The organism is Microbacterium sp. GXS0129 (genome assembly GCF_044769785.1).
In the GTDB taxonomy this organism is placed as follows: Bacteria; Actinomycetota; Actinomycetes; order Actinomycetales; family Microbacteriaceae; genus Microbacterium; species Microbacterium nymphoidis.
Genome location: NZ_JBIZVZ010000003.1, coordinates 222,932 through 279,272, shown reverse-complemented (window position 1 = coordinate 279,272; position 56,341 = coordinate 222,932). Strand labels below are relative to the sequence as shown.

General features: G+C 68.2%; 50 protein-coding genes, 3 tRNA genes and 1 pseudogene (2 of these 54 cut by a window edge). 33 read left to right on the top strand and 21 right to left on the bottom strand.

Annotated features, from left to right (window positions below; translation table 11 throughout):
- Nucleotides 1–200, bottom strand: partial view of an ABC transporter permease subunit gene (locus tag ACIQJ5_RS11575; RefSeq protein ID WP_402844022.1) — the start only. The gene continues 613 nt to the left of window position 1, outside the view; 200 of the gene's 813 nt are visible here — the first part of the coding sequence; it begins with the start codon at nucleotides 198–200; its stop codon lies off the left edge, out of view.
- The gene (locus ACIQJ5_RS11570; protein WP_402844019.1) at nucleotides 197–1,147 is read right to left on the bottom strand and encodes an ABC transporter ATP-binding protein; all 951 of its coding nucleotides are present in this window, start codon (nucleotides 1,145–1,147) and stop codon (nucleotides 197–199) included. The genes ACIQJ5_RS11575 and ACIQJ5_RS11570 overlap by 4 nt, the downstream gene beginning before the upstream one ends.
- Nucleotides 1,148–1,321: 174 nt before the next feature.
- Here ACIQJ5_RS11570 and ACIQJ5_RS11565 point away from each other — a divergent pair, with 174 nt between their 5' ends.
- The 7 genes from ACIQJ5_RS11565 to ACIQJ5_RS11535 all read left to right on the top strand — a co-directional run bounded on the left by ACIQJ5_RS11565 (nucleotide 1,322) and on the right by ACIQJ5_RS11535 (nucleotide 9,872).
- Nucleotides 1,322–2,389: an aspartate-semialdehyde dehydrogenase gene (locus ACIQJ5_RS11565; RefSeq protein ID WP_231091833.1), complete on the top strand. Its 1,068-nt coding sequence runs from the start codon at nucleotides 1,322–1,324 to the stop codon at nucleotides 2,387–2,389.
- Nucleotides 2,390–2,490: 101 nt separating this feature from the next.
- Nucleotides 2,491–3,948: a malate dehydrogenase (quinone) gene (gene mqo, locus ACIQJ5_RS11560; RefSeq protein ID WP_308070887.1), complete on the top strand. Its 1,458-nt coding sequence runs from the start codon at nucleotides 2,491–2,493 to the stop codon at nucleotides 3,946–3,948.
- 155 nt (nucleotides 3,949–4,103) lie between these two features.
- Nucleotides 4,104–4,550 (top strand): pyrimidine dimer DNA glycosylase/endonuclease V, encoded by a 447-nt coding sequence (locus tag ACIQJ5_RS11555; RefSeq protein WP_402844011.1) that lies wholly within the window; start codon nucleotides 4,104–4,106, stop codon nucleotides 4,548–4,550.
- Between the two features lie 50 nt (nucleotides 4,551–4,600).
- Nucleotides 4,601–6,691, top strand: coding sequence for a RecQ family ATP-dependent DNA helicase (locus ACIQJ5_RS11550; protein WP_402844008.1), 2,091 nt, complete (start codon nucleotides 4,601–4,603; stop codon nucleotides 6,689–6,691).
- Between the two features lie 229 nt (nucleotides 6,692–6,920).
- Nucleotides 6,921–7,577: a thymidine kinase gene (locus ACIQJ5_RS11545; RefSeq protein WP_231091836.1), complete on the top strand. Its 657-nt coding sequence runs from the start codon at nucleotides 6,921–6,923 to the stop codon at nucleotides 7,575–7,577.
- A gap of 190 nt (nucleotides 7,578–7,767) precedes the next feature.
- On the top strand, nucleotides 7,768–8,514 hold the full coding sequence (locus ACIQJ5_RS11540; RefSeq protein ID WP_402844005.1) for a FadR/GntR family transcriptional regulator: 747 nt from the start codon (nucleotides 7,768–7,770) through the stop codon (nucleotides 8,512–8,514).
- Complete coding sequence (locus tag ACIQJ5_RS11535) at nucleotides 8,514–9,872, top strand: alpha-hydroxy-acid oxidizing protein (RefSeq protein ID WP_402844003.1); 1,359 nt, start codon at nucleotides 8,514–8,516, stop codon at nucleotides 9,870–9,872. The genes ACIQJ5_RS11540 and ACIQJ5_RS11535 overlap by 1 nt, the downstream gene beginning before the upstream one ends.
- Nucleotides 9,873–9,944: 72 nt before the next feature.
- Here ACIQJ5_RS11535 and ACIQJ5_RS11530 read toward each other — a convergent pair whose 3' ends face one another.
- The 5 genes from ACIQJ5_RS11530 to ACIQJ5_RS11510 all read right to left on the bottom strand — a co-directional run bounded on the left by ACIQJ5_RS11530 (nucleotide 9,945) and on the right by ACIQJ5_RS11510 (nucleotide 15,272).
- Nucleotides 9,945–10,712, bottom strand: a complete 768-nt coding sequence (locus ACIQJ5_RS11530; RefSeq protein WP_402844000.1) for an HAD-IIB family hydrolase — start codon at nucleotides 10,710–10,712, stop codon at nucleotides 9,945–9,947.
- Between the two features lie 33 nt (nucleotides 10,713–10,745).
- Nucleotides 10,746–11,375 carry a Pr6Pr family membrane protein gene (locus tag ACIQJ5_RS11525; protein ID WP_402843997.1) on the bottom strand — a complete coding sequence of 210 codons (630 nt, stop codon included), beginning with the start codon at nucleotides 11,373–11,375 and terminating at the stop codon, nucleotides 10,746–10,748.
- A gap of 232 nt (nucleotides 11,376–11,607) precedes the next feature.
- A tRNA-Pro gene (locus tag ACIQJ5_RS11520) sits at nucleotides 11,608–11,681 on the bottom strand.
- A 53-nt stretch (nucleotides 11,682–11,734) separates the two neighbouring features.
- Nucleotides 11,735–12,673: a metallophosphoesterase gene (locus ACIQJ5_RS11515; RefSeq protein WP_402843994.1), complete on the bottom strand. Its 939-nt coding sequence runs from the start codon at nucleotides 12,671–12,673 to the stop codon at nucleotides 11,735–11,737.
- 25 nt (nucleotides 12,674–12,698) lie between these two features.
- The gene (locus tag ACIQJ5_RS11510; RefSeq protein WP_402843992.1) at nucleotides 12,699–15,272 is read right to left on the bottom strand and encodes a transglycosylase domain-containing protein; all 2,574 of its coding nucleotides are present in this window, start codon (nucleotides 15,270–15,272) and stop codon (nucleotides 12,699–12,701) included.
- Nucleotides 15,273–15,336: 64 nt separating this feature from the next.
- On the opposite strand from ACIQJ5_RS11510, the gene ACIQJ5_RS11505 reads away from it, so the two are divergent.
- Nucleotides 15,337–15,552 (top strand): DUF4177 domain-containing protein, encoded by a 216-nt coding sequence (locus tag ACIQJ5_RS11505; protein ID WP_231091843.1) that lies wholly within the window; start codon nucleotides 15,337–15,339, stop codon nucleotides 15,550–15,552.
- A 2-nt stretch (nucleotides 15,553–15,554) separates the two neighbouring features.
- Entirely contained in the window at nucleotides 15,555–16,022 is a 468-nt protein-coding gene (locus tag ACIQJ5_RS11500; protein ID WP_402843990.1) for a RidA family protein, read from the top strand.
- 61 nt (nucleotides 16,023–16,083) lie between these two features.
- Here ACIQJ5_RS11500 and ACIQJ5_RS11495 read toward each other — a convergent pair whose 3' ends face one another.
- Complete coding sequence (locus ACIQJ5_RS11495; protein WP_402843988.1) at nucleotides 16,084–17,217, bottom strand: MFS transporter; 1,134 nt, start codon at nucleotides 17,215–17,217, stop codon at nucleotides 16,084–16,086.
- Nucleotide 17,218: 1 nt separating this feature from the next.
- Nucleotides 17,219–18,115, bottom strand: coding sequence for a MurR/RpiR family transcriptional regulator (locus tag ACIQJ5_RS11490; protein WP_231091846.1), 897 nt, complete (start codon nucleotides 18,113–18,115; stop codon nucleotides 17,219–17,221).
- A gap of 152 nt (nucleotides 18,116–18,267) precedes the next feature.
- On the opposite strand from ACIQJ5_RS11490, the gene ACIQJ5_RS11485 reads away from it, so the two are divergent.
- The 8 genes from ACIQJ5_RS11485 (at nucleotide 18,268) to ACIQJ5_RS11450 (ending at nucleotide 27,221) form a co-directional block, all read left to right on the top strand.
- The gene (locus tag ACIQJ5_RS11485; RefSeq protein WP_402843986.1) at nucleotides 18,268–19,842 is read left to right on the top strand and encodes an ABC transporter substrate-binding protein; all 1,575 of its coding nucleotides are present in this window, start codon (nucleotides 18,268–18,270) and stop codon (nucleotides 19,840–19,842) included.
- Nucleotides 19,843–19,911: 69 nt separating this feature from the next.
- Nucleotides 19,912–20,883, top strand: coding sequence for an ABC transporter permease (locus tag ACIQJ5_RS11480; RefSeq protein ID WP_402843984.1), 972 nt, complete (start codon nucleotides 19,912–19,914; stop codon nucleotides 20,881–20,883).
- On the top strand, nucleotides 20,880–21,764 hold the full coding sequence (locus ACIQJ5_RS11475) for an ABC transporter permease (protein ID WP_402843981.1): 885 nt from the start codon (nucleotides 20,880–20,882) through the stop codon (nucleotides 21,762–21,764). The genes ACIQJ5_RS11480 and ACIQJ5_RS11475 overlap by 4 nt, the downstream gene beginning before the upstream one ends.
- A 76-nt stretch (nucleotides 21,765–21,840) precedes the next feature.
- A complete protein-coding gene (locus ACIQJ5_RS11470) occupies nucleotides 21,841–23,001 on the top strand; it encodes an anhydro-N-acetylmuramic acid kinase (RefSeq protein ID WP_402843978.1) in 1,161 nt (386 codons plus the stop codon).
- The gene (locus ACIQJ5_RS11465) at nucleotides 22,998–23,474 is read left to right on the top strand and encodes a GNAT family N-acetyltransferase (RefSeq protein WP_231091851.1); all 477 of its coding nucleotides are present in this window, start codon (nucleotides 22,998–23,000) and stop codon (nucleotides 23,472–23,474) included. The genes ACIQJ5_RS11470 and ACIQJ5_RS11465 overlap by 4 nt, the downstream gene beginning before the upstream one ends.
- A complete protein-coding gene (locus ACIQJ5_RS11460) occupies nucleotides 23,471–24,547 on the top strand; it encodes a mandelate racemase/muconate lactonizing enzyme family protein (protein ID WP_402843975.1) in 1,077 nt (358 codons plus the stop codon). The genes ACIQJ5_RS11465 and ACIQJ5_RS11460 overlap by 4 nt, the downstream gene beginning before the upstream one ends.
- Nucleotides 24,544–25,596: a serine hydrolase domain-containing protein gene (locus tag ACIQJ5_RS11455; RefSeq protein ID WP_402843972.1), complete on the top strand. Its 1,053-nt coding sequence runs from the start codon at nucleotides 24,544–24,546 to the stop codon at nucleotides 25,594–25,596. Before ACIQJ5_RS11460 ends, ACIQJ5_RS11455 begins: the two co-directional genes overlap by 4 nt.
- Nucleotides 25,593–27,221, top strand: a complete 1,629-nt coding sequence (locus ACIQJ5_RS11450; protein ID WP_402843969.1) for an ABC transporter ATP-binding protein — start codon at nucleotides 25,593–25,595, stop codon at nucleotides 27,219–27,221. The genes ACIQJ5_RS11455 and ACIQJ5_RS11450 overlap by 4 nt, the downstream gene beginning before the upstream one ends.
- Before the next feature lie 54 nt (nucleotides 27,222–27,275).
- Here the strand turns inward: ACIQJ5_RS11450 and ACIQJ5_RS11445 are convergent, their stop codons facing one another.
- Nucleotides 27,276–29,237, bottom strand: a complete 1,962-nt coding sequence (locus ACIQJ5_RS11445; RefSeq protein ID WP_402843966.1) for a hypothetical protein — start codon at nucleotides 29,235–29,237, stop codon at nucleotides 27,276–27,278.
- A gap of 178 nt (nucleotides 29,238–29,415) precedes the next feature.
- Here ACIQJ5_RS11445 and ACIQJ5_RS11440 point away from each other — a divergent pair, with 178 nt between their 5' ends.
- Entirely contained in the window at nucleotides 29,416–29,985 is a 570-nt protein-coding gene (locus ACIQJ5_RS11440; RefSeq protein ID WP_402843964.1) for a TetR/AcrR family transcriptional regulator, read from the top strand.
- 80 nt (nucleotides 29,986–30,065) lie between these two features.
- Here ACIQJ5_RS11440 and acs read toward each other — a convergent pair whose 3' ends face one another.
- A complete protein-coding gene (acs, locus tag ACIQJ5_RS11435; protein WP_231091856.1) occupies nucleotides 30,066–32,033 on the bottom strand; it encodes an acetate--CoA ligase in 1,968 nt (655 codons plus the stop codon).
- A 366-nt stretch (nucleotides 32,034–32,399) separates the two neighbouring features.
- On the opposite strand from acs, the gene ACIQJ5_RS11430 reads away from it, so the two are divergent.
- From ACIQJ5_RS11430 to ACIQJ5_RS11375, 12 genes and pseudogenes are all read left to right on the top strand, one after another.
- Complete coding sequence (locus ACIQJ5_RS11430) at nucleotides 32,400–34,484, top strand: TadA family conjugal transfer-associated ATPase (protein ID WP_402843960.1); 2,085 nt, start codon at nucleotides 32,400–32,402, stop codon at nucleotides 34,482–34,484.
- Nucleotides 34,471–35,358, top strand: coding sequence for a type II secretion system F family protein (locus ACIQJ5_RS11425; RefSeq protein ID WP_402843957.1), 888 nt, complete (start codon nucleotides 34,471–34,473; stop codon nucleotides 35,356–35,358). Before ACIQJ5_RS11430 ends, ACIQJ5_RS11425 begins: the two co-directional genes overlap by 14 nt.
- 219 nt (nucleotides 35,359–35,577) lie before the next feature.
- Nucleotides 35,578–35,745 (top strand): DUF4244 domain-containing protein, encoded by a 168-nt coding sequence (locus tag ACIQJ5_RS11420; RefSeq protein WP_231091888.1) that lies wholly within the window; start codon nucleotides 35,578–35,580, stop codon nucleotides 35,743–35,745.
- The gene (locus ACIQJ5_RS11415) at nucleotides 35,742–36,113 is read left to right on the top strand and encodes a TadE family type IV pilus minor pilin (protein ID WP_231091858.1); all 372 of its coding nucleotides are present in this window, start codon (nucleotides 35,742–35,744) and stop codon (nucleotides 36,111–36,113) included. The genes ACIQJ5_RS11420 and ACIQJ5_RS11415 overlap by 4 nt, the downstream gene beginning before the upstream one ends.
- A 41-nt stretch (nucleotides 36,114–36,154) precedes the next feature.
- A complete protein-coding gene (locus ACIQJ5_RS11410) occupies nucleotides 36,155–36,472 on the top strand; it encodes a helicase (RefSeq protein ID WP_231091859.1) in 318 nt (105 codons plus the stop codon).
- A 245-nt stretch (nucleotides 36,473–36,717) separates the two neighbouring features.
- Complete coding sequence (gene topA, locus ACIQJ5_RS11405) at nucleotides 36,718–39,561, top strand: type I DNA topoisomerase (RefSeq protein WP_402843952.1); 2,844 nt, start codon at nucleotides 36,718–36,720, stop codon at nucleotides 39,559–39,561.
- The gene (tmk, locus tag ACIQJ5_RS11400; RefSeq protein WP_231091861.1) at nucleotides 39,558–40,187 is read left to right on the top strand and encodes a dTMP kinase; all 630 of its coding nucleotides are present in this window, start codon (nucleotides 39,558–39,560) and stop codon (nucleotides 40,185–40,187) included. Before topA ends, tmk begins: the two co-directional genes overlap by 4 nt.
- 40 nt (nucleotides 40,188–40,227) lie before the next feature.
- Nucleotides 40,228–41,391: a DNA polymerase III subunit delta' gene (locus tag ACIQJ5_RS11395; RefSeq protein ID WP_402843949.1), complete on the top strand. Its 1,164-nt coding sequence runs from the start codon at nucleotides 40,228–40,230 to the stop codon at nucleotides 41,389–41,391.
- Complete coding sequence (locus ACIQJ5_RS11390; RefSeq protein WP_402843946.1) at nucleotides 41,388–42,932, top strand: alpha/beta hydrolase; 1,545 nt, start codon at nucleotides 41,388–41,390, stop codon at nucleotides 42,930–42,932. Before ACIQJ5_RS11395 ends, ACIQJ5_RS11390 begins: the two co-directional genes overlap by 4 nt.
- A gap of 68 nt (nucleotides 42,933–43,000) precedes the next feature.
- Nucleotides 43,001–43,076 (top strand) — tRNA-Thr (locus ACIQJ5_RS11385).
- 113 nt (nucleotides 43,077–43,189) lie between these two features.
- Nucleotides 43,190–43,753: pseudogene (locus ACIQJ5_RS11380) on the top strand (isochorismatase family protein); the annotation flags it as partial.
- 51 nt (nucleotides 43,754–43,804) lie between these two features.
- Nucleotides 43,805–44,296: a GNAT family N-acetyltransferase gene (locus ACIQJ5_RS11375; protein WP_402844373.1), complete on the top strand. Its 492-nt coding sequence runs from the start codon at nucleotides 43,805–43,807 to the stop codon at nucleotides 44,294–44,296.
- 3 nt (nucleotides 44,297–44,299) lie between these two features.
- Here the strand turns inward: ACIQJ5_RS11375 and ACIQJ5_RS11370 are convergent, their stop codons facing one another.
- Together ACIQJ5_RS11370 and ACIQJ5_RS11365 are read right to left on the bottom strand one after the other, a co-directional pair.
- A complete protein-coding gene (locus ACIQJ5_RS11370; protein ID WP_231091864.1) occupies nucleotides 44,300–44,695 on the bottom strand; it encodes a YrdB family protein in 396 nt (131 codons plus the stop codon).
- Between the two features lie 137 nt (nucleotides 44,696–44,832).
- Nucleotides 44,833–44,905: transfer RNA gene (locus ACIQJ5_RS11365), tRNA-Lys, on the bottom strand.
- A gap of 176 nt (nucleotides 44,906–45,081) precedes the next feature.
- On the opposite strand from ACIQJ5_RS11365, the gene ACIQJ5_RS11360 reads away from it, so the two are divergent.
- The 3 genes from ACIQJ5_RS11360 to ACIQJ5_RS11350 all read left to right on the top strand — a co-directional run bounded on the left by ACIQJ5_RS11360 (nucleotide 45,082) and on the right by ACIQJ5_RS11350 (nucleotide 47,995).
- On the top strand, nucleotides 45,082–45,711 hold the full coding sequence (locus ACIQJ5_RS11360) for a DNA-directed RNA polymerase subunit beta (protein WP_231091865.1): 630 nt from the start codon (nucleotides 45,082–45,084) through the stop codon (nucleotides 45,709–45,711).
- A 602-nt stretch (nucleotides 45,712–46,313) separates the two neighbouring features.
- Nucleotides 46,314–47,195 carry an aminodeoxychorismate lyase gene (locus ACIQJ5_RS11355; protein ID WP_231091866.1) on the top strand — a complete coding sequence of 294 codons (882 nt, stop codon included), beginning with the start codon at nucleotides 46,314–46,316 and terminating at the stop codon, nucleotides 47,193–47,195.
- A complete protein-coding gene (locus ACIQJ5_RS11350; protein ID WP_402843941.1) occupies nucleotides 47,195–47,995 on the top strand; it encodes a hypothetical protein in 801 nt (266 codons plus the stop codon). Before ACIQJ5_RS11355 ends, ACIQJ5_RS11350 begins: the two co-directional genes overlap by 1 nt.
- 24 nt (nucleotides 47,996–48,019) lie before the next feature.
- Here the strand turns inward: ACIQJ5_RS11350 and ACIQJ5_RS11345 are convergent, their stop codons facing one another.
- The 8 genes from ACIQJ5_RS11345 to ACIQJ5_RS11310 form a co-directional block, all read right to left on the bottom strand.
- Nucleotides 48,020–48,460: a hypothetical protein gene (locus ACIQJ5_RS11345; protein WP_402843938.1), complete on the bottom strand. Its 441-nt coding sequence runs from the start codon at nucleotides 48,458–48,460 to the stop codon at nucleotides 48,020–48,022.
- Between the two features lie 400 nt (nucleotides 48,461–48,860).
- A complete protein-coding gene (gene pstB, locus ACIQJ5_RS11340) occupies nucleotides 48,861–49,640 on the bottom strand; it encodes a phosphate ABC transporter ATP-binding protein PstB (protein ID WP_231091869.1) in 780 nt (259 codons plus the stop codon).
- Nucleotides 49,641–49,655: 15 nt separating this feature from the next.
- On the bottom strand, nucleotides 49,656–50,759 hold the full coding sequence (pstA, locus tag ACIQJ5_RS11335) for a phosphate ABC transporter permease PstA (RefSeq protein WP_402843935.1): 1,104 nt from the start codon (nucleotides 50,757–50,759) through the stop codon (nucleotides 49,656–49,658).
- Nucleotide 50,760: 1 nt separating this feature from the next.
- Complete coding sequence (gene pstC, locus ACIQJ5_RS11330; protein ID WP_231091871.1) at nucleotides 50,761–51,711, bottom strand: phosphate ABC transporter permease subunit PstC; 951 nt, start codon at nucleotides 51,709–51,711, stop codon at nucleotides 50,761–50,763.
- Between the two features lie 68 nt (nucleotides 51,712–51,779).
- Nucleotides 51,780–52,913, bottom strand: a complete 1,134-nt coding sequence (locus ACIQJ5_RS11325) for a phosphate ABC transporter substrate-binding protein PstS (RefSeq protein WP_402843931.1) — start codon at nucleotides 52,911–52,913, stop codon at nucleotides 51,780–51,782.
- 143 nt (nucleotides 52,914–53,056) lie between these two features.
- Complete coding sequence (locus ACIQJ5_RS11320) at nucleotides 53,057–53,995, bottom strand: NUDIX domain-containing protein (protein WP_402843928.1); 939 nt, start codon at nucleotides 53,993–53,995, stop codon at nucleotides 53,057–53,059.
- A complete protein-coding gene (locus ACIQJ5_RS11315; RefSeq protein WP_231092152.1) occupies nucleotides 53,992–56,154 on the bottom strand; it encodes an RNA degradosome polyphosphate kinase in 2,163 nt (720 codons plus the stop codon). The genes ACIQJ5_RS11320 and ACIQJ5_RS11315 overlap by 4 nt, the downstream gene beginning before the upstream one ends.
- Before the next feature lie 42 nt (nucleotides 56,155–56,196).
- A protein-coding gene (locus ACIQJ5_RS11310; protein ID WP_402843925.1) for a DNA-binding response regulator crosses the window boundary here: on the bottom strand, nucleotides 56,197–56,341 show its final stretch. Its footprint extends 539 nt past the window's final position; 145 of the gene's 684 nt are visible here — the last part of the coding sequence; the start codon falls outside the window, past its right edge — the gene reads right to left on this strand; it ends in the stop codon at nucleotides 56,197–56,199.

The following is a 56,341-nucleotide window of genomic DNA, read 5'->3' as shown; positions in this document are numbered from 1 at the left end:
GCGGGAAGGTTCTCCAGAAACGGACGAACGCCGTTGATGGAGGACAGCAGTGCCGGGTTGCCGCCCAGCAGGATGACCGCCGAGGGGATGAGCACCACGAGGATCAGCGGCACCACGAGAATCGGGGCGAGGGCCTGCTTGTTGCGCATCACTTCGAGGAAGTCCTTGCGGACGAGAGTCAGCACCCGCTGGCGGTTCATGCGACGGCCTTTCCGGAGTCGATCGAGCTGCGACGCGCATCATCGACCGTGGCGAAGTAGAGATCCTGCACGGTGGGCCGCTGAGGAACGGCCGCGTGGATGCGCACCCCTGCCGCGGCGAGCGCGGCGATTGCCCGCTCGGTGTCCGCATCCGAAGCGGCCTGCACCGCGATACCGGTGGGCGTCAGGGCCGCACCGGGAACGAGGGCGGCCGCGACGGCGGGGTCGCCGGCCACGTCGATGCGTACGGTGGTCGTCGGCCACCGGCGGGCGATGAGCTCGTCGATATCGCCCTGTGCCACCAGCGCTCCGCCGACCAGCACGCCCACGTCGGAGCAGAGGGCATCCAGCCCCGCCAGCTGATGTGTGCAGATCACCACGGTCAGTTCGGTATCGCGCATGAGGGTTGTGAGATCGGCGATGAGGTCCTCCGTCGCCTCCGGGTCCAGGCCCGCGGTGGGCTCGTCGAGGAACAGCAGGTGAGGGCGCGGCAGAAGAGCACGTCCCACGGCCAGTTTCTGGCGCATGCCCTTGCTGAACGAGCCGACGGCGGAGGAAGCACGATCGCTCAGGGACATCATCTCCAGGACCTCGTCGGCACGGCGGCGCAGCTCGGAGCGGCGGAGGCCGTAGAAGCCGCCCCACACCTCCAGGTTCTCGCGAGCGGTCAGCGTGGCGTACAGCTCCGTATCCGTCTGCACCCCGATGCGCTCGCGGAGCCGGTCTGCATTCGTCGGCGTGAGCTGCTCGCCGAACACGGAGACGGTCCCGGCGGTGGGAGCGATCAGGCCGGTGATGAGTCGGAGGGTCGTGGTCTTCCCGGCCCCGTTCGGCCCGAGCAAGCCGTACGCACGCCCGGGTCGAACGTGGAGATCCAGCCCCCGCACCACGGTGCGCTCGCCGTACTTCTTTTCCAGCTCGCGTGTGGCGATGACGGTCTCGCTCATGGCCGGCTCCCTCGATTTGGTTCTATTTCAACTATAACTAATCGAACGACGATGTCGATCGGGGTCACACGGGCCGTGACGGCTCCGGCTCGCGGGTAAGATCGCCCAAACGGCAACGTACGCCGAACGCTGGGCGCGTGCGTTTGCGCGCGTCCCCCATTCGAAGGACACGACATGACGCGCATCTCTGATTCCGGGTACTCCGTCGCCATCGTGGGAGCCACCGGCCAGGTGGGCACCGTGATGCGCGAGATCCTCATCGAGCGTGCGTTCCCGATTCGTGAGCTGCGTCTGTTCTCCACCGCTCGTTCCGCAGGCACTGCCATCGAGTTCGGTGGCCAGACCGTGATCGTGGAGGACGTCGAGACCGCAGACCCCGCCGGTGTGGAGATCGCACTGTTCTCCGCCGGCGCCACCGGATCCCGCGCCCACGCCCCGCGATTCGCCGCGGCCGGTGCCGTCGTCATCGACAACTCCAGCGCCTGGCGTATGGACCCGGAGGTTCCGCTGGTCGTCAGCGAGGTCAACCCCGAGGCCACGGTCAACCCGCCGAAGGGCATCATCGCCAACCCCAACTGCACCACCATGGCCGCGATGCCGGTGCTCAAGCCGCTGCATGAGGCGGCGGGGCTGCAGCGGCTCATCGTCTCCACCTACCAGGCCGTGTCCGGATCGGGTCTCGCGGGTGCGCAGGAGCTGTTCGGCCAGGTCGAGGGAGTGCTCGCCCAGGGGCCGGAGAAGGTGCTGAACCTCGTCCACGACGGTCGCGCGGTCGACTTCCCGCAGCCGGACAAGTACGTGGCGCCGATCGCCTTCGACGTGCTGCCGTTCGCGGGCAACCTCGTCGACGACGGCGACAACGAGACCGACGAGGAGAAGAAGCTCCGCAACGAGAGCCGCAAGATCCTCGGCATCCCCGACCTGCTCGTTGCGGGCACCTGTGTCCGGGTGCCCGTCTTCACCGGTCACTCGCTCTCGATCCATGCCGAGTTCGCCGAGGACATCACCCCGGACCGCGCTCGCGACATCCTGGCCTCCGCCCCCGGAGTCGCGCTCGAGGAGATCCCGACCCCGTTGCTCGCCGCAGGCAACGACCCGAGCTACGTGGGTCGTATCCGCCAGGACCAGTCCGCGCCGGAAGGCAAGGGCCTCGTGCTCTTCGTCTCGAACGACAATCTGCGCAAGGGGGCGGCACTGAACGCGGTGCAGATCGCCGAAGTGGTCGCCGGCAACCTCTCCTGAGCCGTCATCCGGTGAGGCGGGCGGCATTCGTCCGCCCCACCGGCGCCTTCGTCATGCACACACTGGCAGAGCGAGGGTCAATCCCGGCCTAGACTTGTCTGGTGACCGAAACCGTAGACGTCGTCCTCATCGGCGGTGGCGTGATGAGCGCCACCTTGGGCACCTTCCTCTCGGAGCTGCAGCCCGACTGGAAGATCACCGTCTTCGAGCGACTGAGCGAAGTCGCCGAGGAGAGCTCCAACGCCTGGAACAACGCCGGCACCGGACACTCCGCCCTGTGTGAGCTGAACTACATGCCCGAGGGCAAGGACGGGTCCCTCGACCCGGCCAAGGCCATCAGCATCAACGAGCAGTTCCAGCAGAGCCGCCAGCTGTGGTCCAGCCTGGTGGAGCGCGGGGTGCTGCACGATCCGTCCTCGTTCATCAACACGGCACCGCACATGACCTTCGTCCGTGGTGAGAAGGACGTGGATTACCTCCGCCGCCGCTACGAGGTCCTCAAGGAGCAGCCGCTCTTCGAGGGCATCGAGTTCTCCACCGACTCGCGCGTGATCAACACGTGGGCGCCGCTGCTCATGCAGAAGCGCGTTGCGGGGGAGCCCTTCGCGGCCACCCGTGTGCCCAGCGGCACCGACGTGGACTTCGGTGAGGTCACGCGCCAGATGTTCGCCAACCTGGTCGAGAAGGGCGCCACCCTCCAGACCAACACCGAGGTGAAGAGCCTCAAGCGCATGAAGGACGGCACCTGGCGCATCAGCTACCGCCGTTCGCTGGGCAAGACTCCCGGTGAGATCCGGGCGCGCTTCGTGTTCGTGGGCGCGGGCGGATGGGCGCTCAAGCTGCTCCAGAACTCGGGCATTCCCGAGATCAAGGGATACGGCTGCTTCCCCATCGGCGGCCAGTGGCTGATGACCAGCAACCCCGAGATCGTCGCCCAGCACCGGGCCAAGGTCTACTCGCAGGCTGCCGTCGGTGCGCCCCCCATGTCGGTGCCGCACCTGGACACCCGTGTGGTCAACGGCGAGACCAGCCTGCTGTTCGGCCCGTTCGCGACGTTCACGCCGAAGTTCCTGAAGAAGGGCCGGTTCACGGACATCGTCACGCAGGTGCGCTTCGGCAACCTGTTCTCCATGCTCAAGGTGGCCTTCACCAACTTCGGCCTGATCAAGTACCTGGTGTCGGAGCTGGCGAAGAATCACCGACGCAAGGTGGAGAGCCTCCGCGAATTCATGCCCACCGCGAAGGACTCCGACTGGAAGCTCCTGCAGGCCGGTCAGCGCGCTCAGGTGATGAAGGGCGGCAAGCTCCAGTTCGGTACCGAGGTGGTCGCCCACCAGGATGGATCGATCGCCGGTCTGCTCGGTGCCTCGCCCGGTGCTTCCACCGCCGTCTCGATCATGCTGGATCTGCTGAAGACGTGCTTCCCCGACCGCATCGAGGCGTGGCAGCCGGAGCTGAAGAAGCTGATCCCCAGCTACGGCGAGAAGCTCAACGGCAACCCGCAGGCGGCCGCCGCCGAGTTCGCCGCCACCGCCGAGACGCTGCGCCTCTCCGCCTGACGCGCGCCCGTCGTGGGTGGTCTCACGATCTTCCGACATCGCGGCGCTGACATGCAGTTCCTGAGACCACCGAACGGTGTGGTCTCAGGAACTGCTGCTGTCGGCGGCTCCGTCTGGCGGCGGGTACGTCTGGCGGCGGCTAGTAGGCTCGATCCATGCGCCTCTGGTCTCTGCATCCGTCCATCCTCGACCGGGCCGCGCTCATCGCGTGCTGGCGTGAAGGACTGCTGGCGCAGAAGGTTCTCGCGGGAGGGACGCGCGGGTACACCCGCCACCCTCAGCTGGAACGATTTCGTGGCGCGGGTGATCCGGCCGCAGCGATCGCTCATTTCCTCACGGCGCTGCAGGTCGAGGCGACCGCGCGCGGCTACCGCTTCGATGCGACCCGCATCGGCGTCGCAGACGCGGAGAACCCGCGAATTCCGGTGACCGAGGGTCAGCTTGCGTATGAACTGGAGTGGTTGCGCACCAAGGTGATCGTGCGGGATCCCGAGTGGCTGCCGAGACTCGCCGACCCCGCGGCCGCTCCGTCATTCGTCACGATCCCCGGCCCGATCGAGTCGTGGGAGCGCGGCGTCCCGCTCGGCGCGGCCACGGCGTAGGCGCCTCTCCTGGACCCGCCGATGTCGGTGGCCCGTGGCAGGGTGGAGTGATGAGCGAGAACACCCGTGAGGCGGCCCGTCGAATCCTGCGCTCCCTCGTGGGGCGGGAGGATGCGGACTTCCACGACGGGCAGTTCGAGGCGATCGAGGCTCTCGTGGACGGGCACCGCCGTGCCCTGGTGGTGCAGCGCACCGGGTGGGGAAAATCCGCCGTCTACTTCGTGGCCACGGCCCTGCTGCGCGAGCGCGGTGCCGGACCGACTGTCCTGGTCTCTCCGCTGCTCGCGCTCATGCGAGACCAGATCGCGGCCGCCCAGCGCAGCGGGGTGCGCGCGGTGGCCATCAACTCCACCAACGCCCACGAATGGGCCACCGTGTCGGCAGCGCTGGAGAACGACGAGATCGACGTGCTGCTGGTCTCGCCGGAGCGGCTGAACAACCCCGCGTTCCGCGAGAACCAGCTGCCGTCTCTCGTCCGCCGCATGGGGCTGCTGGTGGTGGACGAGGCGCACTGCATCAGCGACTGGGGGCACGACTTCCGCCCCGACTACCGGCGCCTGCGCGACCTCATCGCGGATCTCGATCCTGCGGTCCCGGTGCTGGCCACCACGGCCACGGCCAACAGCCGGGTGGTCGCAGACATCGCGGAGCAGATGGAGACCACCGACACCGATGTGCTGACCATCCGCGGACCGCTCGCACGGGCATCGCTGCGACTCGGTGTGCTGCGCCTTCCCGACGCGGTCACGCGCCTCGCCTGGCTCATCACCCACATCGGTGAGCTGTCCGGATCGGGCATCGTCTACACCCTCACCGTCGCCGCGGCGGAAGACACGGCGCGGGCAATGCGCGCTGCCGGCATCGACGCCTACGCCTACTCCGGTCAGACGCCCGTGGAAGAGCGGGAGGAGCTTGAAGAGAAGCTGCGTCGCAACGAAGTGAAGGCACTCGTCGCCACGTCGGCACTGGGTATGGGATTCGACAAGCCCGACCTCGGCTTCGTGGTGCACCTCGGCGCGCCGTCCTCACCGGTGGCCTACTACCAGCAGGTCGGACGCGCGGGTCGTGCCACGGATCGTGCCGATGTCCTCTTGCTGCCCGGGCCGGAGGACACGGCGATCTGGGAGTATTTCGCCACCTCGTCCATGCCCGACCAGGAGCGTGCGGAACGTGTGATCTCCGCTCTCGGCGATGCGCCGCTGTCCACGCCGGCGCTGGAGGCGCGGGTGGATATCCGGCGCTCCCGCCTCGAACTCCTCCTCAAGGTGCTGGATGTGGACGGTGCCGTCCGGCGGGTGCAGGGCGGCTGGGTCGGCACCGGCCAGCCGTGGGCCTACGACGCCGAGCGTTATGGGCGAATCGCCGCCGCCCGCCGCGCGGAGCAGGAAGCCATGCTCGCCTACGAGCGCACGGACGAATGTCGCATGATGTTTCTGCAGCGCGCCCTCGATGACGCCACCGCAGCGCCCTGCGGACGATGCGACAACTGTGCCGGCACATGGATCGACGCGCAGGTCGCCTCCTTCGCGGCGGAGGAGGCACGCACCGCGATGGACCGGGTCGGCGCCGTCATTGAGCCGCGCGCTCAGTGGCCCACCGGCATGGCCTCTCTGGGGCTGAGTTTGTCCGGTCGTATCCCGGTGGACGAACGGTACGACGAGGGTCGTGCGCTTGCCCGTCTCACCGACCTCGGCTGGGGCAACACCCTGCGTGAGATCTTCGCCGCGGGGGCCGCAGATGCACCCCTGCAACCGGCCGTGCTCCAGGCCTGCGCGCGAGTGCTGGGGGAGTGGCCGTGGGCGGAGCGACCCGTTGCCGTGGTCTCCGTACCGTCGCGGACTCGCCCGCAACTCGTGGCGTCGCTCGCGCATGGTCTCGCGGGGCTGGGGCGATTGCCATATCTCGGGGAGCTTGCCACCACGGCGGTGGGTGCGCCATCCGAGACGGGCGGCAACAGCGCCTTCCGCCTGTCGCGCGTGTGGGGGACGCTGGACGCCGCGAGCCTCGATGTCCCCGCGGGGCCGGTGCTGCTCGTCGACGACATCGCCGACAGCCGCTGGACGCTGCAGGTCGCCTCCTCTGCGCTCCGCGCGGCGGGCGCCACCCGCGTACTGCCCTTCACGCTCGCCCTGCGCGCCTGACGGCCGCGCGCGGGGCGGCTGTGCGCGGGCGGCTGTGTGCGGGACGGCTGTGTGCGGGACGGCTGCGCGTCTGACGGCGTCGTTCCGGACGGCTGCGCTCCTCACGGTGTCCTGCCGGACGTTCGTTTCTGAGGCCTTCGCCGTCGTCCCGAGCATCCCGGGGCGGCACACTCGCCCTGCGCGCCGGACTCGGACCGCGGGCATCGGTCCGAGTCCGTAGACTCTTCCGGTGGCCAAACTCTACTTCCGCTATGGAGCAATGAACTCCGGCAAGTCCACCGCACTGCTCCAGGCCGCGTACAACTACGAGGAGCGCGGTCAGGCCGTGTTGCTGACCAAGCCGGCCATCGACACCAAGGGCGCCGGACAGATCGAGTCCCGCCTCGGTATGACCCGTGACGTCGACTTCCTGTTGCATGCGGATGACGATGCGCGGGCCGTGGTGCGCGAGTACCGTGAGCGGCACCGCGCGCAGGCCGCGGAGGCGCTGATCCCGGGCGGAGTCGGCGACATCGCGTGCGTGCTCGTGGACGAGGCGCAGTTCCTCACTCCCGCTCAGATCGATGACCTGTTCCGCATTGCGGTCCTGGACGGGATCCCGGTACTGGCATACGGAATTCGCAGCGATTTCCGCACCGCCGCGTTCCCCGGATCCCGACGGCTCCTGGAGATCGCGCACTCGCTGGAGGAACTGAAGACGATCTGCCGGTGCGGGCGCAAGGCCGTCTTCAACGGTCGCGTGATCGACGGCCGGTTCGTGTTCGACGGTGATCAGGTGGCCATCGACGCCGCGACCGCGGACGTTCGCGACGAGCACTTCGTCACCTACGAGTCGCTGTGCGGCTCCTGCTACCTGGAGGAGTCCGGCGGCGTCCTCGCCTCCTGATCCTCGCCCCCCTCACTCCACGCCGGGAAACCCCGGCCCGTCCGAGAGGCCCCGCGGCGCCGGGTGTGCCGGGGTCTTTCGGCGTGCGGCGCGCGTATCGGCGCCGTTGTGTGTGGTCCGACCACAGTGATACGCTGTGGTCGGACCACAGTGGCGACCGCGGGAGCGGCGTTCGAGCAACGGGGCGAGGATGAGCGAGAACACCGGCGAGGCTGCGCCGAAGGCGTGGCAGAGCGTCATCGAGCATGTCGAGTCGCGCCTGCTGTCCGGCGATCTCGTCCCGGGTGACCGGCTGCCCGGCGAGCGGATCCTGTCGGCAGAACTCGGCGTGGGTCGCTCCAGCGTGCGAGAGGCGCTGCGTGTGCTGGAAGTCATGGGCCTCATCCGCACCGCCACGGGGTCCGGCCCGAACGCGGGAGCGATCATCGTCGCCACCCCGGAGGGCGGCATGAGCGCCCTGATGCGCCTGCAGGTGGCAGCCAGTGGGTTCCGGGTCGCGGATATCGTCCGCACCCGACTGCTGCTGGAGTCGGCCGTCGCCGGCGACCTTGCCCGCGGGGGAGACCTGTCCGCAGCACTAGCGCTGCTGGACGCCATGGACGCCCCCGATGTCACCGCGGAGGAATTCCTCGCCCTCGACGCTGCATTCCACCTCGCTCTGGCATCAGCCGCGGGGAACCAGGTCATCATTGCGACCATGGCGGGGCTGCGTCACAGCATCGAGACCTACGTGCGCGATGGCGCGGCTCGCCTCGCGGACTGGCCCGCGATGGCGGCTCGCCTGCGTGCGGAGCACCGCGGCATCGTGGCCGCGATCCGCGACGGCGACGCCGACGCGGCATCGACCCGCACACACGATCACATCGCCGGCTACTACGCCGCGATCTCCCTCGACCCCCACCACACAGACACCGCACAGCGAGAGGAAAGCGCCTGATGGTCAAGCGCCAGTTCCCGAACCCCATCGAGCTCGCCGAGCTCATGCGGTTCAAGAAGCCCACCCTCAACCCCACCGATCGTCGCCTCGAGAAGGCGCTCACGATCGCAGACCTCCGCACGATCGCACAGCGTCGCACCCCGCGCGCCCCCTTCGACTACACCGAGGGCGCGGCCGAAGGCGAGCTGTCCCTCGCACGCGCGCGGCAGGCATTCGAGGACGTGGAGTTCCACCCGTCGATCCTGCGCAACGTGCCCGAGGTCGACATGACCACCCAGGTGCTCGGTGGAACGTCGTCGATGCCGTTCGGCATCGCGCCCACGGGCTTCACGCGGATGATGCAGACCGAGGGCGAGATCGCCGGGTCTGGAGCCGCGGGCGCCGCGGGCATCCCGTTCACGCTCTCGACCCTCGGAACCACGTCCATCGAGGATGTGAAGGCGAACAATCCCACGGGCCGGAACTGGTTCCAGCTGTACGTGATGCGCGACCGCGAGGTCTCCTACGATCTGGTGCGCCGCGCCGCCGCGGCAGGCTTTGACACCCTCTTCTTCACCGTGGACACCCCCGTCGCCGGCGCTCGTCTGCGAGACAAGCGCGCGGGCTTCTCGATCCCGCCGCAGCTCACACCCGGCGTGGTCATCAACGCGATCCCGCGTCCGGCCTGGTGGATCAACTTCCTCACCACCCCGAAGCTCGAGTTCGCGTCGCTTTCCTCCACCGGCGGCACCGTGGGCGACCTGCTCAACGCCGCGATGGACCCCACGATCTCCTTCGACGATCTGGAGATCATCCGCTCGCTGTGGCCGGGCAAGATCATGGTGAAGGGTGTGCAGACCGTGGAGGACGCGCTGCTGCTCGCCGACAAGGGCGTGGACGGCATCGTGCTGTCCAACCACGGCGGTCGTCAGCTCGACCGTGCCCCGATCCCGTTCCACCTGCTGCCGCACGTGGTGAAGGAGCTCGGTTCCGACATGGAGATCCACGTGGACACCGGGATCATGAACGGTGCCGACATCGTGGCATCCGTCGCGCTGGGCGCCAAGTTCACGCTCGTCGGTCGCGCGTACCTGTACGGGCTGATGGCCGGTGGCCGCCGCGGTGTCGACAAGACCATCTCGATCCTCGGCAGCGAGATCGAGCGCACGATGAAGCTGCTGGAGGCCGCGACCATCGAGGAGCTGAGCCCGAAGCACGTCACGCAGCTGTCCCGCCTGCAGCCCATCGCGAAGCCGTTCGCCGATGTTGCCGAGGCGATGACCGCGCACCAGCCGCGCACCGTTCCCGCCAACAAGCCGGCGCGTTCGGTCAAAGCACCCGCGAAAGCGAGCAAGGCGAAGGACGTCGCCGCAAGCTGAGCCCGCATGCGAAGGGCCGGACGGGATCTCCCGTCCGGCCCTTCGCATCGCCGTGAGCGTTTCGAGTGCGTCTCAGACCCGCACCGGAAGTTCCAGCAGCAGAGCATCGAGGTGCGCGGCGGTGTCTTCCCATCCCTCGACAGCGCGGGCGGGTACGCCCAGCGACAGCACCGGATAGTCGTTTCCGCCCTGGTCGAGGCGGTCGCCGTAGAAGAGCATGTCGGCGAACGCGATACCGGTGGCCTCGGACAGCCGCGTCATCCCGTACGCCTTGTCGATGCCGATGCGGGTGATGTCGATGGATGTGGAGCCGCCCGAACGGACCTCGAGATCCGGAAGCAGGGCGGCGACGGCCTCACGCAGGGCGGACTTCTTCGCGCCCGTGGGATCCCAGGCCTTCTTGTCGGCGAGAGCGGCCTGCTGGCCAAGAGCCGAGAAGGTGATCTGGGAGCCGCGGTCCTCGATCACGTCACCGGCCGGACTGGATTCCCACAGCCCGAGCCGCTCCGCCTCAGAGCGCAGTGCCGCGATCGCGCGCTCCTTCTCGTCGTCGGTGAGGTAGTCGGCGTACACGGCCGTGAAGGACGAACCGTCGTGACGGAAGTACTGGGTGCCGCAGGTGGGCATCAGGTGCATACGGTCCAGGACCGCAGCGGATGTCGAGGGCAGGTGCGCGAGCACCTGGTTGCGGAACTGCTCCCACTGTCCGCCGGAGATGATCGCGACTTCGACGCGCTCCGCCAGCTCGACGAGCAACTGAGCGATGCGCGGGTCCACGGGGGACTTCGACGGAGCGAGGGTGTCGTCGAGATCGAAGGCGACGAGCTTCGGTGCAGGCACGGCAGTTCTTCCTTTGTGTGAGCGGTGCCCAGTTTATCCAGCGGGGTCTGAACGATGGCCGGATGGGGATCGACGCACCGCCCACACCAGTGCACCCGCCCCCGCAAGCGCGAGGAGCAGGCCGAGCGAGGTCAGCAGAATGCTCGGCCAGCCGCGTTCCGGGAGCAGGAACCCGTACGGCACCCACCCGTCGGTGACACCGCGGATCAGGACCACGACGAGCCACACCACCGGGTAGGGGAGGAGTAGCCAGAAGTGCCTCCACCGAATGCCGGGGTGATCGCGGATCACGATCCAGTCCACGAGCATCAGGGCCGGCAGGACGACGTGCAGCACGGCGCTCACCCACGGCGGCGCGGCCCCCGTCCCCGGCACCAGCAGGTTGTAGATGACCGCCACGAGGATCATGCACGCCGTGGCCACGGCGCGCGCGAGTGTGAGCGCGAGCGGTGTGCTCCGTCGCAGAAGTGCCGTCGCACCGGTCGCCACCAGCACGAGCGCGGTGAGAAGGCTGGTCAGATTGGTGAAGAAGCCGAAGTAGTCGACCAGTGAGATGCGGTGCGTGGAGGAGAGGAGACCGAACGTGTATGTGAGGACACCGAGCACGACCAGGCCGACCGAGACCCGGGCGACGGCGACTGCCGTCCGGGGAGGCCGGTTCACGGGAGACCGCCCGCGTCGACGGCTCGAGCGAGCAAAGCGCAGCATGTCGTGCGGGCGAGTGCCCGAGCACCGGTCATCAACGCATGCATGATTCCCCCACAGGGTTCGAGACGTCGGTTGCCATTATCCACACGAACCCTCCCGCGAGCGGGACCGGGTGCTGCGACGGCGAGAGGCACGAGCAGAAACGCCGAAGGGCCGGTCCTGATGAACCGGCCCTTCGGCGATTGTGTCGGGGTGACAGGATTTGAACCTGCGGCCTCTTCGTCCCGAACGAAGCGCGCTACCAAGCTGCGCCACACCCCGTTGATGACAACTCATTCAGTCTACCTGATCGGGGGAGGTGGTCTTGACCAAAGTCACCCTTTTCGGGGCACGAGCGTGATGAGCGAGGCCTCGGGACGGCACGCGAAGCGGATTGGCGCGTAGATCGAGTGTCCGAGTCCTGCACTGACGTTGAGCGGGATCGGGCGTGTCGCGGACGGCCACGAGCTGAGGCCGCGGGACTGCGACAGCGGGATGTCGCAGTTCGCCACCAGGGCGCCCACGCCGGGGATCCGGATCTGCCCGCCGTGGGTGTGCCCGGCGAAGATCATGTCGGCGCCCTCGGAGGCGAACGCGTCGAGCACGCGCCGGTACGGTGCGTGGGTGACGCCGATGGTGAGGCGGGGGAGGCTGGACTCCTGCGCGCGTAGCGCGGCCGCGTGCCCGGGCAGTTCGTCGAGACGGTCCCACTGCCGATGAGCATCACCCGTGCCGATGATGTCGATGCGGTGCCCGCGGATCTCCACGGAGGTCGCGCCATTGTCGACGCTGTTCCAGCCGAGGCCGTCCGAGAGGAAGGAGTCCAGCCCCTCGATGTCGAGCCGCGGGGCGTCCTCGATGAACTTCGACGGACCCGTGAAGTACCGGAACGGATTGCGCGGTGCCGGACTGAAGACGTCGTTCGAGCCGTAGACGTAGGCTCCGGGCACGCCCGCGAAACCGGCGAACGCTGCCCGGATGCCGCGGAGGGCATCCTCGTGGCCGAGGTTGTCGCCGGTGTCGATGATCAGGTCAGGACGCAGCGATGCGAGCGAGGCGAGCCACGCTTGCTTGCGCACCTGCCACGGCGCCATGTGGACATCAGAGATGTGCAGGATGCGGACAGGGTCGGATCCGTCGGGCAGCACCGCGACGGTGTGCTGGCGGAGGGTGTACAGATGGCGTTCGATGCCGATGCCCCACGTGAGGGCGGCGGCGCCAGCGGCCCCCACCACCCCGAGGGCGGTGAGGGCCTGGCGTGCTGCGGATCGCATCAGTAGGCGGTGCTCCTTGTCATGGTCATCCGTTGCAGTTCTTCGCGGAGTAGATGATGACCACCTGGGTATCCGGCTTCGCCTTCGTATTGGCGGCGGGGCTCGTGCTGGTCACCGTTCCGCCCCCCGGGGCGTTGGGATCGCTCGTGCAGGTCTGCGCGAGGTTGGTGAACCCGGCCCCTTGCAGCGCCTGGATCGCCTTCTGGAACGACTGTCCGGTCACATCCGGGATCGTGACGTTGCCCTTCGTGTTGTCGGGCTTGCCCTTGCCGGTGCTCGGGGTGATGGTCACGAGCGTGCCGCCTGCAGCCCTGCCCGCCCCCGGGTCCTGCGCGGTGATCGTGCCGGCCGCCTCATCGGCGTCGACCGGGGTTCCGACCGAGACCTGGAATCCCGCATCCTCCAGGACCTTCGTTGCCTGATCGACGGTCATGCCGACGACGTTGGGGAGGTCCTTGAGGACGACGCGGATGAGGTTCTGATCCGGTGCCGGGAAGTCCGGGGCGGGGTAGAACTGGTCCGCGGCGGCCTGCAGGTCGCGGCCGAGGTAATAGCGGATGTCGTTGAGCATCATGCCGGCCTGATCGACCCAGGTGTGCTCGACGGGGACATCCCCGTTGTACTGACCCACCCAGGCGACGCTGGTCACACGGGAGCTGGTCTGGATCAGCCACGTCTGCTGGGACTCGTGTGTTCCCGTCTTTCCACCCACCATCGTGCCGTCGTAGGGGTTGCCTCGGTCTCCCGTGCCGCCTTCCATGACACCTCGCAGCGCGAAGAGCGCGGTCGCGGCGACTTCCGGCGTCGTGACCCGCGTTCCGTCGGGGTTGATGCCGAGGTCGATCTCCGAACCGTCAGCGTTCTGAACGCTGTCGATGAGGCGCGGCTTGTGGTAGACGCCTCCGTTGGCCAGTGCGGCGTATGCCCCGCCCATGCCGAGCGGCGAGACGTTGCCGGAGCCGAGCAGGGTGAACAGCACCTTGTCGAAGTCGCGGGCCGGGTCACCGAAAACGGCGCCGAAGCGCTTGGCGACGTCGATGATCTCGCACACGTCCAACTGCTCCGCCATGGCGAAGAAGCCGGAGTTGAGGGAGTCCCTCGTGAACTTGAGGGGTGTGCCACGGTATCCGGGGTTGCTCGCGAAGTTCTCGGAGGTGCCGGTGATGGTGTCATCGCCGCAGTGGGAGGTGAAGTTCTTCCGGTAGCGGCCGTCGAGCTGCTCGTTGAGCGACTTGCCCTTCTCGAGCCAGTCGATCAGCGTGAACACCTTGAAGGTTGAACCGACGGAGAAACCGATGCTGGAGTCACCCCAGCGATAATCACCCGCCCACACCTGTGGAGAGGTCCCGGGCGCGGCGCCCTCGGGGTCGTAGTTCGTGTTCTGCGTGAGGCTGAGCACACGGCCGGTCGACGCCTCGATGTTCAGGCCGGACGATCCCACCTGAATCGTGTCCATGTAGGCCGGGACCAGGGAGTGCATGGCGTCGTTCGCACGCGACTGCAGGTTCCAGTCCAGCGTCGTGTAGACCTTCAGCCCACCGCGGTTGAGGAGGAGTTCCCGGTCCTCCTGCTCGGCGCCGAAAGCGGGGTCGGAGAGGATGCTCTCCTGCACCAGGGTGCAGAAGTACTCGGCACCGGCGGCAGTGGCACAACCCTTCTTCAGTTCCTGGATCACCGGCTCGATCGGCGCGGCCAGGGCCGCATCGTATTCTTCCTGGGTGATCTTGCCGTCGTGGATCATGCGGCCGAGGACGCTGTCACGGCGCTCTTTGGTGACGGAGTAGCCATCGGCGGCGCCGTTGACCTCGTTCTCGGGCTGATCCAGCCGGTAGTTGTTGGGCGATTGCACCATGCCGGCGAGGGTCGCCGCCTGGTTCAGGTTGAGGTTCGCCGCGGAGACGCTGAAGTAGCGCTGGGCGGCGGCCTCGATCCCGTACGTCAGCCCACCCCAGGAGGCGATGTTGAGGTAGCCGAGGAGGATCTCCTCCTTGCTGTACTGCTGCTCCAGCGTGATCGCGTAGCGCATCTCGCGGAGCTTGCGCTCGATGCCGTCCAGGCCTTCCTGGCCGGCGTAGTCGTCCCAGCACGCGCCCAGAGCTTCTGTGTCGCCGGGGGCGGTCTCTCGCTCACACTGCTGCAGCAGCACGTTCTTCACGTACTGCTGCGTGATGGACGAGCCGCCCGACGTTCCCTGCTTGAGCAGCGTGGAGATCACGGCGCGGGTGGTGCCGGTGAGGTCGACGCCGCCATGGGCGAAGTAGCGGTTGTCCTCGCTGGACAGCAGCGCATCGATCATCACAGGCGCGACCTGATCCAGCGTCACGGGGTCGCGGTTCTGTTCGTAGAACTTCGCCATCTCCACGTACTGCCCGCTGGCGGGATCCTTGGCGTAGAACGTGGACGGCAGCATCGCGGTGTCGATCTGCAGCATGGGGGGCAGCTCGTTGAACATCGAGATGGCACCCTTGGCCGCGGTGCCGCCGACGGCGATGGCGGGCGTGACGGTCGCGGTGACGAGAACACCGGCGATGGCACTGAGGCCGACGAGGCCGAGAAGGCCGCCGACGACGCCGCTGGCCGTGCGTTTGGTTCGAGGCATAGGCTAGATGCTAATGCCGCTCCCTGTGAGGACGGCCTCTCGTTCGCCGCATTCGGAGCTTTCAATGACCACGTGGGAATACCTGACGACGCCGCTGCTCATCCACAACACCGCAGCCATCCTCAACAACTGGGGCAAGCAGGGCTGGGAGCTGGTGCAGGTGGTGACCGGGCCCGAGGGTGGTCTCGTCGGCTACTTCAAGCGCCCCGTCACCGACGCGGCACCCGCCAACACCGGCCTCGCCTCCGCCGCGCAGGCCGCCCAGCAGTTCCAGGAGTGAGCATGACCGTTTCCGCACGCCTCGCCGAGCTCGGCATCGAGCTGCCCCCGGTCGCAGCCCCCGTCGCCGCCTATGTCCCGGCGGTTCGTCACGGCGATCTCGTCTACACGTCGGGCCAGCTTCCCATGGTCTCGGGCGCGCTTCCCGCCACCGGCAAGGTAGGGGAGGGGCACGGGCTGGTTCCGGCGTCCGACGCCCAGTCGTACGCGCGTCAGTCCGCGTTGAACGCCCTCGCTGCGGCCGCCGCGATCGTGGGTGGTGTCGACAACATCACGGGCGTCCTCAAGCTCACCGGCTTCGTCGCCTCCGTGCCGGAGTTCACCGGGCAGCCGGGGGTCATCAACGGAGCCTCGGTCGTGTTCGGCGAGATCTTCGGCGATGCTGGCGTGCACGCCCGCTCCGCCGTGGGTGTTCCTGTGCTGCCGCTCGACGCACCCGTCGAGGTCGAGGTGGTCTTCACCGTCGCCTGACGACTCGTCCACTGCGCCGGCTCCCGCTCATTGAGGGGGAGCCGGCTGCGGCGTACGGTGTTCAGGAACTGCGATGCAGCCGGTGGGACACCACCGCGGCCGCGATGGCGACGGTCGCGCTGAGTGCGGAACAGATCAGCAGCGTCGCCACGGCCGTGGGATCCCCCGTGCCCACGAGCAGTACGGCCGGGATGAGGGTTCCGCCGATGGCCCCGCACGCCACCAGGACTCCCACCACGCGAGGGGCCTGGGCATCGGTGACCGTGTCCAGTCCGATCCCGACGAGTGCCGCGTACCCGGTGGCGACAGTCGCGACGACGACGGCGATGCACACGAGAGCCGCGATCGGGGCTACGTCGCGAAGCAGGGCCGCGACGCCGAGCAGCACCGTCGCGGCGGCCATGCCGATGATGAAGGTGCGCCGCGGCGGATGCCCGCGGTGCACCAGTGCGGCGAAACCGAAGCGACCTGCGGCGACCACACCCCAGTACGCGGTCGTCCCGATCGACGCGGTGGTGGGCGCCAGGCCGCCCAGCCGCTCGCCGAACACCGCCGACCAGCCTGCAAAAACGCTCTCCACGCCCACGAACAGGGCGAGAGCGATGGCGACGATCACGAGGGTGCCGCGGTGGGAGAGGCGCCCGGCGGCGAGGGTGGGACGCGCATCGGGCAGCACCGAGCGCCACAGCAGCACCGCGGTGAGAGCGTGGGCCGCCGCCAGGACGCCGATCAGCGAGATCCGCCACGGCTCCGCGTGCGCCACGGCGAAGAGCAGCGGCACCGTGGCCGCCACGATCGCCACCACGCCGGTGAGGCGGGCAAGGAGCCCGGCCGTTCCCGTGGTCTGCGCCGCGGCGCGCGCCACGAGGTTGCCCGCGGCCTCGGAGATGCCGAAGCCGAGACCGCCGATCGCGGCCGCGGCGACGAACCCGATGGGGCCGGGGGTGATCGGCACCGCGATGAGCGCCGTCGCCTGCACAACGGAGCCGATGGCCGCCATCGCCGTCGGGCGCATGCGTGCGCCGACCGCGGTGGTGACGAGCACGCCGATCAGCAGACCCAGGAAGAGCATCGGTGCCGCGAGCAGCACCAGGTCGCCGTCAGAGGCGGCCCGGGCCGGAATGAGGGCGGGAAAGGTGGCCGTCGTGATGCCGAGCCCGGCGAAGGAGAGATAGACCGCGGTACGGGCGTTCACGTCAGCGGCTGCGCATGCGCTGGATGGCGTCGTAGGTGGAGTGCAGCGCACTCATCGAGGCGTCGTAGTCGGAGCTCGCGACACCGATGAAGAGACAGTCGACGACCATCAGCTGAGCGATGCGACTGCCCAGAGCACCGGAGCGGAACCCCGTCTCACGCGCCGCCGTGGTGAGGACGATGTCCGCCTGCTGGGCGAGGAGGGAGCCGGCATGATTGGTGATCGCGATGGTGACGGCGCCACGGGCGCGGGCGAGCGCCAGATACTCGACCGTGTCGCTGGTGTTGCCGGAGTGGGACACCGCGATCGCAACGCTGGACGGGCCATAGGTCGCCGCTGACGTCCACGCGGCGTGTGCGTCGTTCCACGACAGCGCCGTGCGGCCGATGCGATTGAGCTTCTGCTGCAGGTCGAGGCCGATGAAGGCGCTCGCACCGATTCCGAAGATGTCCACACGCGCGGCGCGCGCGACGATCTCCACGGCGCGCGCCAGCTCCGTGGTGTCGAGAGTGCGCGCCGTGTCCGCGATCGAGAGGGTCTCGGCCAGCGAGACCTTCGCGACGATGTCGTCCATGCTGTCGTCGCGTTCGATGTCGCCACGCGCCTCGGTCAGCCTCTCCGCTACCAGCCGCTCGCTCACGCTGGCGGCGAGCACATCTGCCCGCAGCTGCTTCATGTGCGCGTAGCCGAGGCGCTGCACGAAGCGCATCACCGAGGTCGTGGAGGTGTCACAGGCGGTGGCGATCAGGCCGACCGAGGTCTCTGCCGCCGTGAGCGGATCGCTCAGGAAGAAGTCGGCGATCCGTTTCTCCGTGGGGCGAAGTTCGGGCATCATCGCCCGGATGCGGACGAGGACGGTGGTCGCGCTCGCATCGTCGCGGGCGGTCGTTGGGCTCATCGGAACTCCTCTTTCCGGCATGACACTATCGTGAATGGAAAAAAGTTTCATCTGGGAACGTTCTGGTGTACTTTTGTGCCAATCGAGATCACCGATGCTCTCCCGGCGGCACAGCACTCATCGCCAGACGAGGCATCTGAAGAGGAGTCCTCATGAACGCAGGATCGCGCCGGATGCGCGTCACCCTCGCCACGACCGGCCTGGCGGCCGCGCTGGCACTGATCGTCACCGGTTGCACCTCCGGTGGCGGTGGCACCTCGCCGAGCTCGGCGCCCGAGGACAGCGGCAGCGCCGCAGCGGGGGGAGCGCTCGTGATCGGTGTCACCAGTGACCCCGACACGCTGGACCCGTGGAAGGCCACGCAGTTCCAGGCCGTCAACGTCCTGCAGAACCTCTACGGCACCCTCACCGAGTTCGACGCCGACCTCAACGTGGTGCCGGGCCTCGCGGAGAAGTGGGACGTCTCCGAGGACGGCCTCACCGTCACGTTCACGCTGCGCAGCGGTGTCACCTTCGCCGACGGCAGCACGTTCGATTCCGCTGATGTGAAGCACTCGCTCGAGGCCATCATGAACCCCGACACCGCCGCCGTCTCCGCAGCCTCGCTGGCATCGGTCGCCGCCGTCGAGGCGCCGGACGCGAGCACGGTCGTGCTCACGATGAAGTCGCCGGATGCGGCCCTCTTCGCGAACCTCGCCGTGGTCAACATGGCGATGCTCTCCAGCGATGACGCCGAGTCCTCCCTGGAGACCAAGCCCAACGGCACCGGCGCGTTCAGCTTCGACAGCCGTACGCCGAGCCAGTCCATCACGCTCAAGCGAAACGAGGCGTACTGGGGCGACAAGGCTGTGCTCGACTCGGTGGAGTTCCGCGTGATCCCCGACGAGTCCTCGATCGTCTCTGCGATGCAGTCCGGCAACGTCCAGTTCGCCGTGTTCAACGACCCGCTGGTGGCACAGACCGCCGAGACCGGCAGCATCACGGTGGAGAAGACCCCGCAGCTGAGCTACCACGCACTCCAGCTCAACGCGCACAAGGACGCCGTCTCCGACGTCAACGTCCGCCTCGCGATCCAGTGCGCCGTCGACCGCCAGCAGGTGCTGGACACCGCGGCACTCGGTGAGGGCGAAGTGACCGGCCCCATCACGTCGCCGGCGTACCGCTCCGACCCGGAGGCGCGGCCCTGCCCCACGCGCGACCTGAACAAGGCCAAGGAATACTTGGCGAAGGCTGGCAAGTCCGGCGGCGTCGAGCTGACCACCATCGTGTCGCAGGGCGAGTACGCTACGTCGGTCAACGAGGCGCAGAACCTGAAGTCGCAGCTGGCCGACGCCGGCATCACGCTGAAGCTCGATGTCCTGGAGTCCGGTGCGTATGTCGAGCGCTGGAAGGCCGGGGACTTCGACGCGGCGGTCGCCCTCAACGGCGGTCGCCCGGACCCGGACGGCATGTACTCGCGCTACTTCACCAGCACGGGCAACCTGAACCAGGTGGCCGGCTACAGCTCGCCCGAGCTGGACAAGCTGTTCGCCGACGGCAAGGCCACGAGCGACCCCGCCGAGCGCAAGAAGATCTACGCGCAGGTCTCCGACGAGCTCGAGAACAACGCGGCGTGGATCTGGATGTTCACGAGCTACACCTACACCGCGACCACGTCGAACGTGACCGGCTTCACCCCGATGGCCAACGGCTCGCTGCAGTCGCTGCGCACCACCGGCCTGAACTGATCCGACGTCGTGCGGGGCGGGCATCGCGCCCGCCCCGCACGTTCGCATGAACCCCACGGGAGCTGATCCATGCTGAGATCGATCCTCCGCAACGTCTGGCTGCGGAAAATCCTCGCCGCGATCGGCACGCTGTTCGGCGTGGCCGTCTTCGTGTTCGTGATGCTGCGCGCCATTCCCGGTGACCAGATCACCGCGAGCCTGGGCACAGAGGGAGCCTCGCTGACGCCGGAGCAAAGGCAGGCGCTGGAGGCCTACTACGGCATCGACAAGCCGCTGATCGTGCAGTTCTTCTCCTGGATCGGGAACATCTTCGTCGGAAACCTCGGCTTCTCTTCGCGGGCACAGACGAGCGTGGCCGAACTCACCGCGGCTTCGCTCCCCGTCACGATCGAGCTGGCGATCCTGTCGATCGTGCTCGCGCTGGTGATCGGCATCCCGCTCGGCATGCTGTCGGCCTCCAAGCCCGATTCCCCGCGCGATGCGGTGGGACAGGTCGTGGGTCTGGCCGGCCTCTCCATTCCCGCCTTCCTCCTCGGCACCGCACTGCTCGCGGTCTTCGCGGCCTCGTTCGGCTACAACCCGAACGGCCAGGGATACGCCCCGCTGTGGGTGAACCCGGGGCTGAACCTGCAGCAGATGCTGATGCCCGCGTTCGTGCTGGCCTTCGGTATCGCCGCACCGATCATGCGCACCACACGCACGGCGGTGCTCGAAGTCCGCTCCAACGACTTCATCCGCACAGCGCGTGCCAAGGGCGTTCCCGCGCGCCGCCTCCAGTTCACCCACGTCCTCGGCAACGCGCTGGTGCCGATCGTGACGATGACCGGCCTCCAGTTCGGCTACCTGCTCGGCGGTGCGGTCGTCGTGGAGCAGATCTTCTCGCTTCCCGGCATCGGCCGCCAGGTGCTGCTGGGCATCCAGCAGAAGGAGTATGCGCTGGTGCAGTCGACGGTGCTGATCATCGCGCTGTCCTTCGTCATCGTGAATCTGCTGACCGACCTCCTCTACCGGATCATCGACCCCCGGGTGCGTGCATCATGAGCGACATCTCCACCACCGCGATCGCCCCCGGAGGCGGCCAGCTCGGCGAACGCGTCCGGCTCCTGCTGCGCAGCCGCTCGGGTCTCATCGGCCTGATCCTCGTCATCCTTCTCACCCTGCTCAGCCTCGCCTCCGCGTTCGGCTGGCTGCCGTACGACCCGCTTGCGCAGGATCCGCCCTCGCGCCTGCAGCCGCCCAGCGGCGCGCACTGGTTCGGTACCGACCAGTTCGGGCGCGACGTCTTCGTGCGCGTCGCCGCCGGTGTCGCAAACTCCGGTCTCATCGCCGTGGTGGCTGTGGCGTTCGCCACCGTGGTCGGCACGCTCGCCGGGGTGTTCGCCGGCTTCTATCGCGGCATCTCCGACGGTGTCGTGACGGCCATCACCAACATCCTCTTCGCCTTCCCGCCGCTGCTGCTCGCCCTCGCCCTCGCGTCGGTGTTCGAGCGCAACTGGTTCACCATCGCGGTGGCGATTGCCATCGTGTACGTGCCGATTTTCATCCGCGTGACGCGTGGACCCGTGCTCACGCTGCGCGAGGTGGAATACGTCAAGGCGGCCAAGAGCACCGGTCAGTCCAGCATCGCCACGGTGTTTCGCCACGTGATCCCCAACCTCACGTCGATCATCATCGTGCAGGTGACGCTGTCGCTGTCCTGGGCGGTGCTCACCGAAGCGGCGCTGAGCTTCCTCGGACTCGGCGCGCCGCCGCCCGCCCCCTCGCTCGGATCGATGATCTTCGAGGCGCGCACGCTGATCATGGTGGCACCGTGGACGATGATCGCCCCGGGCGTGGTAGTTGTCCTGCTCGTTGTGGGGTTGAACCTGCTCGGCGACGGACTCCGTGACAGCCTCGATCCGCGCAACCGCGGCAAGCGATGAATCGATCCCCTCACGCCGCGCGTCCCGCGGCTTCCCTCTCGCAGACCCGGCGCACCGCGTCGGAACAGGAGCAACCATGCGCATTCTCGGACTGATCTCGGGCACCTCCCACGATGGGATCGACGCCGCGATCGTCGATTTCCATGAGAGCGACGGTCATCTCGTCGGCCGCGTCGTGCACACCGCCGAGACCCCCTACGAGCCGGCGCTGCGCCAGTGCATCATTGACGCCCTGCCGCCGCGACCCACCACCTTCGCCGAGATGTGCGAGCTGGACACTCTGGTGGGGCAGGCGTTCGCGGACGCCGCTGTTGCCTCGATCGCCGCAGCGGGCGAGGTCGACGCGATCTGCTCCCACGGGCAGACGGTGTTCCACTGGGTGGAGGACGGGCACGCCCGCGGAACCCTGCAGATCGGCCAGCCCGCGTGGATCGCGGAGCGGACCGGCGCTGCCGTGATCTCGGATGTGCGGATTCGCGACATCACTGCCGGCGGTCATGGCGCTCCGCTCGTCTCCTTCCTGGACGAGCTGCTGCTGCGTGGCCGGGGCACGGCCGCCGCCCTCAACATGGGCGGCATCTCCAACGTCACCGTCATCCGCGACGGGTCGGTCGTGGCGTACGACATCGGTCCGGCAGGTGCTCTGATCGACGCCGTGGTCACCGATCTCGGCCTGAATCCGCTCGGGTTCGACGCCGACGGCGCGATCGCGCGCTCGGGCACCGTGGACGAGGAACTTCTGGCATCATTCCTCGCCGAGCCGTACTACGCGCAGCCCGCCCCGAAGAGCACGGGCAAGGAGCTGTTCCACCTGCCGTACGTCCACCAGCACGTCGCGGCACTCGGACGCGAGGTGGCCCCCGCCGATCTCATCGCCACGCTGACCGAGCTCACGGTACGCACGATCGTGGATGACGTGCGCCGCGCGAACGTCGGCTATCTCGCCGCCTCCGGCGGGGGAGTGCGCAACCCGGTGATCCTCGATGGGCTGCGCGCCGGACTCCCGGACACGGAGGTGGTGCTGGCGGATGAGCTGGGCGCCCCTGCAGACGCGAAGGAGGCGATCCTCCTCGCCCTCATCGGCTGGTGCACGATGCACGCCGTCCCCGCGATCGTTCCCGGGGGCACCGGCGCGCGGGAACCGCGCGTGCTGGGAACGATCACACCGGGTGCGGGGCCGCTGCAGCTGCCCGCACCCGTCGCCGCGCTGCGCGACCTGCGCCTGGAATCGGCATGACCGCCATTTCCCTCCGCCTCGCGGACGCCGACGATCACGCGGAGATCACCGCGCTGTTTCTCCGGTGCTTCCGCGAGAGCTATCGCGGGATCATCGCCGACGAGACGATCGCGGCGATGACCGACGAACGAGCTGACGCCCTGTGGCGGCGTGTGCTCGACGCGGCGGAGGGTGCGTCCCTGGTGGCGGTGCGCGATGGATCGGTGGTCGGTGTGACGCGCTGGTCGGCCGCTGACGTCCACTCGCTGTACGTCGATCCCGACGCGCACGGTGCGGGCATCGGCTCGATGCTGCTGGATGCGGCAGTGGCGCGCATCGGTGAGGGCTTCGACCGTGCGCGTCTGTGGGTGTTCGCCGACAATGCCCCGTCGGTCGCCTTCTACCGCTCGCGCGGATGGGTCCCCACCGGTCGCACGCGCGTGGAGGCCGAGTTCGCCAGCCAGGAACAGCAGATGGAGAAGGTGATCCGATGATCACCCGACTCCTCGTCCACCGACGCCGTCTTCGGCTGGCCCGCCCGTTCGTCACGGCCATCCGCCGCGCCGAACACCTCGATGTGACCCTCGTCGAAGCACGCGACGACACCGGGCGGTCGGGCTGGGGTGAGGCGGCCGTCAGCTGGCGGGTGACGGGGGAGAGCCCCGAGTCGGTGACCGCTGTCGTCGACGGGGCGCTCGCCGAAGCGGTGCTGATGCGGGATCCCGCAGACCCGGACCTGCCGGGGATCATCACCGGCGCCGTGTGGGGAAACGCCGCGGCGCGCAGCGCCGTCGAGTGCGCCGCGCTCGACCTCGCCGCGCAGCGCGCCGACCGCTCGTTGTCCGCGGCTCTCGGAGCCGGGACCCTCGCGGTCTACACCGACATGACCTTGTCCGCCGCCTCCATCGAGGAGACCGAATCGGCCGCCGTCACCGCCGTGGAGCGGGGATTCGGCACGATCAAGCTGAAGGCGGACCGGTCCACGGATCTGGTGCCGCTGCTGCGGGCGGTCCGTTCCGCCGTCGGCGACGACGTCCGCATCCGCATCGACGCGAACCAGGCCTGGAGCGTCGACGACGCGATCGATCGCCTCCGCGCCGCCGAGTCGGCGGGCATGCCGATCGAGCTCGTGGAACAACCGGTGCCGGCCGCGGACCTCGCGGGCCTGGCCGCGGTGCGGGCGGGGGTGGGCATCCCCGTCCTCGCCGACGAGGCGGTGCGCACCGAGGACGATCTGGACCGCGTCCTCACGCTCGGCGCCGCTGACGCGGTCAACCTCAAGCTCGCCAAGAGCGGCGGCCCCACCGCGGCGCTGCGTCTCGCATCCCGTGCGCGGGACGCCGGTCTGGGGGTGCTTGTCGGCTGCATGCTGGAGAGTGCGGTGGGCGTCGCCGCGTCTGCGGCCGTCGCGGCCGCCTGCGCACCCGAGGGCGTCCACGACCTGGACGGTGGGCTGTGGCTGATCGGATCGCCGGTGGTGGGCGGCGCGCACTACGACGAAGACCGCATCATCCTCAGCCCGCGCCCGGGTCTGGGCATTGCAGCCATCGCGGAGGGAGCGGAATGAGCGCCATGGCAGCCGTCGAGCAGATCCTCGGCGGGACGAACCCGCCCACCGGTGTGGTCGTGGGCACCTCCATATCCGGTGCCGTCGACATCGCCGCGGGCGGTACGGACGGAACGGGCGGCACTGTCACGCCGGCGTCGATGTTCGACGTAGCGTCGGTGACGAAGGTCGCGGCCACCACGGCCGCGCTCATGCGCCTGGTCTCTCAGGGTGCGCTCGATCTGGACGTCGCGGCGGGACACATCCTTCCCGAACTCCGCAGCGCAGCCGGGGCGAGCATCCGCGACCTGCTCACCCACCGCGCCGGGCTGTGGGAGTGGCAGCCCCTCTACTTCACCCCCGATCCGTGGGCCAGCGTGTGCGACCTGCCCCTGCGCTATGAGCCCGGCACTGGTCGTCACTACTCGGATCTCGGTTTCATGATTCTTGGCCGTATCGTGTCGGCGATCGCCGCTGCGCCTCTGGACGAAGCCGTGCGAACGCTCGTCACCGAGCCGCTGGGGCTGTCCTCCACCGGATACGGGCCCGTGACGGGCGCGGTCGTGAGCGGTCACGGCGATGCCACCGAGCAGCGCATGGTGCGCACCGGCGAACCCTATCCCGTGCTGCTCACCGACCCCGGATTCACCTGGCGCGAGGAAGACATCCGCGGTGTGGTGAACGACGGGAACGCCGCTCACGCCTTCGGCGGGGTCTCCGGGCATGCGGGACTCTTCACCACCGTGGAAGATCTGCTCACACTCGGGCGCGCCGTGATGGGCGGGGAATTCATCGCTGAGCCCGTCGTCCGCGAGTTCTTCACGGCGGGACCCGATGACGGGCAGGCGCTCGGATGGCGTGCAGCCGACGTGCGCCTGGGCGGTGAGCGCCGTCGCCTCATCTGGCACCCCGGCTTCACCGGATGCGCGTTCGGCATGCTGCCCGGGGCAGACACCGCGGTGGCGGTGCTGAGCAATCGCCTGCTCGCACCCGAGCCGCGTACCACCGACTCCATCTGGGCCGACGCGCTTCGCGCGGTCCCGAACCTCACCTGGGAGATCACATCATGAGCACAGAACCCGTTCTGCGCATCGAGAACCTCTCGATCGCCTTCCGCTCCGGGTCGGAGACCGTCACCGCGGTGAAGGGCGTGTCGATCGACGTCGCAGCCGGAGAGACGGTCGCGGTCGTGGGCGAGTCGGGGTCGGGAAAGTCCACCACCGCAGCCGCCATCAACCGTCTGCTGCCGGAGAACGGCCGGATCACCGGGGGCAGTGTCCGCTTCGACGGGAAGGAGATCACCGAGCTCAGCGAGCATCAGATGGTGAGCCTGCGCGGTGCGGGCATCGGCCTCGTTCCCCAGGACCCGATGTCCAACCTCAACCCGCTGATGCGCGTGGGCGATCAGATCGGCGAAGCGCTCGAGGTGCACGGCCTCACGAAGGGGGACAAGACCACGGAGCGCGTCATCGAGCTGCTCGACATGGTCGGCATCCCCGATGCCCCTAACCGTGCGCGCCAGTACCCGCACGAGTTCTCCGGCGGCATGCGCCAGCGCGTCCTCATCGCCATGGGTCTGGCCTGCCGCCCGCGACTGCTCATCGCCGACGAACCGACATCCGCGCTCGATGTCACCGTGCAGCGGCGCATCCTCGACCAGCTGGACACGCTCACGGACGAGCTCGGAACCGCCGTTTTCCTCATTACTCACGATCTCGCGCTCGCAGCCGAGCGCGCGGATCGCATCGTGGTGATGTTCCGCGGGGACGTGGTGGAGACTGGCACGAGCGAGGAGGTGCTGCGAAACCCCCAGCACGAGTACACGAAGCAGCTGATCGCGGCGGCTCCGAGCCTCTCCAGCCGCCGCGAACCACTGCCGGCACGGACAGCGACCTCCGCCGAGCCGCTCGTGGTGGTCTCGGATCTCACGAAGGTGTTCTCGCTGCGCAACCCGGTGGCGGGCGGCCCCACCACCTTCACCGCTGTGGATGGGGTGAGCTTCGAGATCCCGCGCGGTCGCACGGTGTCGATCGTGGGGGAGTCCGGTTCGGGCAAGTCCACGACGGCCAACATGGTGCTGGGTCTCGAAGACGTCACCAGCGGCACGATCACGATCGATGGTGTCGATATCGCCAGCGCGCGACGCCGCCAGATGTTCGCGTTGCGGCGGCGGATCCAGCCGGTGTTCCAGAATCCTTTCGCCTCCCTCGATCCGCGCTACACCGTGCAGCAGAGCATCGAGGAGCCGATGGCCGTGCACCGGGTGGGAACGAGCGCGTCCCGGCGCGCGCGGGTCGCCGAGCTGCTGGACAGCGTGGCGCTTCCCGCCGCGATGGCGTCGCGGCTGCCGCACGAGCTGTCCGGCGGTCAGCGCCAGCGCGTGGCGATCGCACGCGCCCTCGCACTCGAACCGGAGCTCGTGGTGCTCGATGAGGCCGTGTCGGCGCTGGACGTGCTGGTGCAGGCGCAGATCCTCGACCTGCTCGCCGACCTCCAGCAGCGGCTGGGCCTGAGCTATCTCTTCATCAGTCACGACCTCGCGGTGGTGCGCATGATCTCCGACGAGGTACACGTGATGCAGCGGGGGCGGATCGTGGAGAGCGGTACACCAGAGCAGATCTTCGACGCACCCCAGCACGAGTACACCCGCGAGCTACTGGCGGCGATTCCAGGCGCGGAGCTCGGGCTCGTGTGAGACGTCGAAGCCCGTCGCACCGAAGAGGTGCGGCGGGCTTCGTCGTGGTGGGCGTCAGCGTGCGTTGCGGCGTACGCGGCCCAGTGCTGGTGCCGCCATCGTGAGCAGCCCCAGGAGGAGCAGAACCGAACCGACCGCGGGGGCTGGGGTCTGCTCGATGCCGGTGGCCGGCAGCGCGGTGCGTCCCACCGTGGCATCACTGATCATCGTGACGCCGAGATCGGCGAAGTCGAGGATGAGGTGGTGCTCACCGGCCGGAATGTCACGGGCATCGAACGACCCGCTCACCGCGCCACGATCCCACTCCAGCGTTCCGATGTTCACCGGTTCGGATCGCATGTTGCCGATGATGCTCGATCGGCTTTCCTGCATCCTCTTCAACATGTCCGTCATGAGGTCGGAGGCTTCGTTGCGCTTGTCGGTGAGGGACTGCAGCCGGAGTGCATCCATCTGCTGTGTGTTGGTCGTGCTGTCAATCTTCGCCTTCACTTGGTTGATCAGGTCGCCGAGCGCTGCCGCACGCTCTGCGGCGGGTACATGGAGAAAACGATCGTCGACGGCCGCAGCACGGGCAGCCTCCACAACCGCGGCGAAGGCCACGTCCGTGGCAGACGCGCCGTAGCGGTTGGCGGCGAACAGCAGAGCATGGTACGCCTTCAGCTGCGCGTTCCGTGCCTGGATGGCGGGGATCTGCGCGGCGAGTTGTTGATCCAACGCCGAACCGCGGGCGCTTTGCGCAGCCTGCAACATTGCCGCCAGGTCCATCGCCACGATGGGCTGGTCGCCGAGGACCACACCCGGTAGCGCGGCGGTGATCGGGTCAACGATCGGCCCGAGGACAGCGGGCGACACATCCGGCTGCCACGCCACGCCGAGGACGTCGCCTGGGTCGCCGAACAGGACGGTGGGTTGCGGCGTCGTCTGGATCCCGCGGAAGGCGTCCTGGAACAGCTCGGTGCTCGGGGTCAAGAAGACCCCGGCAACGTTGTCGGCCCCGGGGGCGGCGATGGACGGATACGGGCCGGGGGGAATCGGCGAGCCTGTGGGTTCTGGGGAGGGTGTGGCCGTGGGTGTGGGTGTGGCCGTGGGTGTGGGTGTTGCCGTGGGTGTGGGTGTGGGTGTGGGTGTGGGTGTGGGTGTGGGTGTTGCCGTGGGTGTGGGTGTGGGTGTGGGTGTGGGTGTGGGTGTGGGTGTGGGTGTGAGTGTTGCCGTGGGTGTGGGTGTTGCCGTGGGTGTGGGTGTGGGTGTGAGTGTTGCCGTCGGTGTGGGTGTTGCCGTCGGTACGAGGGCGAAGGAGCGCTCCAGGCGAAGGCCGTCGGTCAGATCGCGTGGAAGCGAGAAAGCGGCGTTGGCGGACGGCTGATCGTCCGCCAACCGGTACCCAGCAGGAGGTTCGAACGCGAGCCGGTAGTCGTCTTCGCTGGTGGTGGGCAGCGCCCCAGTGCGGAAGGAGCCATCTGGCTGCACGGAGATTGTCTGTATGACCGCTTCACCGCTACGGACCACGATCACCGCCCCCGTGAAGTCGCTGAGGTGGCCATCGTCCACGGAGGCGGTGAGTGATCCGACCGCATACGAGAAGGGGCTCCACAGCGTAATGGCCGCCGACGCGTCATCGCTCAAGAAGAACTCCGCGCGGGAGGAGGTCTGCTCGAGGTCGCCGCGGGCACCGGGCCAGACCGCCTCAGCGATGTAGCTCGTGGGTTCGCTGGCAACGTCGAGATCTACCGCGCCGGTGAGGCCAGTGGTGCCCGTGGCAAGGATCGTGCCATCTCCTTCGGCGCGCCGCACGTTGACCTGGACGCCTGCCAGCGGCGCGTCCGCTGAGCCATCGGAGATGGAGACCTGAACAGTCACAGAGCTCATGGTGGGCATCGCGGCAGCGGGCAGGCCGGCGAGAAGCAGTCCCGCCGTTGCCAACACGGCTCCGCTGATGCGCGCGGCACGGGTGCCGGTGCGCGAGCGGTACGGGGAAACGGGGCGGAGCTGGGCTAGTCCGCGGGAACGAAAAAACATCACGATGCGCCCTTCAAGCGAGACGAGGTGAGACAAGTCGGATTGAATCCAAGTATGGACTAGGTCCACTCTTGGTCACAAGTCATACTTAGACTTCAGGTAGACTGCATGTCGGCATGTGGGGAGCGGGATGGCTGAGGGACTACGCGCGAAGAAGATGCGCGCTGCGCGTCGCGCGATGGAAGAGGCAGCGGTAGAGATCGCCTATGAGGAGGGGGTCGGCGCCGTGACGGTGGACCGGATCTGTGCGTTGGCAATGGTGTCGCGCAGCACCTTCTTCAACTACTTCGCCTCGCTGGATCAAGCCATCTTCGGGTCAGCCCTCGAGTATGAGGCGGCGGTTACCGAGCCGATTCTGCGCGCTCACGCCGACGACCTCGTTGTGGCGGCCTGCCTGATCGTGATGACGTCGGTGCGTGGCCCCGCCGATGATGAGATGACCCGCCGTCGATTCGCGTTGTTTGTCCGGGAGGCCGGAACAGCGAGCTCGGTGTCCTGGGCTAGCCACACGAGCCGGGAGCGACTCGTGGGCGTGCTCGAATCCTGGCTTCACGCAAACCCCGAGCACGCGCGCGTGCCCTCTGTCGATGCGGCAGAAGAAGCACGTCTCACCGTGGAGCTGTCGATCGCGCTCGGCGACGAGGTGCAACGCTATGCGCGCGAGACGGATGGCGAATATGTGATCGAGCCGGCCATTTTCCGGCGAATCCGCGAGCGGATGGCCGCCATCGTCCGGCCCGCTCTCTGACCGCTCCCGCCCCGTTCGGATCAACGAGGGCCAGACCGTTCCGGAGCAGGAACGATCGGGCCCTCGGGTCTGTATCGCGACTACTTGACCTGCTTGGAGATCACGCTCATCACGGCGGTGTCCGCGAGCGTCGTGGTGTCGCCGACCTCGCGCCCTTCGGCCACATCACGCAGCAGACGACGCATGATCTTGCCGGAACGCGTCTTGGGCAGCTCACCCACGATGTAGACGTCGCGGGGCCGCGCGATCGGGCCGATCTGCTGTCCCACCCACAGCCGCAGGGTGTCGGCGAGCCCGTCGACCTGGTGCGTCTTGAGGTAGTTCTCCTTGATGATCACGAACGCGACGACGGCCTGGCCGGTGGTCTCGTCGTTCGCCCCCACCACCGCGGCTTCCGCCGTCGCCTCGTGAGCGACCAGAGCGGACTCGATCTCGGCGGTGGACAGGCGGTGGCCGGACACGTTCATCACGTCGTCCACGCGCCCCAGCAGCCAGATGTCACCGTCCTCGTCCTTGCGCGCGCCGTCACCGGCGAAGTAGTAGCCCTTGTCGGCGAACATCCGCCAGTAGGTCTCCACGTAGCGATCCGGGTCGCCCCAGATGCCGCGGAGCATGCTCGGCCAGGGGCGCGTGATCACAAGCAGGCCGCCGTTGCCGTCCTCCACCGGGTTGCCGCTCTCGTCGACGATCGCCACGTCGATACCGGGGACCGGGATCTGCGCCGAACCGGGGGTGAGCTCGGTCACGCCGGGAAGCGGGCTGATCATGATGGCGCCGGTCTCGGTCTGCCACCACGTGTCGACGATCGGCGCGGACCCGCCGCCGATGACGTCGCGGTACCACATCCACGCCTCAGGGTTGATGGGCTCACCCACCGACCCCAGCAGGCGGATGGAGGAGAGATCGTACTGTTCCGGGATCTGGCGGCCGGTCTTCATGAACGAGCGCACGGCGGTCGGTGCCGCGTACAGGATCGTCACGCCGTACTTCTGGATAATCTCCCACCAGCGTCCGGGGTGGGGTGCGTCGGGGGTGCCTTCGTACATCACCTGGGTCGCGCCGTTCGCAAGTGGTCCGTACGTGACATAGGTGTGGCCGGTGACCCACCCGATGTCTGCGGTGCACCAGTAGACATCCGTCTCCGGGTGAAGATCGTGGACGATGCGGTTGGTGTAGGCGGCCTGGGTGATGTAGCCGCCGGAGGTGTGGACGATGCCCTTGGGCTTGCCGGTGGTACCCGAGGTGTAGAGGATGAACAGCGGCGATTCGGCGTCGAAGCCCTGGGCCTCGTGCTCCGGGCTGGCTGCTTCGACCGCCTCGTGCCACCAGATGTCGCGCTCGGCGTCCCAATCGATCTCGTTCTCACCACGGCGAACGACGATCACGTGCTCCACGGTGGCCTGTGCGCCTTCGCCGTTGCGGTCGGCGAGGGCCTGGTCCACGGCTGGCTTCAGAGACGACACCCGACCCTTGCGGTAGCCGCCGTCTGCGGTGATGACCACCTTCGCGCCGGCGTCATCGATGCGAGAACGCAGGCTGTCCACCGAGAAGCCGCCGAACACGACCGAGTGGATCGCGCCGATGCGAGCACACGCGAGCATCGCCGCGGTCGCTTCGGGGATCATCGGCATGTAGATGGCCACACGGTCACCCTGGGTGACGCCCAGGCCCTCGAGAACATTGGCCATGCGCTTGACCGTGTCGGTGAGCTCCGCGTACGTGACGGCCCGGGAGTCGCCCGGCTCGCCCTCCCAGAGCAGCGCGACACGGTCGCCGTTGCCGGCTTCGATGTGGCGGTCGAGGCAGTTGTACGCCACGTTCAGCTTTCCATCGCCGAACCATTTCGCGAACGGCGGGTTGGACCAGTCCAGCACCTCGGTGAAAGGAGTGTGCCAGGTGATCAGATCGCGTGCCTGCTGCGCCCAGAAGGCCTCGCGGTCGGCAGCCTCGTCATAGAGGTCCGCCGTGGCGTTGGCCTGTGCGGTGAACTCGGGTGTCGGCGGGAATCGTCGTGACTCGTTCAGCAGGTGATCGATCTGACTGCTCATGCGCATGCTCCTTTGCGATGAAATGACGAAGGCCGCTCCATCGCGGCTGTGGCGAATCTACTTCGCCCCGAGAGCCCAGACTACTGCCGGAAAGGGGTAGTGCACGGGGGTTTGTGAGGGGTCCGAACATGGCTTGTGCTCTACGCCGCCCGATGCGTAAGATCGGTGCTGGCCGATCAATCGATTCTGGCATCGGCGAGACCGCCGCACCCCCCAAGGGCGGTCATCGCATCAGGTGGCATCCTGTTCCCCCCCCACGGGATGCCACCTTTCTTCTGTCTCTCCCCAGGAGTGTCCCGCGCGGGAGTTCTCCCGGTCGAGGGACTATTCCCGTCGCCCTCGGAACGCCCTGCCTACGCTCTCGGCATGGGATCTGGATTCGTCATCGCACCGGCGTCGAGAACGCACGCGCCCGCCATCGAAGATGCGCTCGCGCCGTTTCGCGCCCAGCTGGAAGACCCGCTCGTCACCGACGTGTTCGTGAACGGATCACGGGGGATGTTCATCGACCGCGGGTCCGGTACGGAACCTGTTGCGGGGTGGACGGCTTCCGAGCGCGAGGTGCGCGAGCTGGCATGCGAACTGATCGCGCAAGGCGGTCGCCACGTGGATGACGCGCACCCGTGCGTCGACGTCCGGCTGCGTGGCGGCATTCGTGTTCACGCCGTGCTGGCGCCGATCGCCACCGCGGGTACGACGCTCTCCATACGCATTCCCCGCTTCGCCGCCACGACCCTCGCCACGCTCGTCGCGCAGGGCATGATCGATCGCCCTCTGGAGGCCATGTTGCGCGAAGCCGTGTCGCGGCGCGCGAACCTGCTCGTCAGCGGGGCGGCCGGCGCAGGCAAGACCACCTTGCTGTCCGCGCTCCTCGGAGAGGCTGCGCCCACCGAGCGCATCGTGACGATCGAAGACGTCGCGGAGATCGCGCTGGATCATCCGCATCACGTCGCACTCGAGTCGCGCCAGGCGAACCTGGAGGGCGCCGGGGAGGTCGGCCTCGCCCGCCTGGTGCGTGAGGCGCTACGGATGAAGCCCGATCGTCTGGTCATCGGCGAATGCCGCGGCGCCGAGGTACGCGAACTGCTCAGTGCACTCAACACCGGCCACGACGGGGGCGCCGGCACGGTGCACGCCAACAGCCTGGCCGACGTGGCCACGCGATTGGAGGCGCTGGGCGCGCTGGCCGGGCTCGATGAGACCGCGCTCGCCCGGCAGGTGACGAGCGCCATTGAGTTCGTCATCCATCTGGAGCGGGACGATGCCGGCCGGCGCCACGTTGCCGCGGTGGGGGAGTTCCGTATCGTCGACGGTCGCCTGTTCGTGGTGCCGAAGGATGTCCCTCAGACCGCGGAGGTGCCGCCGACGCGCCGGTCACGGCGGCAGGCACGCGGCGGCTCGGCAGGAGCCGCATCGGCGGCGGCGCCGGTCGCGGTGCCGGACGATGGCCTCGTCTCCGACTCTGCGGCCCCCGGAGACGGGGAAGGTGTCATGACGAGCGGATTTGTGCCGCACCGGGAGTCCGCGGCAGTCGACAGTCCGGACACGCAGCGCGGCCGTCCGTTGTGGATTCCTCGCGCACTCTCCGATGGCGGACACGCGCTCGCGGCCGTCGCCCGATCGCCCTTCACCCCGGACGGCGAGGAGCAGCCGATCGCGGTCGTCGATGCAGGTCTGCTGCCGGAACACACGGCGGCAGAGAATCCGCCTGGTGCTCCCCGCCCGATCGCCGAGGTGAACGAGGCGTTCCCGGCGACGCTTCGTCGGCGAACGCAGCGCGGGTCCGCCGATGCCCCCGTACGTCCGAGCTCTCCGCCACCCACCGCGGAGAGGCCCGTCCGCGGTGGGCTTCCCACGGTTCTGCCGACGTTCGACCAGTGGCGAGAACGCCTCGGCGTGCCGCGGCAGGCGAATTCGTCAGCGGGCAGCCCCTCGGGAGCGGTCGCGTCTGAGGATCACGCTCGGCCGGGCGATCACAGTGCGCAGACCGGTCACCGTCCACAGGATGACGGCCGGGCGCGAGGGGAAGCGCTCCGGCGTGACGGTCACAACCCGCGACGCGATCCCGGCTGGCGGGACGATCGCCGTTTGCGAGACGAGCGCCATCGGCGCGGTGGTGACCGGGCGCCGGACGCTCTCGGCGCCCAGGGTGAGGACGGCCCCCGGGACGATGGCCGAACGTGGAGCGAGCAGAGCATGCGGGCCCAACGCGCATCGCGCACAGTGACCGCGCTCACTCCCGCCGAGCTGGACGCGCAGTGGACACGGCTCGTCGAGGGGTGGGAGGCGAGTCCGGCTCCGGCAGATGCCGCCGAGGGAGTGAGCCCCAGCGGGCCTGCGCCGGCACTTCGCGCATCGCAGCCTGATCGTCGAGGCGGCGGCGCATGGAGCTTCGTCCCCGAGCCCGCGGTACCTGCCGGTACGAGGAGCGCCACCGATGCGTCGAGCTGAGCGGTATCGGGCCGAGGAGCGTCGGGCGGTCGCGGAGACGGCGCAGCGACTGGCGGTGTTGCTCCGCGCCGGGATAGCACCCGAACGCGCCTGGCACTTCATCGCAGAGGTCGACGGCGGCCCCGCCGCGTCCATCGTCGCCCGCATGGGGAGCGGGCAGCGTATCGCCGACGCTGTCGAACAGGAGGGTGGGCCGTGGCGGTCCATCGCGGGTGCGTGGCGGATCGCCGCGGAGGTGGGTGCGCCGCTTGCCGACAGTCTGCGATCGATCGCGGGCGCCGCCCGTGATGCCGCTGAGGCCGCCGATGATGTTGCCATCGCGCTCGCGGAACCGGCGATGACGGCGCGCATCATGACGTGGCTTCCCGCCGCCGGCCTGCTGCTGGGGGCAGCGCTCGGATTCGACGTGGTCGGGGTGGTCCTCGGAACACCCGTCGGAGCCGCCAGCGTCATCGCGGGTGCTGGGATGATGCTTCTCGGGCGCTGGTGGTCCGCTCGTCTGATCCGGTCCGCGTCACGTCGCTCCGAGACGCCCGGGCTGCGGGCCGAGTTCACAGCGATCGCGCTGTCCGGCGGAGCATCCGCATCGCGCGCCTCCGCGCTGGTCGAAGACGCCGATCCGGGGGGAGATCCGAGCGCCACCGCACGGGTGCTGGAACTGTCGCGCGTCGCCGGGGTGCCGGCCGCCGAGCTCCTCCGCGCTGCGGCTGCGGATGAGCGCCAGGGTGCTCGCACCCACGGGCGAATCGCGGCCGCCCAGCTGGGCAGCAGGCTTCTGTTGCCCCTCGGGGTGTGCACCCTTCCTGCCTTCTTCCTTCTGGGGGTCGCCCCCATGATCCTCAGCGTGCTCGCCACGACGCCGGTGGTGTGGTGATGACCGGCCTCTCGCTCCGCAACCACCGCTCCTCACTCGACGTCGAACCGTGCCACCGGTTTGCCTACGACGTGCCCCGACCAAATTTCGTGCCCAGAAACAGGAGAAGAGATGAACACCTTGATGAGAGTGGCGGCCATGCGGCGCTCCGGCCGCCAGCTCGCTGCGGCGGTGCAACGCGGCGCCCTCCCGGAGGCAGGAGGGGGGAGCAGACCCGGGCTGCTGCGCACCTTTCTGAACGACGAGGAGGGAGCAGCGACAGCGGAGTATGCGATCGCGACGATGGCGGCCGTGGCCTTCGCCGGAATGCTGGTGGCGATCATGAGGTCCGACGAGGTGCGCGGCATCCTCACCGATCTCGTGCATCGCGCGCTCTCCGTACCGTGATCCGGCGCACCGTGGCCTCGCCGCGCGGCGGTCTGCGGTGTGACGAACGCGGCGGCGTCGCGGCGGAGTTCGCCGTGACGCTGCCCGCCGTCCTGCTTGTGCTCGCCCTCGCGATCGGCGCGGTAGCGGCACAAGCCCAGCGCGTCCTCCTTCAGGATGCCGTCGCCGACGCGGCACGTCTGCTGGCCAGGGGCGAAGACGCCGGGCGGGTGGCGCGCGCCGTCACGGACGCGGTGCCGCAGGCGCACACCGAGTCGGCGTCGGAGGGGGAACGGGTGTGCATGAGCGCCTCCGCGCCCGTGCGGCTGTTCGGTGCGACCACGATCACGATCGCCGCTCGCGCCTGTGCGCTGTCCGGCGGGCTCTGAGGAACGAACGGGGCGTTTCACCGCCCGGAGAGGAGATGCCCATGTCCGGCGTTGCCACCGCGGTCGGCGTGCTCGTCGTTGCGGCAACCCTGGTGACGGGGGCCGTGGTGCTCGGCGAAGGAGCGGTGCTGTCCCAGCGCACCGCGAGCGCCGCCGACGCTGCGGCGCTCGCGGCCGCCGACACGCTGACGGGCGTTCTCTCGGGAGACGCCTGCGTGCGGGCCGGTGAGGCGGCGGCGTCCAACGGTGCGGCGCTGGAGAGCTGTGTCATCGCCGGCACCACCGCGACGGTCGCAGTCAGTGCGCGCAGCGGAGCGTTTGCGGCGCGCGCTGTCGCGCGAGCGGGACCCCCACCCTGACACGCGCCCGGCCGGTGCGTGCACCGAACCCCCGCCCTGACACGCACCAGGGCCGGTGCGTGCACCGAACCCTCATGAACAGGCCGTAGGCTGGTGGATCAGCCCCGATCATCGCGCGGACAGCGCCCCGATCCGGCTCCCGACCCGCACACGGAGCTCCCTCCGCCGCGGGACCCGATCATGTGCGTCACAGCCACCGCCGCGAAAACGGCGTGTATGGTGTGCTGTCGAAGAAAGGACGCTCCGTGGCAAACGGCAAGAAGCTCGTCATCGTCGAGTCCCCGACGAAGATGAAGTCGATCCAGGGGTACCTGGGCGACGACTACGAGGTGCTGTCCTCGGTGGGGCACATCCGCGACCTCGCCGACAAGAAGAGCATTCCCGCCGACAAGAAGGCGGCGTACGGAAAGTACTCCATCGACGTCGACAACGACTTCGACCCGCTGTACGTCGTCTCGGAGCGCAAGACCAAGACCGTCAGTGAGCTCAAGCGAGCGCTGAAGAATGCCGACGAGCTCCTGCTCGCCACCGATGAAGACCGCGAAGGCGAGGCCATCGCGTGGCATCTGCTGGAGACCCTGAAGCCCAAGGTCCCCGTCAAGCGGATGGTCTTCCACGAGATCACGAAGGACGCGATCCAGGCAGCGGTGGGCAACACCCGCGAGCTGGACACCGCGCTGGTCGACGCCCAGGAGACCCGCAGGATTCTTGACCGCCTCTATGGGTGGGACGTCAGCCCCGTCCTCTGGTACAAGGTTCAGCCGGGTCTGTCGGCCGGTCGTGTCCAGTCAGCGGCCACACGTATGGTGGTCGACCGCGAGCGCGAGCGCATGGCGTTCGTCTCCGCGGCGTACTGGGACGTGGAGGCGGAAGCCTCGGCAGCTGGTGCCGCATTCGGCATCCGCCTCGTCCGCCTCGACGGCGCCCCCCTCGCGCGAGGTGCCGACTTCGACGACAAGGGTGAGCTGAAGAAGGCGGTCGTCGTTCTCGACGAGGCAGCTGCCACCACTCTCGCAGCCGCGATCACGGCCGCAGGCACCGGCGAGGTCACCAAGGTCGAGGCGAAGCCCGGCACCCGGAGCCCCTACGCGCCCTTCACGACGTCCACGCTCCAGCAGGAGGCGGGACGCAAACTCTCGATGACGGCGAAGATCGCGATGTCCACCGCGCAGCGCCTCTACGAGAAGGGATACATCACCTATATGCGTACCGACTCGGTCGCGCTGAGCTCGCAGGCGATCACCGCCGCGCGCGAGCAGGCCGTGTCGCTCTACGGTGAGAAGGCCGTGCCGCTCAAGCCGCGCCTCTACAAGTCGAAGTCGAAGAACGCGCAGGAGGCGCACGAGGCCATCCGTCCCTCGGGCGAGCACTTCCGCACGCCGGCGTCCGTCTCATCTGCTCTCGACCGCGACGAGCTGCGACTGTACGACCTCATCTGGAAGCGCACGGTCGCCAGCCAGATGTCCGACGCGAAGTTCGAGACCACCACGGTCACGATCGCCGTCGCGGCGTCCGGCCAGACGGCAGAGTTCACCGCGTCGGGCACCGTGTACACCTTCAAGGGATTCCTCGAGGCGTATGAAGAGGGTAAGGACGAGCGTCGCCGCGACTCCGACGCCGCTGCCGACCAGTCCCTTCCCGCGCTCGCGGTGGGGTCGTCCGTCGACGTCTCCGAGGTCGAGGCCAAGGACCACCGCACCAACCCGAAGCCGCGTTACACCGAGGCATCGCTGGTCAAGGCGCTCGAAGAACGAGGCATCGGCCGGCCCTCCACGTTCGCCAGCATCATCGACACGATCATCGACCGTGGCTACGTCAGCAAGCGCGGCCAGGCCCTGGTTCCGAGCTGGATGGCCTTCAGCGTCGTGCGCCTCCTGGAGGAGAACTTCTCGGAGCTGGTGGACTACGACTTCACGGCAGCCCTCGAGGACGACCTCGACGCGATCGCTCGCGGGGAGCAGCACCGTGCCGATTGGCTGAAGGAGTTCTACTTCGGCTCGGACGAGCACACCGGTCTTCGCAACATCGTCGACAATGTCGGTGAGATCGATGCGCGCGCCCTGAACGCCACGCGGATCACCGACAACGCCACCCTGCGCTTCGGGCGCTACGGACCGTACCTGGAGGTCACGGACCCTGCAGCGCCTGACGCGAAGCCGCGGATCGTCAACATCCCCGAGGACCTCGCCCCGGATGAGCTGACAGCCGCCAAGGCGCAGGAGCTCATTGAGGCACCGGTCGCGGGCGACCGCGTTCTCGGTGAGAACCGCGCCAACGGCAAGCTGATCGTCGTCAAGGATGGCCGGTTCGGGCCCTACGTGCAAGAGATCGACCCGCCGTCGGATGAGGACGTGAACGAGGCGACGGGCGAGGTGGAGGAAAAGCCCAAGCGCCGCGCCAAGAAGGCGGAGGAGCCGAAGCCGCGCACGGCGTCGCTGTTCAAGTCGATGTCGGTCGACACGATCGACCTCGCCACGGCGCTGCAGCTTCTCGATCTTCCGCGCGTTGTGGGCGTCGACCCGGCGACGGAAGAGGAGATCACCGCTCAGAACGGCCGGTTCGGGCCGTACCTGAAGAAGGGCGCAGACTCCCGATCCCTGCAGACCGAGTCGCAGATCTTCGAGATCACGCTGCCGGAGGCGCTGGAGCTTTACGCCCAGCCGAAGTACGGCGCCCGACGCGCGAGCAGCGCGTTGAAGGAGTTTGAAGCCGACCCCGTCAGCGGGAAGCCGATCCGCATTCGCGACGGTCGCTTCGGAGCGTATGTCACCGACGGCGAGACCAACGTGACGATCCCGCGCGGCCAGACGCCGGACGACATCACCTTCGAGATCGCGGTGCAGATGCTTGCCGACAAACGCGCGAAGGGCCCGGCCCCCAAGCGCAAGACGGCGGCGAAGAAGACCACCACCGCAGCGAAGAAGACGGCCGCGACGAAGTCGACCGCGACGAAGTCGACGGCGACGAAGTCCGCCACGGCGAAGAAGACGGCCGCAACCACGGCGACGGCCACGAAGTCGGCGGCCGCGAAGAAGCCGGCGACGATGCGCAAGCCGGCCGCGAAGAAGACGACGGACGCGGCGGAGTGAGCACTCCTCACGGCCTCTGGATCACGGTCGAGGGCGGAGACGGGTCCGGAAAGACCACGCAGTCCGAGCTGTTGACCACCTGGCTCGAGGAGCGGGGGCGTACCGTCGTGCGCACCCGCGAACCGGGGGGCACGGAGGTCGGGCAGCTGATCCGCGACATCGTGCTGCACCATCGCGGCGATATCGTCCCTCGTGCCGAGGCGCTGCTGTATGCGGCCGATCGTGCCCACCATGTCGCCACGGTCGTGCGTCCTGCCCGGGAACGCGGTGACGTCGTGCTGCAGGATCGCTACCTGGACTCGTCCGTCGCCTATCAGGGGGCGGGACGGGTGCTCGACGCGGACGAGGTGCGCAATCTCTCGCTGTGGGCCACCGACGGCGCGCTGCCCGATCTCACGATCCTGCTCGATATCGATGAGGCCACCGCCCGTGCTCGTCTGGATGCCGCGGACAAGCCGTTCGACCGTCTGGAAGCGGAGGGGGACTCCTTCCACGCGCGCGTGCGCGACGCCTATCTGGCACTTGCTGACGCGGAGCCCGATCGATTCCTCGTCGTGGACGCCGCGGGTTCGGTGGCGGAGATCGCCGAGCGGATCCGCCTCGCCGTCGAAGCGCGCCTGCACTGACCACTCAGGCAGTGGGGGAGGCCCCCGCTAGGCTGAAACCATGCAGACGGTGAACACCCCCGACACCCGGGAAGTTCCCTGGGGCGACGTCTGGGGGCAGGACGATGCCGTCGAGACGCTTCGTGCCGCTGCGGCCGATCCGGCCAGCATGACGCATGCCTGGCTCATCACGGGCCCTCCGGGCTCTGGTCGTTCGACGCTCGCGTACGCCTTCGCGGCGTCGCTGATCGCCGCCCCGGGGGATCACCATGCGATGCGTCAGGTCATGGCGCGCACCCACCCGGACCTGTCGGCGCTGCGCACCGAGGGTGTGATCATCTCCATCAAGGACGCGCGCGCCCTGGTGGAGCGCAGTTATCTCGCGCCGTCGGCCGGCCGTCATCGCGTGATCGTGGTGGAGGACGCCGACCGCATGACCGAGCGCACCTCGAATGTGCTCCTCAAGGCCCTCGAAGAGCCGCCCGCCGAGACGGTGTGGGTGCTGTGCGCCCCCTCGGAGGCGGACCTGCTTCCCACGATCCGCTCGCGTGTGCGGACGCTGCGCCTGCGGGAGCCCGAGGTCGAAGACGTGGCCCGCCTCATCCAGGCCCGCACCGGAGTTTCCGCCGAGATCGCCGAGCAGTCGGCCCGGCACGCCCAACGTCACATCGGCATGGCCCAGCGTCTCGCCACGGATGAGGCGTCACGGCGTCGTCGTGAATCCACGCTGCGCGGGGTGCTGGCGGTGCGATCCATCGGCGATGTGATCGAGGTCGCGGCGCAGATCGTCCAGGCCGCCACCGAGGACGCGAAGGCGCTCACCGCGGCACGCGATGAGGCGGAGCGTGCCACGCTGCTGCGCACGGTCGGCATCGTCGAGGGCGCGGCGATTCCTCCGGCCGTCCGATCACAGCTGAACGCACTCGAAGACGAGCAGAAACGCCGGGCCACTCGTAGCCTGCGAGACGGCCTGGACCGCGTGCTCACCGACATGCAGTCCCTGTTCCGTGACGTGGCCATGATGCAGTTCGGGCGCACGGACGGGCTGATCAACGTCGAACTCGCCGCGGACGCGCGCGCCCGAACCGAACAGTGGACGCCACAGCGCACGCTCGCCGTGCTGGATGCCATCACCGCCACCCGTGAGGCGCTGCAGCAGAACGCGGCACCCGTACTCGCCATCGAAAGCCTGCTCATCACGGTAGGAACCGGAAGGACACCATGAAGACCTCGCTGCTGCGACGGGGAGTGGCAGCGATCGCGCTGCTGGTCACGACCTCACTCACCCTCAGCGCCTGTCTGTACTCCCAGATCCCGAAGGGGGCGGGGGAGATCTATCAGAACGTTCCCGCTTCGACGGAGGGTGTGCCCGAGAACCTGGTGCCGTTCTACACGCAGGAACTGGACTGGAAGATCTGCAACACGACCTTCCAGTGCACGACCGTGGAGGTCCCGCTCGATTACGCGCACCCCGAGGAGCGCACCATCGAGCTGTCGGTGATCCGCAGCGTTGCCATGGGCAAGCGCCAGGGCTCCCTGTTGACCAACCCCGGAGGACCGGGCGCGAGCGGTGTCGCCCTCATCCGCGACTCGCTGAGCTTCGCCGTGGGCAAGCCGCTGCGTGAGAACTACGACATCATCGGTTTCGATCCCCGAGGCGTCGGGGAGTCCACCGCCGTGTCGTGCCTCAGCGGCACCGAGAAGGACGCCTTCCTGTATGACCCGTACACCGGTGCCCTCGGCAGCGACGAACGACGCACGGAGATGGACGCGCGCGGTCAGGCCTTCGCCGACGCCTGCGCCGAGAACTCCGACGGCCTTCTTCCCTACATCACCACGGTGAACGCGGCGAACGATCTCGACATCCTCCGCGGCGTGCTCGGCGACGAGAAGCTGAACTACCTCGGCTACTCGTACGGCACATTCCTCGGTGCCAGCTATGCGCAGCAGTTCCCGCAGCGGGCCGGCCGTCTCGTGCTCGACGGCGCCATCGACCCGAGCGTCTCGGGGACGGACGTCGGCCTGACCCAGGCCGCCGGATTCGAGTCCGCGCTGCGGGCATACATGTCCGACTGCATCACCACACGCGAGTGCCCGTTCACCGGCGACGTGGACCAGGCGCTCACGGACCTGTCGACGCTGATGCACACGGTCGACGCGTCCCCGCTGCCGACCAGCGACACCCGCACTCTCGACGGCAGCTCGCTGATGACCGCGATTTCGGCCGCCATGTACAACCAGGACAACTGGAGCTATCTGACGCAGGCACTGTCCGGTGCGCTGGAGGGCGACGGCAGCGTCGCGATGTCGCTGGCCGATTTCTACAACGGCCGTGTGGGTCCGGGCGAGTACGAGGACAACTCCACCGAGGCGTTCACCGCATACAACTGCATGGACTACCCGGATGAGGGCGACGCGGACAGCGCCGCGGCCGAGGAGCGTCTGCGTGCGGAAGCACCGACCATCGCCGACTTCTGGGACGGACCGAACACCTGCGGTTCCTGGCCCGTGGCCCCGACCGGCGTGCGCGCCCCCATCGCGGCCGAGGGAACGGGACCCATCGTCGTCATCGGAACCACCAACGACCCCGCGACGCCGTACCAGTGGTCCGTGAACCTGGCGGATCAGCTCGCTGAAGGCGTGCTCATCACTCGTGTGGGTGAGGGACACACCGGCTACGGCAAGGGGAACAACTGCGTGGATGACGCCGTCGAGTCCTACCTGATCGACGGCACCACCCCGGAGGACGGACTGCGCTGCGAGTGATCCGGCTCGCCCGGAGTCTGGCCGGTTTCAGAGCACGCTCGCGCATGCTGTAAGCTGATCCATGGCCCGCCGCTTTAGCTCAGTCGGCAGAGCGAGTCACTCGTAATGACTAGGTCGTCGGTTCGATTCCGACAAGCGGCTCCACAGAAAACCCCCGGTTTGCCGGGGGTTTTCGAGTTTCCACAGCCGGGTGGAGCGGTATCCCACTGGTGCTTGCGGCGAACATGCGGCCCGCTGGAAGCACGTAGGCTCACTCTATGGCTCGAGCACTTCTGATCGTCGACGTCCAGAACGACTTCACGGAGGGCGGCGCCCTGCCGGTGTCTGGAGGCGATGCCGTGGCCGCAGGCGTGACGGCGTTCCTCGCTGAGCATGCGGACGAGTATGACCGCATCGTGGCCTCGCGGGACTGGCATGACCCCGACGGCGACAATGGGGGACACTTCGCGAGCGGCACGCCCGACTTCGTGGACACCTGGCCCGTGCACTGCGTCGCGGGAACTCCGGGTGCTGACTACGACCCGTTGCTGGACACGAGCGCCATCACGGACCACGTCCTGAAAGGTCAGGGAGTTCCCGCCTATTCGATGTTCCAGGGGAGGACGGCGGATGGCACCGGAACCGCGGCACTGCTCGCCTCTTACGGCGTGACGGAGGTCGATGTGGTCGGCATCGCCACCGACCACTGCGTGCGTGCCTCCGCGCTCGATGCTGTGCACGCCGGATTCGAGGTCCGGGTGCTCACCGACTTGATCGCCGGTGTCTCACCGGAGACGAGCGCGCGGGCGTTGAGCGAGCTGGCCGCCGCGGGCGCAGATCTGGAGCCCTCGGAGACCATCACCACCGTTCGTCAGGTGCGCGCCGACGAATGGATGCGTGTGAAGGAGCTCAGACTGCGCGCTCTTGCCGACCCCGATGCCGCCGTCGCCTTCCTCAGCACGGTGGAGGCATCCAGCGCCGAGCCGGATTCCTTCTGGCAGGATCGCACCGAAAACGCTGCCGAGGGCAGTTCCACGGCGGCTCAGTTCATTGCGGAACGCGCGGGTGAGTGGATCGGCACGGCCACCGTCCTGATCCAGCAAGCCGGGTCGGTGAATGAGTTCGGTGTGCTGCGTCCGGCCGACCGCGCGATCATCGTCGGCGTCTATGTGGACCCGGTGGCTCGTGGCGAGGGCGTGATCGACGATCTGCTGACGATCTGTGGTGCGTGGGCGCGCACCGAAGGACTCTCGGAGATCTTCCTGGACGTCCACGTCGACAACCACCGCGCACAGGCTGCCTACCGCAGGGCCGGATTCACTGCCACGGGCGTTCGTTTCACCGCGTCGATCGGCGACGAGATGGAGATGTCGCGCCGGCTGTAGCTCTCAGCGCCGACGAGCGTCAGGGCGCGTTCGGCGCGGATCCAGAACGGACACCGCGATCCGATCGGCGAGCCACACCAGAAATCCGGCCACGGACAGACCCGTCAGTCCGCCGGCCGCCAGCAGAACGGCCACCGCTGTGACGAGCGCTGCCTCGATCGCGAGGCGCGCGGGTTCGGGAAGCCGGTACTCGGCCTTCGGTGAGAGGAACAACGCCCACGTCACCGCGACGACGATGACCGCGGCGATTGCGGTGGGCCACTGCCAGCCGCCGGTGGTGAGTCGCCATGCGCCCGCGAAGGCCCCCGCCAGGAGGGCGAGCTCGACGATGAAACGCACGAGGAGCGCGATGCGGCGGGCAGTGCCGCTGCGGACCCCATCGGCCGGGTCATCGGTCATGATCACACCGTAGCGGTGCCATGAGCCGCACCGCACATCCGGAGGGACGAAGCGATGAAGCGGTGGAGTGACGGAGCCGGAACAGCGGACTGATCCTCTGAAGGCCGGTGGCCGCAGAGGCGGCCGATGTCTCACGGTGGGCCCCGTGGGGCTCGAACCCACGACCCGCGGATTAAAAGTCCGATGCTCTGCCAACTGAGCTAGAGGCCCGTCCTTCCACTCTAGAGGTTCGTCGGGGCGTCGCGCTCCGCAGCAGGCCGGGCGCGAGTGCAGGATCATCCGCCGGGTCCATGACCATATCGGCAGAAGTCTCATGTTTTCGGCGCCTGGTCCTGGATTCGGCGCACGTGCACCCTCGTCCCCGAAGCCGCGCGTACCCTGGAGTGATGCCTGAGTCGTTCCATAAGCCGGTGCGCCGGCCGTCGTCGATGTTCGACACGATCTTCGGCGGACATGACCCGGCTGACACCTCTCGTGTGGCGCATTCGACGGCGCACGCGCTGTTGGCCCGCGTCCGCGAAGATCCGGAAGCGGAGGTGGTCGAGCGCCTGGTGGCGTTCACCGCCGAGCACGGTATCGACACGATCGCGTCGCTGTGGTCCCAGGCACCGGCCCGCAGCCTTCCCGGCGCGCTCTGGAGGATCTACCTGTTGCAGCTGATGGTGCACGAGGACGCTCACACATCGAGCATCATCTACGAGCGCGGACGCCACGAGCTTGCATCTGCCGATCCGATCGTCGCGGGAGCGCCGACACCGGCCGGTCCCGATGAGATGGTGGCGCTTGCCGATGCGATTCTCCGCGGAGTGTTCGACGGCGACTTCGCTGTCGCCCTCAATCGCGCCGCGTCCTTCAGCCGTGTCGAAGCATCCGGGGCGACACACCTTGCGGACGACTATGAACTCACCGAACCGGATCGGTCCACCGCTCTCACGACGAAGGCCCTGCGGCTGTCCACATTCGCCGCGGACCTCGATGCTGCGGCGGCCCACTGGCGTGCCGGCACCCTGACCTGAGCCAGCAGTCGCCCGCGCGGCGCCCGCGTCGCCGGTTGACAGCTGGGGGACGGCGCGGCCCCGACCACCCCGGATTCGCCGGTTGCGCGCCGGGAACAGCACGGCCCGCATCGGACGCTGGCTTCGCCGGCCGAGGGTACGCAACAGGACGCTTCGCATCGGACGCTGGCTTCGCCGGCCGAGGGTACGCAACAGAACGCTCCGCATCGAAATCTGGCTTCGCCCGTCCGGCGCAGAGCAGCACGTCTCCCACCCGATGCACACGGCGTCAGGTGAGTGTCTGAAACTGCATCGGATGCACGCGTCACCGGCCGAGCGTCCCACCCGACCGGCGGGCGAGTCCGCGCAGCCAAGATTCGTGCTCGGTACGTCGGGTACGTGTGAGGACACGCCCGGACCGCTGCTGCCAAAGGCGGAGATTTCCCGGACCGGAATACCCTCGCCCGCGATCGCGTTATGATCGAGTGCCGGGCCGCAGTAACCCCGGGCTCCAAAACTTGCCGCTCCGAGCGGCCTCGCGCCGAGAGGCGTTTCTGCGGCCCGGTTTTATCATGTCCGGGCGATGCGCGTGTCGACGAATCCCGCCGGACTAGGCTCAGGACATGACGCGTTTCGCACTGCTCATCCGGCCGGTCGCGGCCGATGACCACCGCTCCGGGTTCTCCGACACGTTCGCCGAGACCGATCCGTCCGCCCCGGCCCTTTCCGTGGGGGAGCTCAGCACCCAGCGCGGCGACGGGATCTTCGAGTCGATCGGTGTGGTGGACGGCCATGCGCAGGAGGTCGGCCCGCATCTGGAGCGCCTGGAGCATTCGGCCCGGCTGTGCGACTTGCCGGCGCCGAACCTCACGCAGTGGCGGGAAGCCATCGCCATCGCCGCGTCGCACAGCGGAGCCGGTGAGTACGTCATCAAACTCATCCTCAGCCGGGGCGTCGAGCACGGCCCGACGCCGACGGCGTGGGTGACCCTCGCGCCCGCCGCGGACAACACCCAGGCCCGCACCGAGGGGATCGCGGTTGTCACGCTCGATCGTGGCATCGACAGCGAAGCACCGGCGCGCGCGCCATGGCTTCTGCTCGGGGCGAAGACCCTGTCGTATGCCGTGAACATGGCCGCCATCCGCGAGGCACACAAGCGCGGCGCCGATGATGCCGTGTTCCACTCGTCGGACGGCGTCCTGCTGGAGGCGCCCACCGCATCCGTCGTGATCCGCACCGGCGAGCGCTTCGTGACCCCGGCCCCGGGCGCCGGAATCTTGCATGGCACCACCCAGATCAGCCTGTTCCAGTACCTCTCCGGACGCGGCTTTGAGGTCGGCTACGAGACCCTGCGCACCGAGGCTCTGGCCGAGGCCGATGCGGCGTGGCTCGTCTCCAGCGTCCGGCTGGCGGCACCCATCACCTCGGTCGACGAGAGCGCGCTGACGGTGGATGACCAGCTGACGGCCGAGATGAACGCGTACCTGCTCTCACCGCGCGACTGATGACGCAGCTGATCGAACTCGCTGCCGGCGATGCCCGGGCAATCCTGACTCGCACCGATGGCGCAGCGCTGCTGTCGCTGACGGTGGCCGGGGCGGAGTTCCTCGCGGCCGACCCCAGCGCCGCCGGTACCGGGGAATGGGTCGGCGGGAACTACCCGCTCGCGCCCTGGCCCGGCACGGTGCCATCGAGGGTGGCCCGAAACGGCGCCGATCGCATCGACCTTCCGAGCCGCAGCCGGGGAAAGATCTCACACGGATTCCTGCTGGAGCGCACCTGGGACGTGATCGAGCAGACAGCCGACCGGGTCGTGTTCGGGCACGGTATCCCCGAGGGCCCCTGGCGCGGGGACGCACGGCAGACGTATCGGCTGTTCCCCGACCGCCTGGAGGCCCGCCTCGAGGTCACCGTGGCGCAGGCGGCTCCCGTCGGACTCGGATTTCACCCGTGGTTCGCTCGCGAACCCGACGGCGGCCTGCCCACGCTCGTCTCGGAGTTCGATGAGCTGATCCTCGCGGATGCGCAGGGTACCGAGACGGTGTCGGTCGATGCTCCGCAGTCACCCCGGGATGCCGTTCACCGCGGCGCGGTCAGGATGCCGCAATTGCGCTGGCGCGACGGACGAACGCTCGGCATCGAGAGCGAGTCCCGGGTGTGGGTGATTTACGAACAGGATCCGCGCGGGATCTGCGTGGAGCCGTGGACCTGTACGCCCGGTGAGTTCGCGGCGGGGGAGCGGATCACCGATGCCGGAGGAACCGAGGCGCTATCGATGACCCTGCGGTGGTCCCCGGCGCACTGAGCCTGCGCGATGGCCCGCGCGCCTTCAGGAACCTGCCGTCGTTGACCGACCGCGCGCGGCCGTCACCAGGGGGACGCCGATCGACAGGATCGTGAAGGTCAGGGTGAACGCACTGGTCGCACCCATCAGCAAGGTCGCCGGGAGGAACCCTCCGGGACTCCACGCGCTGCCCGGCAGCCCGGGTCCGATGATCGCGAAGATCGCCATCAGCAGGACCGCGGCCACACCCGCGAACACCAGCGCGTGAGGCAGCACCCTGAGGCACAGCAACCAGAGCAGTGACAGCACCGCTGCGCCCGCCAGAGTCCACACGGTACCCGGGAGAACCCAGCCCAGGGCCGCGACGGCTCCGCCTCCGAGGTAGAGCCCGACGCCGAGCGCGACTCCGATCAGAGCATTGGCGCCCGTACTCCGCGAGCGAGCCGAGGACTTCGTTGACGGGTGCATGTTCTCCAGGACCGACATGCTCGCAGGCTATCGGCGGGTCGCCCGAACCTCAATCGGGTCGTCTGACCTGTTGGCCCCACGGGCGCGATCGCCGGCCGCCGCGCCCCGTCTTGAAACGAGGAGATGTCGTCCTGGCCTGGGCTGAAACCGCGGAATGGTCCTCGTGTCGCGACACGATCCTCGTTTCGCGACACCTGCGCCGCGTCTGACGCGCTGTCAGTGGGGCGGACGAGGGACTCGACTCGGCGACGAGGTGGGCTTGTCTCGAAACGAGGAGATGTCGTCCTGCCGGGTGCGGAAACCACGCAACAGTCCTCATGTCGCGACACCCGCGCTGGACGCCGCCCCGCAAGGAGCGGCACCTGAAAACGAGGACGGGGCCGGCTCCGCAGAGCCGACCCCGTCCGGAGAGCGCTGATCAACCGAAGCGGCCGGAGACGTAGTCCTCGGTGGCCTGAACCGACGGCGTCGTGAAGATCGTCGTGGTGTCGGCGTACTCGATGAGCTTGCCGGGCTTGCCGGTGCCGGCGATGTTGAAGAACGCCGTCTTGTCGCTCACCCGCGAGGCCTGCTGCATGTTGTGGGTCACGATGACCACCGTGTAGTCGTTCTTCAGCTCGTTGATGAGCTCCTCGATTGCGAACGTGGAGATCGGGTCGAGGGCGGAGCAGGGCTCGTCCATCAGGATCACATCCGGGGAGACGGCGATCGCGCGCGCGATGCACAGACGCTGCTGCTGACCACCGGAGAGGCCAGAGCCCGGCTTGTCGAGGCGATCCTTGACCTCATTCCAGAGGTTGGCGCCGCGCAGCGACTTCTCCACGAGCGCGTCCTGGTCGGACTTCGCCATCCGGGAGTTGTTCAGCTTGACCCCCGCCAGCACGTTCTCCTTGATGGACATCGTGGGGAACGGGTTGGGGCGCTGGAACACCATGCCCACCTGGCGACGGACCATCACCGGGTCCACTCCGGGGCCGTACAGGTTGTTGCCGTCGAGGAGGACCTCGCCCTTCACGTGTGCACCGGGGATGACCTCGTGCATACGGTTCAGGGTGCGCAGGAAGGTGGACTTGCCGCAGCCCGACGGGCCGATGAAGGCGGTCACGGTGCGCGGCTCGATGTTGATGGAGACGCCCTCCACGGCGAGGAAGTCGCCGTAGTAGACGTTCAGGTCGTTGACCTCGATGCTCTTGGACACGATGTTCCTTTCGGCTCAGCGGCCGGTCTTGGGGGCGAAGAACTTCGCGACGAGTCGCGCGACGAGGTTCAGCACCATGACGATGATGATCAGTGTGAGGGCGCCGGCCCAGGCACGGTCGACGTAGGCCTCGGGCGGGATTCCCTTGTTGGCCCACTCGGTGTAGACGAAAACCGGCAGGGTCTGCATGCGCCCGTCGAACAGGTTGTAGTTCATCGACGCGGCGAACCCGGCGGTGATGAGCAGCGGCGCCGTCTCACCGATCACGCGGGAGATGGCGAGCATGATGCCCGTGGTGATCCCGGCGATGGACGTAGGCAGGACGACCTTGAGGATCGTCAGCCACTTCGGGACGCCCAGCGCGTATGCGGCCTCGCGCAGCTCGTTCGGAACCAGGCGCAGCATCTCCTCGCTGGAGCGGACGACCACCGGGATCATCAGCACCGCGAGAGCGACCGAGCCCATGATGCCCATGCGCACGCCCGGTCCGAAGATCAGGGCGAACACCGCGTAGGCGAACAGACCGGCGACGATCGAGGGGATACCCGTCATGACGTCCACCAGGAACGTGATGCCGCGGGCGAGCTTGCGGCCCTGACCGTACTCCACGAGGTAGATCGAGGTGAGCAGGCCGATCGGGATGGAGATCACGGCGGCGCCGAGCGTGATGAGCAGCGTGCCGATGATGGCGTGCAGCGCTCCGCCGCCCTCGCCGACGACGTTTCGCATCGAGTTCGAGAAGAACATGACGTCGAAGCGTGCGACGCCGTAGGCGATCACGGTCCACGCCACGGAGACCAGCGGGACCATCGCGATGACGAAGGCGCCGGTGACGAGGGCGAGGACGAGCCGGTCGGTGGCCTTGCGGCGGCCCTCGACGATGCCCGAGAGCACCGTGACCAGCACCACGTAGGCAATACCGGAGAGCACGAGCCAGCCGGCCACGTTGAAGGAATCACCGCTGGCAGCGGAAATCAGGGCGAAGACGGCGCCCAGTGCGACGATCAGGCCGCCGAGAAGCGCCCAGGGGGCCCAACGGGGGAGCTGGCCGCGCGTGAGCGGAGCGGATGCGGCGGCGGTCACGGTGGGAACGCTCGGCGGGACGATGGTGGAGGTCATCTCAGTTCGCTCCCGAGAATTCCTTGCGACGATTCACGAGCCAGCGCGCAGCGGCGTTGACGGCGAACGTCACGACGAAAAGGATGAGGCCGGTGGCGATGAGAACGTTGATGTTCACCTTGTACGCCTCCGGGAACGTCAGCGCGATGTTCGCGGCGATCGTCGAGGGGTTGAGCGAGGTCAGCAGCTGGAAGGAGACCGTTCCGGTCGCCGAGAGCACCATGGCGACCGCCATGGTCTCGCCCAGTGCGCGGCCGAGGCCGAGCATGGAGGCGGACACGATTCCGGAGCGGCCGAAGGGGAGCACGGCCATGCGGACCATCTCCCAGCGCGTGGCGCCCAACGCCAGCGCGGCCTCCTCGTGCAGCTTCGGGGTCTGCAGGAAGATTTCGCGGCAGATCGCGGTGATGATCGGGACCACCATGACCGCGAGCACCATGGCGGCGGTGAGGATCGTGTTGCCCGTCTTGGAGACGTCGCCGCTGAAGAGCGGAATCCAGTTGAGGTTGGTGTTGAGCCACGAGTAGACGGGCTGAACGGCCCCGGGGAGCACGATGATGCCCCAGAGGCCGAAGACCACGGACGGGACCGCCGCGAGCAAGTCCACGATGTAGCCGAGCGTCTGCGCCAGCCGGCGCGGTGCGTAGTGGGTGATGAACAGCGCAACGCCCAGTGAGAGGGGCACCGCCATCAGCAGGGCGAGGAATGCCGCCCAGATGGTTCCGAAGAGCAGGGGCCAGACGTAGTCCCAGAAGTTCGTCTTCAGAACCGATGCGTCCTCGCTGGTCGCCGTGAAGGCGGGCAGGGACTGCACGATGAGGAAGATCGCGACAGCGGCCAGCGTGACCAGGATCATGGAACCCGCGAACAGCGCGGCTGAAGAGAACCAGATGTCTCCGGCGCGTCGTTTGGCGACGATGGGTTCATCGGTCGCGGCAGTGGTGGCTGACATGTCGCCTTTCCGTGAAGGGGAGCAGAGGTGAGGGGTGCGGGCCAGAGCGGCCCGCACCCCTCAGATCATCACTTGATGGCGTCCACAGCGGCCTGGGCCTTCTCGCGGAGCGTGTCCGAGATGGGCGCCGAGCCAGCCGACGTGGCAGCGGCCTGCTGGCCCGCCTCGCTGATCGCGGCGGAGAAGAAGCCCTTGGCCAGCGCGCCGATCTCGGCGTCCTTGTACTCGCCGCAGCCGATCAGGTAGCTGATCAGCACGACCGGGTAGGCGTCCTTCGCCGTGGTGGTGCGGTCGATCTTGATCGCCAGGTCGGTGGCCTCACGGCCGTCCTCGAACGGCGAGGCGTCAGCCGCGGCTGCCGCACCCTCGGCCGAGTGACCGACGTACGCGTCGCCGACCTTGACCTTGACGGAGGCCAGGTCGCCGGCCTGGGAGGAATCGGCGTAACCGATCGTGCCCTCGCCGCCCTTGATGGCCTCGATGACTCCCGAGGTGCCCTGGCGAGCCTCGCCGCCCTCGAAGGGCCACTCCTCGACCGAACCGTAGGTCCAGGCGTCGGCACCGGTGGCCGAGAGGTAGTCGGTGAAGTTGCCGGTGGTGCCCGACTTGTCGGAGCGGTGCACCGGGCTGATGGTGCTGTCGGGCAGCGTCACACCGGGGTTGGTCGCGGCGATGGCCGGGTCGTTCCACTTGGTGATGGTGCCCGCGAAGATGCCCGCGAGGGTGCTGGGGTCCAGGTCCAGGCTGTTGATGTCGGCGCCCAGGTTGAAGACGATGGCGATCGGCGAGATGTACGCCGGGATCTCCACCAGCGCGCTGCCGTCGGCGCACGCCTCGAAGGTACCGCCCGAGATCTCGTCGATCTTGAACGCGCGGTCGGAGCCCGCGAAGTTGAAGGCACCGGTGCCGAACGACTCACGGCCAGCACCCGAGCCCTGCGGGTCGTAGCTGATGGTCGCGTCCGGGTTCGCAGTCTGGAAGTCCTTGGTCCACGTCTGGATGGCGACCTGCTGCGAGGTGGCGCCACCGCCGACGAGGTCGCCCTTCAGGGCAGCGGACGTGGTGGTCTCGGACGAAGCCGAGGAAGAGCCGGTGGTCGGGTCCGTGGTGCCCGAGCCGCCCTCGTTCGCGGCGCAGCCGGCGAGCGCAAGAGCGGCGACGGCGCCGATGGCGCCGATCTGAACAAAGCGGGTGAGCTTCACGAGGTGAATCCTTCACTGTGTCGGTTGTTGCCCTGGTGCAGGCACACGACGACCGTAAGTGTGGACTCTAAACAGGTGTCGCTGGCTACGTGAACGGAAGGTGAACGGCCGGTCTCAGTTCGCTGCGTGCGTGCGGGCGCTGCTCACACCCGTGACTCGTACGTCTCGATGGAGACGATGCCCGATCCGGGGTTGGTTGCCGAGAGGTGAACGACGCTGAAAGCCGCGGGCTCCAGCTCCGCGGCATCCACGAGATACCGGCCCTCCACGGTGCCGGTGGCGAGTGCGATCTCGTGGAAGATCTTCGGGATCACGGGGCGGTGACTACAGAGGACGGCGGGCTTGCGTGAGCGCACCCGCTTGCCGACGATGCCGCGGATGTCGTCCTCACCGGCCTCGAACGCAGCTTGACTGATGCCTTCGGCCCGGATGATCTCACGACCGAGCGAGGCGGCCAGGGGCACGGAGGTGGTGACACATCGCACCGCGGGGGAGGAGACGATGCGCTTCACCCCGAACGCTCGCAACGGGCCCGCGATCTGCGCCGCCTGCTTCGTGCCGCGTGCGGTGAGCGGACGCGCGGTGTCCTCGCCCTTCCAATCGGCACGGGCGACGGCGCGCGCGTGACGCAGCACGATGAGCGGGAAGGTCTCTAGCGCGCCGTCATCGACCAGCCGCAGGAAGTTGTCGAGGATCTCGACGTCGACGGGGTAGCTGAGGTAGGTGCGGGCCTTCTTCGGGGAGACCCACTCGATCCCGGCCACCTCCCGGTTGGGCACGAACGCCGATGCCCGAAGCGCCGCTTCCGTGGCCTCTGCGGTCCAGTAGTGGACGATCTTCTGTTTGCGGCTGGGGAGGCGATAGCGGGAGACGCCGACGGGTGCTCCGAGGACGATGCGTATGCCCGTCTCCTCGAACACCTCGCGCACGGCGGTCTCGGCGAGCGTCTCGCCGGGATCGACCTTCCCCTTCGGCAGCGTGACGTCGGCGTACTTGGTGCGGTGGATCACGAGGATGCGCAGCTTCCCCTCCACCATGCGCCAGACGACCGCACCGGCCGCGTAGACCGCGGTGTCCCTCATCGCACCGCGCGAGCGCGGCGGCGCCGCGCGATCTGGGCCATGGTCGCATCCTGGGCGTCCACGAGGGGAGCGCCCTTCGCGTCCACCGAATGGCGGGTCCACTCTCCCTCGGGACCGAGGTGCCAGGAACTCGTGCCCTCGTTCATCGCCAGTGCGAACAGATCGCCGAGCTCGGTGAGGTGCGCCGGTGCGACCACGCGGATGAGCGCCTCCACGCGCCGATCCAGGTTGCGGTGCATCATGTCGGCGGAGCCGATGTAGAACTGCGGATCCCCGTCGTTGTGGAACGCGAAGATGCGCGAGTGCTCCAGATACCGGCCGAGGATCGAGCGCACGGTGATGTTCTCGCTGAGGCCGGGGACGCCGGGCTTCAGGCTGCAGATCCCGCGTACCCACACCTCCACCTTCACGCCCGCGTTCGAGGCGCGGTACAGGGCGTCGATGATCTGTTCGTCCACCATCGAGTTGACCTTGATGCGGATCGAGGCGTCCTTGCCGGCGAGGGCGTTGCGCCGCTCCTTGTCGATCAGCCGCAGGAGCCCCTTGCGGAGGTGGCGAGGTGCCACCAGCAGGCGCTTGAACTTCTTCTCGATCGCGTACCCGCTGAGCTCGTTGAACAGGCGGGTGAGGTCCTTGCCCACCTGATCGTCGATGGTGAACAGGCCGAAGTCCTCGTACAGCCGCGAGGTCTTCGGGTTGTAGTTGCCCGTTCCGACGTGCGAGTAGTGGCGGAGAACGCCGTCCTCCTCACGGATCACGAGCGCCAGCTTGCAGTGGGTCTTCAGGCCGACGAGGCCGTAGACCACGTGCACGCCGGCCTTCTCCAGCTGACGCGCCCAGCCGATGTTCGCGGCCTCGTCGAAGCGAGCCTTGACCTCGACAAGGGCGAGGACCTGCTTGCCGGCCTCGGCGGCGTCGATCAGTGCCTGCACGATCGGGCTGTCGCCGGACGTACGGTACAGGGTCTGCTTGATCGCGAGCACGTGCGGGTCGCGTGCCGCCTGCTCCAGGAACGCCTGCACGCTGGTGGCGAAGGACTCGTACGGGTGGTGCACGAGGACGTCGCCACTGCGGATCGCGCCGAAGATGTCGGCACGGCTCTCGTTCCCGGTCGGACGGAACGGCACGGCCGTCACGGGGACGTGCGGTGCGTACCGCAGCTCGGGACGGTCGATGCGAGTGAGGGAGAACAGCGCGCGCAGGTCGAGCGGGCCGGGGAGGCGGTAGACCTCCTGATCGGTGATCGACAGCTCCTTCAGCAGCAGCTCCAGCGTCACCTCGTCCATGTCGTCGGTGATCTCGAGCCGGATCGGCGGTCCGAACCGGCGACGCATCAGCTCGGCCTCGAGGGCCTGGATGAGGTTCTCGGTCTCATCCTCCTCGATGACCATGTCCTCGTTGCGGGTGAGGCGGAAGGCGTGGTGGTCGATGACCTCCATACCGGGGAAGAGGTCGCCGAGGTGGTTGGCGATGAGGTCCTCGATGAGGATGTAGCGCACGCCACCCGAACCCGGCACCTCGATGAAGCGTGGCAGCATCGGCGGCACCTTGAGGCGCGCGAACTCCGTGCGGCCGGTGCGCGCATTGCGGATGCGGATGGCGAGGTTCAGCGACAGGCCGGAGATGTACGGGAAGGGGTGGGCGGGGTCGACGGCGAGCGGCATGAGCACCGGGAAGACCTGCGCCTGGAAGTACTCGGCGAGGTGCTCGCGATCGGCCGCGTCCAGCGCGTCCCACGACACGACGGAGATGCCCGCTTCGGTGAGAGCCGGGCGCACCGAGTCGGTCCACGCCTGGGCATGGCGCAGCTGCAGCCTGTGCGCCTCCGCGGAGATGTCCGCGAGCACGTCGGCGGGGGCTCGTCCGACGTTCGTCGGAACGGCGAGCCCGGTGACGATGCGGCGCTTGAGCCCGGCGACACGCACCATGAAGAACTCGTCGAGATTGCTGGCGAAGATCGCGAGGAAGTTCGCTCGCTCGAGCAGCGGAGTGGTGGGGTCCTCGCCCAGTTCGAGCACGCGCTGGTTGAACTTCAGCCAGCTCAGCTCGCGATCCAGGTAGCGATCGTCGGGGAACTGGTCGTCCGATTCCACGGCGAGCACATCGAAGTCGTCGTCGTCCTCGCCCAGTCCGGCGTCAGGGATCGTCGTGTCGATCATGTGCTCATCCTTACAGTGACGGGTGACGAACAGGTTAAGCGGTCAGCGGACGCGTTCTGTGGGCTGCTCGTCCTCGGCGGCGTCGAAACGATAGCCCACGTTTCGGACGGTGCCGATGAGCTGCTCCATGTCGCCGAGCTTTGCGCGCAGGCGCCGGACGTGCACATCGACGGTTCGGGTGCCGCCG

Coding starts and splice junctions, on each gene's coding strand:
- ACIQJ5_RS11570 (WP_402844019.1), bottom strand. CDS start 1,147: ATGAGCGAGACCGTCATCGCCACACGCGAGCTGGAAAAGAAGTACGGC.
- ACIQJ5_RS11565 (WP_231091833.1), top strand. CDS start 1,322: ATGACGCGCATCTCTGATTCCGGGTACTCCGTCGCCATCGTGGGAGCC.
- ACIQJ5_RS11555 (WP_402844011.1), top strand. CDS start 4,104: ATGCGCCTCTGGTCTCTGCATCCGTCCATCCTCGACCGGGCCGCGCTC.
- ACIQJ5_RS11550 (WP_402844008.1), top strand. CDS start 4,601: ATGAGCGAGAACACCCGTGAGGCGGCCCGTCGAATCCTGCGCTCCCTC.
- ACIQJ5_RS11540 (WP_402844005.1), top strand. CDS start 7,768: ATGAGCGAGAACACCGGCGAGGCTGCGCCGAAGGCGTGGCAGAGCGTC.
- ACIQJ5_RS11535 (WP_402844003.1), top strand. CDS start 8,514: ATGGTCAAGCGCCAGTTCCCGAACCCCATCGAGCTCGCCGAGCTCATG.
- ACIQJ5_RS11515 (WP_402843994.1), bottom strand. CDS start 12,673: ATGCGATCCGCAGCACGCCAGGCCCTCACCGCCCTCGGGGTGGTGGGG.
- ACIQJ5_RS11510 (WP_402843992.1), bottom strand. CDS start 15,272: ATGCCTCGAACCAAACGCACGGCCAGCGGCGTCGTCGGCGGCCTTCTC.
- ACIQJ5_RS11505 (WP_231091843.1), top strand. CDS start 15,337: ATGACCACGTGGGAATACCTGACGACGCCGCTGCTCATCCACAACACC.
- ACIQJ5_RS11500 (WP_402843990.1), top strand. CDS start 15,555: ATGACCGTTTCCGCACGCCTCGCCGAGCTCGGCATCGAGCTGCCCCCG.
- ACIQJ5_RS11490 (WP_231091846.1), bottom strand. CDS start 18,115: ATGAGCCCAACGACCGCCCGCGACGATGCGAGCGCGACCACCGTCCTC.
- ACIQJ5_RS11485 (WP_402843986.1), top strand. CDS start 18,268: ATGAACGCAGGATCGCGCCGGATGCGCGTCACCCTCGCCACGACCGGC.
- ACIQJ5_RS11480 (WP_402843984.1), top strand. CDS start 19,912: ATGCTGAGATCGATCCTCCGCAACGTCTGGCTGCGGAAAATCCTCGCC.
- ACIQJ5_RS11475 (WP_402843981.1), top strand. CDS start 20,880: ATGAGCGACATCTCCACCACCGCGATCGCCCCCGGAGGCGGCCAGCTC.
- ACIQJ5_RS11470 (WP_402843978.1), top strand. CDS start 21,841: ATGCGCATTCTCGGACTGATCTCGGGCACCTCCCACGATGGGATCGAC.
- ACIQJ5_RS11465 (WP_231091851.1), top strand. CDS start 22,998: ATGACCGCCATTTCCCTCCGCCTCGCGGACGCCGACGATCACGCGGAG.
- ACIQJ5_RS11460 (WP_402843975.1), top strand. CDS start 23,471: ATGATCACCCGACTCCTCGTCCACCGACGCCGTCTTCGGCTGGCCCGC.
- ACIQJ5_RS11455 (WP_402843972.1), top strand. CDS start 24,544: ATGAGCGCCATGGCAGCCGTCGAGCAGATCCTCGGCGGGACGAACCCG.
- ACIQJ5_RS11450 (WP_402843969.1), top strand. CDS start 25,593: ATGAGCACAGAACCCGTTCTGCGCATCGAGAACCTCTCGATCGCCTTC.
- ACIQJ5_RS11445 (WP_402843966.1), bottom strand. CDS start 29,237: ATGTTTTTTCGTTCCCGCGGACTAGCCCAGCTCCGCCCCGTTTCCCCG.
- ACIQJ5_RS11440 (WP_402843964.1), top strand. CDS start 29,416: ATGGAAGAGGCAGCGGTAGAGATCGCCTATGAGGAGGGGGTCGGCGCC.
- acs (WP_231091856.1), bottom strand. CDS start 32,033: ATGAGCAGTCAGATCGATCACCTGCTGAACGAGTCACGACGATTCCCG.
- ACIQJ5_RS11430 (WP_402843960.1), top strand. CDS start 32,400: ATGGGATCTGGATTCGTCATCGCACCGGCGTCGAGAACGCACGCGCCC.
- ACIQJ5_RS11425 (WP_402843957.1), top strand. CDS start 34,471: ATGCGTCGAGCTGAGCGGTATCGGGCCGAGGAGCGTCGGGCGGTCGCG.
- ACIQJ5_RS11410 (WP_231091859.1), top strand. CDS start 36,155: ATGTCCGGCGTTGCCACCGCGGTCGGCGTGCTCGTCGTTGCGGCAACC.
- ACIQJ5_RS11395 (WP_402843949.1), top strand. CDS start 40,228: ATGCAGACGGTGAACACCCCCGACACCCGGGAAGTTCCCTGGGGCGAC.
- ACIQJ5_RS11390 (WP_402843946.1), top strand. CDS start 41,388: ATGAAGACCTCGCTGCTGCGACGGGGAGTGGCAGCGATCGCGCTGCTG.
- ACIQJ5_RS11375 (WP_402844373.1), top strand. CDS start 43,805: ATGCGTGTGAAGGAGCTCAGACTGCGCGCTCTTGCCGACCCCGATGCC.
- ACIQJ5_RS11370 (WP_231091864.1), bottom strand. CDS start 44,695: ATGACCGATGACCCGGCCGATGGGGTCCGCAGCGGCACTGCCCGCCGC.
- ACIQJ5_RS11360 (WP_231091865.1), top strand. CDS start 45,082: ATGCCTGAGTCGTTCCATAAGCCGGTGCGCCGGCCGTCGTCGATGTTC.
- ACIQJ5_RS11355 (WP_231091866.1), top strand. CDS start 46,314: ATGACGCGTTTCGCACTGCTCATCCGGCCGGTCGCGGCCGATGACCAC.
- ACIQJ5_RS11350 (WP_402843941.1), top strand. CDS start 47,195: ATGACGCAGCTGATCGAACTCGCTGCCGGCGATGCCCGGGCAATCCTG.
- ACIQJ5_RS11345 (WP_402843938.1), bottom strand. CDS start 48,460: ATGTCGGTCCTGGAGAACATGCACCCGTCAACGAAGTCCTCGGCTCGC.
- pstA (WP_402843935.1), bottom strand. CDS start 50,759: ATGACCTCCACCATCGTCCCGCCGAGCGTTCCCACCGTGACCGCCGCC.
- pstC (WP_231091871.1), bottom strand. CDS start 51,711: ATGTCAGCCACCACTGCCGCGACCGATGAACCCATCGTCGCCAAACGA.
- ACIQJ5_RS11320 (WP_402843928.1), bottom strand. CDS start 53,995: ATGAGGGACACCGCGGTCTACGCGGCCGGTGCGGTCGTCTGGCGCATG.
- ACIQJ5_RS11315 (WP_231092152.1), bottom strand. CDS start 56,154: ATGATCGACACGACGATCCCTGACGCCGGACTGGGCGAGGACGACGAC.